Source organism: Rhizobium sp. NXC24, assembly GCF_002944315.1.
Taxonomy (GTDB): domain Bacteria; phylum Pseudomonadota; class Alphaproteobacteria; order Rhizobiales; family Rhizobiaceae; genus Rhizobium.
In genome coordinates this window covers 3501043-3558713 of sequence record NZ_CP024311.1, presented here as the reverse complement: position 1 = coordinate 3558713, position 57671 = coordinate 3501043, and the positions used below count along the sequence as shown (strand labels likewise).

The following is a 57671-nucleotide window of genomic DNA, read 5'->3' as shown; positions in this document are numbered from 1 at the left end:
ATGACGATGGCGTCGTCGACGACGATGCCGATGGCAAGAACGATGGCAAACAGCGTCGAGAGATTGACGGTGAAACCGAGCGCCGCCATCGCTGCGAAGGCGCCGATGATCGTCACCGGAACGGTCGTCGCCGGCACGAGCATTGCGCGCCAATCCTGCAGAAAGACGAGAATCACGATGAGCACCAGGACGCCGGCCTCCACCAGCGTCACGTAGACCTCGTCGATCGACGCCGTCACGAATTTGGTCGTGTCGAACGGAACCTGGTACGCAAGGCCCGGCGGGAAGCTCTTCGAGAGTTGCGCCATCTTCGCGGCGACGTCCGTCGCGACGGTAATGGCGTTGGCTTCCGGCAATTGGAAAATGCCGATGCCGGTTGCAGGCCGCCCGTTCTGCATGAAGGACTGGCTGTAAGTCTGGGCGCCGAGCTCGACGCGGCCGATGTCGCGAATGCGCGTGATGCGTCCGCCATTCTGCTGATCGACCTTGACGATGATGTTCTCAAAGTCGACGGCGTCGTTCAGCCGCCCGCTGACGTTGAGCGTATACTGGAAATTCTGGCCGGGCGGCACGGGCGGCATGCCCACCTGACCGGCCGTTACTTCCTGGCTCTGCTGTTGTACGACATTGATGATGTCCTGCGGCGTCAGACCGCGCGCCTGCAGCAGGTCCGGATCCATCCAGATGCGCATGGCATACTGGCCGGCGCCAAATACCGAGACATTGCCGACACCGGGCAGGCGGGCCAATTCGTTCTGCAGGTTGATGACGGCGTAATTGGACAGGAAAAGGCTGTCATACCGGCTGTCCGGCGAGGTGAGGGTGACAAATTCGAGGATAGACGTCGATTTCTTCTGTGTCGTGACGCCCTGCTCCTGAACGGCCTGCGGCAGCGACGGCATGGCGATGGCGACACGGTTCTGCACGAGGACCTGCGCCTGATCAGGATTGGTGCCGATCGCGAAGGTCACCGTCAGGGAATAGGTGCCGTCGCTGGCGCTCGTCGACTGCATGTAGAGCATGTTCTGCACGCCGTTGACCTGCTGTTCGATCGGCAATGCAACTGTGTCGATGAGGGTTTTCGCGCTCGCGCCGGGATAACGCGTCGTCACCTGTACCGTCGGCGGGACAACATTCGGATATTGCGCGACCGGCAATTGGAAGAGCGCGACCGCGCCGATGAGGACGAAGACAAGCGCCAGAACATTCGCGAGCACCGGCCGCTCGATGAAGAAGCGCGAGATCATGCTGTCCTCCTCGGATCTTGGCGTGGGAACGAAAGCAAGTTCATGGCGTGTCGGATTTGGCCGTATCAGACTTGGCCGCATCAGACTTAGGTGCATCGGGTTTGGTTGAATCGATTGCGGGCGCAACATTGTTCGACGCGCTAGCCGTCGCGGCGGCGTCCAGCGCGACTTTCTCCGGCGCGACCTTGCTGCCGGGGATGGCCTGTTGAATGCCTTCCGTCACTACCCAATCGTTGGCGTCGAGCCCGGATTCGATGACGCGCAGAGCCCCTTCGCGCTGGCCGGTTTTCACCAGCTTCTGCTCAACGGCGTCATCTTTTCCGATGACCAGCACGTAGCTGCCCTGCTGGTTGGTGCCGATGGCATCGTCGCGCACCAGCAGCGCCTTGTCCTCATGCCCGACAGGCACGCGCACACGTACGAAAAGACCCGGCAGAAGCGCGTGCTCCTTGTTGTCGACGATGCCTCGCACGGACAGTGTTCCGGTTGATGCATCGACCTGCGGCGAGGCGTAGTCGAGATGACCCTTGAAGGGATAGTCGGTCGCATCCTGCAGGCCGATTTCAAAGGGAATGGTCGGAAGATCGGTTTGCCGGAACGTGTGTCCTTGCTTTGCCATCTCCTGCTTGATCATCAGCACCTGCGGCTCGCTGACATTGAAATTGACGTAGAGCGGATCCGTCTGGACGATAGTCGCCAGCTTGGTCGGGCCGGATACGCCGACGAGAGCGCCGACATCGACGAGATGGGCGGTTACGGTGCCGTCAAAGGGCGCCAACACCTTCGTATATCCGAGATTGATCTTCGCAAGCTCGAGACTGGCCTGGGCATTTAGGATGGTCGCGTTCGCCTGATCAAGCGTCGCCTTGGCGCTGTCGACGGCCGTCTGGGTCGTAACCTTCTGCTTGCTCAGATTGAGCTGCCGCTGATATTCCTGATCGGCGCCGACCTGCGATGCCTGAGCGGAGGCGAGTGTCGCCTGCGCCTGATCGACCTGGGCTTCGTACGTGTTGCTTTGGATGCCGAAGAGCTGTGTATCCTTCTTGACCGGCATACCATCCCGATAGTCGATCGACTCGATGAGGCCCTGTACGCGGGCCTCTATGTCGACGGAATTGATCGCCGCGGTGTTGCCCGTGAGCTCGAAATATCGGGTGACGGTGTGCTGCAAAGGTAACGCTATGCGCACCTTGGGCGGTGGCGGGGCAACATAGGTGTTGTTGCTTCCGTCGCATGCTTGAAGAGAAATCGTGCACAGGAGCACGATGTAAAATTGTAGACCTTGAGAAAATCCCCCACGCATTCCTGACACCCCCCAATAAGCTGCGAGTTCCAGTCTTCATGCGCGCCTCGTCGGCAACCATGCGGCGTCGATGGATTAAGGCATGTGACACTATGAAGCGCCATTGCTAAAAATTGCAATAGTCCCGTGCCTGCAATTCATATGCGCCGCCCCGGCGAAGGCTGACGTGACTACGCAGGCCGGCTTTTTCGGAATGTCATCATGACAAGAAGCAGGACAATAATAATCCCGGCTGCAATCAGGACGTGGTGATGGAGCGGCAGATGACCGAACGTCTGCTCGATACCCTGTCCGAACAAATAGCCTATCCCGGTGAAGAGCGATCCCCAGACCAGGGCTGCGGCAGCGTTGATCAAGACGAACTTTATCGCTGAAACGCCGGACATCCCGATGGCGACCGGACTGATTGCCCGAAAGCCATAGATAAAGCGGAAAGCGAAGATGAAGCCGGTGGGATGGCGCTCCAGAAGCTGCGTGACGCGTGCGAACGCCGGTTTCTCGATGATTTTCTGGACGCGCGGATAGTGCCGGGCATAGCGGCCGATGAAAAAGAGCGTCTGATCGGCGATGAAGGAACCGGCGCAGGCAGCGGCCGCCGCATTCCAATAGGTCATGAGGTGACGATGCGAAAACACGCCGCCGAGGATCACCATGGTTTCGCCCTCGATGGCAGCGCCCAGAAAGACCGCCAGAAGGCCATATCTCGCGATCAGAAGCTCGATGGTCATGTCGGGGGCTCCGGACCGGGACGATGTGAACCTTACCGCTGAAAGATGAGCAGTACGTAACACAGGAAAAGGACAAGGTGAACGGCACCCTGCATCACATGGGTCCGGCCGCTGGCGAAGGTAATGATACTGACGGCGAGCGTCAGGATGAGCATCACGAGATCGCCGCCTTCAAGTCCCAGCGTGACAGGATGTGCAAAGAGATAGCTGACGACGAGCATGGCGGGCACGGTTATCCCGATTGTTGAGAGAACCGAACCCAAGAAGATATTGATCGAACGCTGCAAGTGGTTGGCGGCGGCCGCGCGCACAGCGCTGATGGCTTCCGGCGTGGCAACCAGCACCGCCATGACGACGCCGCCGAAAGCGACAGGCGCACGCAATGTTTCAATCACGTAGTCGATCGGCTTGGCGAGTTCTTCGACCAGGAACACCACCGGCCCCATATAGGCGAACAGGAAAACGGTGTGAAACCATATCGCCCTTCGGCCAGGGCGAGGGTCTGGTTTAACGTGCGGCTCGCTCTCGTCGGCAAAAAAATGGTGATGGCGGCCCGCCTGAAGCATCAGGAAGACGCTGTAGAGGCCGACGGAAATGATTCCGAGCACCATCTGTCTCGGCATGGAAGGGTGCGGGCCGGCGGCACCGTACAGGAAGCTCGGCATGACGAGACTGAGCGTCGCCAATGGCACGATAAGGCCGAGATAGGCGTTGGCGCCCTGCAGGTTATGGGACTGCTCCGGTCGGCGCCAGCCGCCGAATAGCAACGATAGTCCCACCATGCCGTTGAGGATGATCATGATCACCGCAAAAAGCGTATCACGGGCGAGGGTAGGGTTGTTCTCGCCGTGGATCATGACGGCGGAAATGGCCATCACTTCGATCGAGGTGATGGCGAGCGTCAGGATCAATGTGCCGTACGGCTCCCCAAGCCGTTCCGCGAGATGGTCAGCATGCCGGACAACGGAAAGGGCGGAACCCAGCACGGCAGCAAAAAGTGCAAAGAAACTGAATGCGAGCCAAACAGGATTGGACAATTGCTGAAACAGCTCGCCTTCGAAGCTAATGATAAACAGGCTGGTCAGGATGCTGATCGCCAGAAACCATTCCTCGCGGAAAAGGCGGGTCAGTTCGTGAGGACGAAATGCCAGACTGTCCGTCATTGGAATGATGGCCTTGCAGAAAACTGTAGCTGCGAAGCGATAACCAATGTCATCATATCCCCCAACCCGCGCTGTCGGACGCCCGAAAACCGCCTGAACCGTATCGCCCGAGTTCGAAATTCTACACGGGTTTGCCGCTTTCGGCGAGATCGGCCAGTGCGCGTTCGAGCCGGACGATGGAAAAGTGGCCGGCGTTGTGATCGAACATAGGCTTGGCCGCCGCAGTTGTCTTCTCCGCAAAAAGGGCAAGGAGCACTGTGATGTCCCGATTGTATGGCTTGGATTGCCACAGATCTGCTTTTTCCTGCAGCACCGTACCGCATTGGTCAGAACTGACCTCGTGCGCTTCGGATAGTCCTGATTTATTGCCTGCGCTCCCTTCTCATATCTGAGGGAGCTTTCCCCGCTTTGCCCCGCCTCATCCGATGGGCGGGGCTTTTTTCTGGGCGGTTCACAATGCGTTTCATCCATATGTTGGATAATACTGTGTGCCGTCAGATGGGGGTTAAGTTTTAGGTGTAGTTTATTTAGCTGTTGACGATATTTAATTATCGTTTAACTTCAATTCGTTGAATATTTGACGCCCGCCTGTCACCGCTTAGCAGGTGGGCGCTTTTTTTGTTGCAGAGGCGCATGGAACTATTATGATGTTGCCATCATAATTCTTTAGCACCTCGCCATCCCCCCAAAGTGGCGGGGTTTTCTTTTGCCGATCGCTACGATTCGATCGTGCCGGTCGCTTCAACGACGAGCGTCCCGGCCATATTACTCAAAGTTTTCCTCGGCTTCTCTTAAGTCAAGCGCGTTCTTGCGAGAGAAAATCCAAGAATCGGCGCAGCGCATTCAAGGGGAAGAGCTCCCTCATGGTTTGCCGTTGCCTAAATTATTGAAATGTAGAATAACTATACCAAGGAAAAGATTTGATCCGGGGCAAGACTTGCGCAAGGGAGCCGCAGATGATCTTTCGCCAGCTCTTCGACAGCGTGTCCGGTACCTACACCTATCTCATCGCCAGCCGGCGGGGCGGCGAGGCGCTCATCATCGATCCCGTGCTCGAGAAGGTTGACCGCTATCTTCAGCTCGTCGAGGAGCTCGACCTTAAGCTGGTCAAGGCCGTGGATACGCATTTGCATGCCGACCATATCACCGGATTGGGTGCGCTGCGCGACCGCACCCATTGCATTACCGTGATGGGCGAGCAGACCCTTGCCGACGTCGTTTCCATGCGGGTGACGGAAGGCGACCGTGTCGCGATCGAGGGTTTGAGCCTCGACGTACTTTATACGCCGGGCCACACGGACGATTCCTATTCCTTCCTCATGGGCGGCCGTGTGTTTACCGGCGATACGCTTCTCATTCGCGGCACCGGACGCACCGATTTCCAGAACGGCAATCCGCTTCAGCAGTACGATTCGATCTTCAACAAGCTTCTGAAATTGCCGGACGAAACGCTGGTCTATCCCGCCCACGACTATAAGGGCGATACTGTTTCCACCATCGGCGAGGAGAAGCTGTTCAATCCGCGCCTCAAGGTCCGGTCGGCGGACGAGTATGCCGACCTCATGAACAATCTGAAACTTCCCAACCCGAAGATGATGGATGTGGCTGTGCCGGCCAATGTTCATGTCGGCTTTCATCAGGATGAGATCGCGCGCAAGGGCTGGGCCGTTTCGGCGGCGGAAGCATTGGCGCTGCGCGGTCGTCCCGACATCGCGATCGTCGACCTGCGCGAGAAGGGCGAGCGTGAAAAGCATGGAACGATCCCGGGCTCGCTGCATGCACCCTATCCGGATTTGCTGGAAAACATCAGCGCGGGAGGCATGCTGCATGAGTTGGCAGAGGCCACCGGCAAGCGGATCGTATTCTATTGCGCCTTCGGCGAGCGGTCGGCGATGGCCGTACAAGCGGCCCAGGACGCGGGCCTGGCGACCGCCTGTCATATAGAGGGCGGCATCGCGGCCTGGAAAAAGGCGAACGGGCCGGTGGCCACGCCGTAAATCAGCGATGGCGCCACCATCTTACACTCGGCTCCGTCCGGCTTTCTAACGAAGATTCCGCCGATCCGCCCACCGGGAGATTGCGGCTGCAATTGCCTCGGGTTGATCCTCCGGCGCGACATGGCGGGCCGGGCCGCATTTTTCGATATCCAGATTGGCGATGTTCGCCCGGCACCAGTCCGTCATCCTCTCGCCGATCAACAGGGTCTCCGCCGGACCGTCGAAAGTCAGAAGCAGCTTTGGGACATCCGCGCTCACCGCCAGCCAGGCGTCGTAGGCTTCGATCCGGGCGACGACATCGACCGGCTCACCTGCAATCGGCATCGCGCGGGGCCATTCGAGCAGGGGGCGGCGGCTTTCGCGAGTGGGGTAGGGTGCGCGATAGACGGCATGATCCTCGTCGCTCAATCCGTTGAGGATGGTGGCCCGCAGCGCCTGCTCGATGAAGAAATTCTCGTCGAGAACCTTGGCCTCACCGGTGCCTGTCGAGCGCAACGCCTCATAACGCGGGCGTGCGTTCGGTAGATCATCCCAGTTCATCGGTCGGACGATGGTTTCCATGAAGGCGATGCCGCGCACCCGTTCGGGATTGCGGGCCGCCCAGTCGAAGGCCAACGCGCCGCCCCAGTCGTGGCCGACCAGCACGACACCTGTGAGTTCCAGCGCATCGAACCAGGCGTCGAGATAGCGGGCGTGATCGGCGAAGCGGTAGGGTATAGCGGGTTTGCCCGAGCGGCCCATGCCGATGAGATCGGGCGCGAGACGGCGCGCGGGCTCACCGATGTTAGGAGAGATATGCCGCCAGAGATGCGACGAGGTGGGATTGCCGTGGAGAAAGACGAAAGAGGTTCCGCTCCCTGCATCCTCATAGAATATCGTCGAATTCAACACATCGATGGAGGGCATAGGGTATCCTCTTTCTGGAAGAAATGGTAAGGTACCTGTCTATCTAACATAATGGTCAGGTACCTGTCTATATCCTATGGAAAAATGCGTTCCCTCCCATCCGCCACTCGGCCTCTTGCTTCGCCTTGTGCACCAGCACTGGACGCAGGCGGTCGAAGCTGCGCTGGACGAAGCCGGATTCAGCGATATCCGCCCACCACATGCCAACGTCTTCACCTTTGCCCGGCCGGAGGGCATCCAGGTCAGTGAACTCACCAAGCTCGCCCACGTGCGTAAGCAGACGATGACGCAAGCGGTCGAAGAGCTCGAACGGCTGGGTTATGTCGAGCGCCGCCCGGATCCCAACGACCGGCGTGGGCGGCTGGTCTTCCTCACCGAACGCGGCAAGGGCGTGCGGCCGATCGCCATGGCCACGGGCCGTCTGGTCGACGAACGCTGGGCGGAGATCGCCGGGTCGGAAGAGATCGAACAAATCAAGCATGCCTTGCAAAGACTGCTCGGCAAGCTGCAGAGCGGCGACGACACCGCCATCGGGCCGGAGGAACAGGCCGACTCCTAAATCGGTCGTCTCAACCGCGTTCCCAAAGTCTCTAATCTTCTGTTCGGTAACGCCGGGATCACAAAGAGTTTCGTTATCAATCTCCGAGGTTTGACCTATCTAGGTTGCAGCGTCCGGCCAATGGAACCCATGGGGTTCAGGAGAGCGATTTCATGAGACATATCCGCAGCATGGTGCAAAAGGCAGCCTTCGCTTTCGGTGTCGGCTTCGCTGCTTTGAGCGCGGCGATCGGTCCCGTCGGCGCGATGCCGGCGTCCGCCCAGACCATTATCGACGACTGGCAGAAGGTAAAGCCGCCGGAAGCGCCGGAATTGAAGCCGGTGACGGTGGATCCGAAGACGACGGCGCTGTTGATCCTCGATTTCAATGGCGCGCAGGACCCGACCAAGGGGCCGTGCAACAAGAACACCAAACCGCGTTGCCTCGCCTCCGTGCCGAAGGTGAAGGCGATGCTCGACGAGGCCCGCGCCAAGCGTGTGTTCGTCGTCTATAGCTTGGCCGGCGTGGGCGAACCTCAGGATATCGCCACGGATCTTGCGCCGCTGGCAAGCGACCCGATCGTCAAGTCCGGCCCCGACAAGTTCATCGGCACCAATCTCCGCAACATCCTCGCCGACAAGGGCATCAAGACCGTGATCGTCACCGGCACGGCTTCCGAAGGCGCGGTTCTCGATACGGCAACCGATGCGGCGCTGAACGGCATGAACATCATCCTTCCCGTCGACGGCATGTCGTCCACCACGCTCTACGGCGAGCAATATGTCGCCTGGCACATGGTCAATGCGCCCGGCGTTTCGCAGAAGACGACGCTCACCAAGATCGACATGATCAAGTTCTGAGACGTAGGCCGATCAATTCCGGTCCACAGACCCCAAACTAACACCCCGCTTCGGATGGGACTGAAGCGGGGTGCCTTTGCATTGCAGCGTCTTTAGTTCAAAGCCTCGGCAAAGAGGTTCAACAGGCGCTTCCAATGCCGTTCGGCGCCGGTCTCGTCGTGGACACCGTGGTCCGGCACCGTCCAGCCATGGGCCATGCCGACATAGTTCTCGATCATATGGTCGACCCCGCCTATGCGGAGCGCTTCGGCGAGGCGGGCGGATTGCTCCGGCGGGAAGCTGTTGTCGACGCCAGCAACGCCGATATAGACGCGGGCCTTGATGTCGGCGGCCAGACGATGCGGGCTGTCTTCCGCGTCGCTGGCAAGATTGCCGCCGTGGAAGGTGGCGGCGGCGGCGATGCGGTTAGAATAGGCGGCCGCTGCGGTCAGCGCACGGGCGCCGCCCATGCAATAGCCGACGGTGCCGACCGGTCCGGTGGCGCCGGCTGCCATCAACGCATCGAGAAAGGCGGCGCTGTCGCGCTTGGTCATCTCCTGCGTCGTGCCGCGCACCATCCCCATGATTGTTTCGCGCGAGGCCGGATCACCGAAGGACGTGCCGTTGAACGGACCATAGGCGCCGAAACGATAGAACAGGTCGGGCAGCAGCACGGTATAGCCGGAATCAGCAAGCCTTTGCGCCATGTCGTAAAGCGCTTGGCGCGGGCCCATGGCATCCATGTAGAAAATGACGCCGCGCTCGGCGGAGACGCCGTTGTCGGGGCGGAAGATGGCGGCTTTCGCGACGCCATCGGCAGCGTTGATTTCGATATCCTGTTTCATCATCAAGTTCCTTGCGGTCTGGTTCGAGTGTTCGTTTCCCCGACTGGGGCACTTTGGCAAATGGCCGGAAGGCGCTCAATGACCTTTTCCTTTCAAAGGGATGCGGCAGGCGGATCGGCGATCAACATCTCTTGAGTTCCCGCCTTCGCCGTCGGTGGAATAGAATTCGAAGCGACGGCGTCGATGCGCGGGGCCGATGGAGGATGCGTACCCATGTCTTTTCGCCAGATCGTTCCAAGCCTTGCGCTGGTCTTTTCCCTCGTCTCGACGCTCGCCTTCGCCGCGCCGCCGGAACAGGGCCGCTCTGGCGGCGGCGGTGGCATTCTCTCGCTGTTGCCGCCGGATGCGGTCAGCGATCATGTGCTGAATGCCGATGGCAAAAGCATTCCCTATACGGCGACGGCGGGCACGCTCGATCTCTTCGGCCAGGACGGCGAACGCATCGCGGCGATCTTTTATACCGCCTATGTCGCCAAGAACCGCGACGACGGCAGACCGGTCACCTTCGTCTTCAACGGCGGCCCGGGTGCTGCATCGGCCTTTCTCAGTCTCGGATTGGTCGGACCACGCATTGTTGATTTCGGCCCCAGCGGGCGCGACGGGGCCAACGCCAAGCTCGTCGACAATCCCCATAGCTGGCTGAATTTTACCGATCTCGTCCTGATCGATCCGATCGGCACCGGCTGGAGCCGGACGGTCAAGCCGGATGACGCCAACGAGTTCTACAACATGCGCGGGGATGCCGAGAGCCTTGCCAAGGCCGTTGCGCTTTATGTCGCCCATAATGGGCGCGCTTCCTCGCCGAAATATATTCTCGGCGAAAGCTATGGCGGGCTGCGCGCGGCGAAAGTCGCCACCAGCCTGCGGCAGGATCAGGGCATCCTCATTTCCGGCATCGTCATGCTGTCTCCGCTGATCGAAGGGCGGCTCGTCTTTGGAGCGAATGATCTTGCGCTTGGCGCGGCACTCGAATTGCCGTCGCTAGCCGCTGCCGAGTTGGAGCGGAAAAATGCCTTCAACGAGCAGGGGGTAGCGGACGCCGAAAAATTCGCGTTGAACGAATATCTGCCGACCCTCGCAGGCAAGCCCCCGACCGGCGACGCCGGCCACGCTTTCTACGAGCGCGTTGCCAAGCTGACCGGCATTCCCGAAGATGTGGTGGCCAAGAACCAGGGCTTTCTCGGCGGGGTATATCAGAAACATTCCGATGGTGACGGCGCCGATATCGTCAGTTCCTACGACGCTTCGTTCCTGGCGCCGGACCCCTATCCGGAATCGGAAGCCGGCCACAGCGACGATCCGGTCCTCGACGGTTTCGTGCGCGCCTATGGCGGCGCTTTCTCCAGCTATGCACGCGACGAACTCGGTTTCCGCACGGACATGACCTACAATCTGCTGTCGAGCTCGGTGAATGAGCATTGGAACTGGGGCGACCGCAATGGCGGCTCGCGTCTGCATGCAAGCGGGACAGATGACATCAAGGAGATGCTGACCCTCGTCCCATCTTTCCGGCTCCTGGTGGCGCAGGGCTATAGCGACCTCATCGTGCCCTTCGGCGTCAACAAATATGTGCTCGATCATCTGCCGCCGGCCTTCGCCGACCGCGTGGCGCTGAAGCTCTATCGTGGCGGGCATATGTTCTACACGCGGCCAACGTCGCGCGAACAATTCACCGCAGACGCCAAAGCGTTTTTCACGGCGCAGCCTGCGACGATACCTCCGGCGCAGTCCAATTAGAGCAATTACAGGAAAAGTGCGCAGCGGTTTTCCATCCGGAATTGCGTAAAAACAAAAGACTAGGGCGGTTCAGCGATTTCAGGAAGCGCACAACCGCTCTAGTCATGCTGTAGCTGAAACAGATGTTTGATGCGTGAGGTTAGAGAACCGATCGGCGCGCCGTTGACCAACATGTCGCTGGGGCCGAAGAGATGGCGCTCGGCCTCGATGCGCTTCGACATGATCGCCCCGAGCTCTTCCGCGATGGAGGGCCGGTCGTGCAGCAGAGGCGCCAGGCAATCCTCGTCGATCTCGTAGGTCACCACGAAAGTCAGCGCCCGAATGGTGCCGACTTCGCCGGCCCCCATCAGCAGGCCGCCTTCGCCGAAATAATCGCCGGGAGCGAGCCGCGTCAATTCGATTTGGCGCTGTGCCTCCTTGCGGGTGATGCTTATGACGCCTGAGCGCACAATGGTCAGCGCGCGCAGCCGCGCATCCTGTTCGGCGATGACGGCGTCCTTGTGGTAGGTGCGGCGCTGCATATGCGACGCCAGATGCTCCTTCTCGTCCTCGGTGAGCGACGAGAACAGCGGAATATTGTTGAGCAGCCGCCATGGCGTGCCTGGATGCTGGGCAGCGCTCCCCGTCTCGGCCTGCGTTTCCGACGGCATGGTGACTGCGTCGGGTGGGCCTGCGAGTTTCAGCCCGCCTGCTTTCGAATGGCGATAGATGAGGTCGTTGATCTCATTCTTGGCGGCCGTCATCTGCGATATGTCGCGGATACGGAAATTGAGTTGCAATTCGACCGCCTGTCCATCGATCGCATTGATCATCACGCTGGGCTCGGGCGTCTTCTGGATCGTGTTGCAACTAATCAGCACGTTGCGCATGACGTCGGCGATGACTTTCGGCTGCGTGGTCGGCTGGACGCGGACGGTGATGGTGACGCCGTGGCTTTCGTCCGGGCTCGAGAGATTGGTGATCCGACTTTTGGCAAGGGCGCTGTTCGGGATGACGACGAGGTCGTTGGTGCCGCTCAGCAGATGCGTGGCCCGCCAGTTGGTCTCGACGACACGGCCCTGGACGTCATTGTCGAGCACCACCCAATCGCCAACGGAATAGGGCCTGCCGAGATTGAGCGCGATGCCGGAGAAGACGTCGCTCAGCGTGCTCTGCAGCGCAAGACCGAGAATGATGGCGAAGACGCCGGAAGTTGCGATCAGTGTGCCCACGGGTACGCTGAAGACATCGGCGATCACGGAGAGAGCCGCGCCGAGATAGATGACGCCAACGACTAGGTCCTGCAGCAGCCGGGCTTCGCGCGGCTTGCGCTCGAAGATCAGGAACAGGCGCACGAAAGCGACCAGCACCCAGGCGCCGTTGACCCACCAGACGATCTTGGCGAAGCCGGTGAAGATACGAAGCTGCACCGTGTCCTGCGCCTGCGGCGGGGTCGGCTCGTAGGGCACGATGCCGTGATAGAGCAGAAGCGCGGTCAGGCTGATGAAAAACGCGATCTGTCCGATCAGCCTCCCGGCGCGCCGGTGGCGAAGCAGGCAGCGGCTGATGAATGTGCCTATGACCACCAAGATGCAGAACTGGACGATCGGATCGGCGAGGAGCGCAATGGACATGAGAACGACCGCGTTCAGTCTTTCGGATGGGCGGTAAATTGGCATGAACTCAGCCGCAACACCATACGGCTAACCGCGTGCTTTCCTCAACGCATCCGAAATCTCGCTGCGGGCAACGCCGATCAGGCGCTCCATGGCGCTGCGGGCATCGTCCGGGCGGCGCATGCGAATGGCTTCCAGCACCTCCTGGTGCATGGCGATCGCCTGTTCATGCGACGGGCTGGCGCGGTTGGTCAGGCGGAAGCTGGCGAGCAGTGCGGCGCGGATGGCGGTGGCGAATTGCAGATAGACCCAATTGCCGCTGGCGCGGATGATCGCGGTATGAAATTCAAGATCCGCGCGGCTCCAGGCCTCGTTGTCGCGGGCATTGGCCTCCACCATCTCCTCGAAAGCTTTCGATATGCGGAAGAGATGGTGAGCATTGGCGTTGGCGGCGGCCTGCGCAGCGGCGGCCGGTTCCAGCAATTGACGGGCCTCGATCAGCGAGGCGTGAAAACGGTCGTCATTGCCGAGCCGCAAGGTGGCGTCGAGCACGAGCGGATCGAGATAGTTCCAGTTCTCCCGCGGAAGCACGGTGGTGCCGGCTCGCGTGCGCGAACGGATCATGCCGAGGGCGGCTAGATATTGCATGGCTTCGCGCAGGCTGGTGCGGCTGACGCCGAATTGCTCGGTCAGTTCCGCTTCGTTCGGCAGCGTGGACCCTTCGGCCATTTCGCCGGAGATGATCCTGTCGATGAAGCTTTGCAGCAGCGCTTCGCGCACGCCGCGCTTGCCGCCCTCCGAAAGCCCGGGCATAGCCGCGGTCAATTTGCGCCCCGTCTTGCCGCTGCCGGCACCGTCTCTCCGATTGTTCCCCATTCTGCGCCTCCCGCAATCACCGAGCGCGGCCATCCCAAGCAGACTGTATATAAATCCTACCAATGTTGACAATAAATATGATGAAATCTACCGTCCATGCCGGGTTCATCGATGCACGCGGGGGACAAAGGCTGCAGATGACGGTGGTGGAGCTCACGGATAGCGGCTTGACCGCACGGCTTTCCACGCGCGGCGGCATCGTGCTCGGCCTTTGGTGGGAGAGGAACGGTGCGCGTCTGCCTTTGCTGCGTGAAGCGCCTTCGGATGAGGCCGATGCGCGCTCCTCCGGTTGCTATCCGCTCGTTCCCTTCGGCAACAGGGTGAAGGGCAATCGCTTTACCTTCCGGGGTAAGGACTATGTCTTCGAGCCCAATACGCCTTGGGATCCTCATTATCTGCATGGCGAGGGCTGGCAGTCGGAATGGGCTGTTTTAAGCCAAAGCGGCAGCGAGGCGGAAATCGGCTTCTCGCATGCAGGCCATGGTACGCCCTATGCCTATGAGGCGCGGCAGCGTTTCGCCATTCATGACGGATGTTTCGACATGCATCTTCACGTCAGGAACCTTGGACCGGAGGCACTTCCCTTCGGCCTGGGTTGGCATCCCTACTTCCCAATGACATCGGCAACGACGCTGAAGGCGCCGGCGCGGCGGTTCTGGACGGAAGTGGAGGGCTGGCTACCGGGAGAGGCGGCTGATATTCCCGGCGACCTGAATTTCGCGACGGGGCGCGGATTGCCGTATCGCTGGGTCAACAACGGCTTCGAAGGGTGGGATGGCGTGGCGGAGATCGTTTGGCCCGAACACGATACGCGGCTGCATTTGATGGCGGATCAGCAACTTAGGCATTATTTTATTTTCATTTCGGATGCCGGCTTTGATCCGGGTTTTCAGCGCGACTATTTCTGTTTCGAACCGATGTCGCATCTGGCAAACGGGCATAATCTGCCGGACCTCGGCGATCTCACCGTGTTGGAGCCGGGCGAGGCGATGTCCGTGAGCCTGCAGGTACGTCCGGAAGCGATCGCCTAGCGGTTCCCAGTTCGAGGAAGGACACTCATGACCAATCGACTTTCCGGCAAGCGCATCCTGATCACCGGCGCTGCACAGGGCATCGGCCTGGCGATCGCCAAGGCTTGTGCCGCGGAAGGCGCGGGCCTGTTCCTTATCGATATGGATGGCGCATTGCTGGCTCGCGAGGCGGAAGCGCTGAAGGCCGCGGGTGCAGTGCTCGGCCATGCCGCGGCCGACATTACCGATGCCGCGAAGATCGAGGCTGTCGTTGCGCAGGCGGGCAGAGAGATCGGCCGGCTCAATGCGTTGATCAACAATGCCGGCGTGAATGTCTTTGCCGAACCGCTGGCGACGACCGATGCAGAGTGGCAGCGCTGCTTCGACATCAATCTCAAGGGTGCCTGGAATTGCTGCAAGGCGGTGTTGCCCGGCATCATCGCCGAGGGCGGCGGCGCGATCCTCAACATTGCCTCCACCCATGCCTTCACCATTATCCCGCATACTTTTCCCTATCCGCTCGCCAAGCATGCCCTGCTCGGCATGACGAAATCGCTGGGGCTCGAATATGCGGCCAAGGGTGTCCGAGTGAACGCGTTGGCGCCCGGCTACGTCGCGACCCAGAAGGTCATCGACTATTGGAACAGCTTTGCCGATCCCGAATCCGCCAAGGCGGAGACGATGCGGCTGCATCCGGGCGGACGGATCGCAACACCGGAGGAGATTGCGCTCGCCGCCGTCTTCATGATTTCCGACGAGTGTCCCTTCATGAATGCCACCTGCCTGACCATCGACGGTGGCCTCAGCGTGCAGCAGCATCCTTGATTTCGAAACGCTGCGGTGCATAAGGTCGCAGCCGTCTCATCTCCTGGGACAAAGCTTGATATTTAGATGACGATTATCATCTTACATCTGTCATTTCATCTTGCTATCTGCTTCTGAGGGGCGCACCTCCCAACGCCCTGGCATCATCAAGGAATACCCATGACACAGTCTTTTGTGATTAGCGGCGATTTGCTGATCGGCGCGGATTCGACCGGCGACAACAAATCCGTGCGCGCCATCAACCCGGCGACCGGCGCGAACCTGGAGCCAGCCTTCGCAATCGCCAGCGAGGCGGACGTCGCCCGCGCCTGCGAGCTGGCAGGCCGGGCATTCGATACCTATCGTGCTACCAGCCTTGAGGCCCGCGCGACCTTCCTGGAAACGATCGCGACCAATATCATGGAGATCGGCGATGCGCTGATCGAGCGCGCCACCGAAGAAACCGGCCTGCCGGCTGCCCGCCTGCAGGGCGAGCGCGCCCGCACCGTCGGCCAGCTCCGGCTGTTCGCGCAAGTGGTTCGTTCGGGCGAATGGCTCGATCTGCGTGTCGATCCGGCGTTGCCGGAACGCAAGCCGCTGCCGCGTCCGGATCTGCGCCTGCGTCAGATTCCGCTCGGCCCCGTCGCCGTCTTCGGCGCCAGCAATTTCCCGCTCGCCTTCTCGGTTGCCGGTGGTGATACCGCTTCGGCGCTGGCGGCCGGTTGTCCTGTCGTCGTCAAGGGCCATCTTGCCCATCCGGGCACCGGCGAACTGGTTGGTCGCGCCATCCGCGCCGCCGTCGTTGCCTGCGGTCTACCGGAAGGCACCTTCTCGCTCCTGACCGGCGCGAACGAGACCGGCGCGGCACTGGTCCGCCATCCGCATATCAAGGCGGTCGGCTTCACCGGCTCGCGCGGCGGCGGTGTGGCGCTTGGCGCAATCGCGGCGGCTCGGCCCGAGCCGATCCCGGTTTACGCCGAAATGAGCAGCGTCAACCCCGTCTTCCTGTTCCCGGCAGCTCTTGCAGCCCGTGCGGAGGCGATCGGCAATGCGTTCATCGGTTCGCTGACGCTTGGAGCCGGTCAATTCTGCACCAATCCGGGTCTGCTGTTTGCCATTGACGGTCCCGATCTCGATCGCTTCATCGCCACGGCAAGTGCAGCACTCACCGGTTCGGCCCCGGCGCCGATGCTGACGCCTGGCATTCATGCCGCTTTCGACAATGGTGTTGCAGCACTTGCCGGCCATGAGGCCGTGAAGACCGTCGCGCGCGGCGCTCCGGCAGAAGGCGTCAACCGCAGCCCTGGTGCCTTTTTCGAAACGGATGTCGAGCATTTCCTGGCCGACGACCGGCTTGGCCATGAAGTCTTTGGCGCCAGCGGCCTGCTGGTCCGCTGCAAGGACATCGACCAGATGATTGCGATTGCCGAAAAGCTCGAAGGCCAGTTGACCGCGACGCTGCAGGTCGATGCCGACGACTATGCCATCGCCGCCAAGCTGCTGCCGGTGCTGGAGCGCAAAGTCGGGCGCATCCTCGCCAATGGCTGGCCGACCGGCGTCGAAGTCAGCCATGCCATGGTGCATGGCGGCCCATTCCCGGCGACCTCGGATAGCCGCACGACCTCGGTCGGCACGCTCGCCATCCGCCGCTTCCTGCGCCCGGTATCCTATCAGGACCTGCCGGAAGGCTTGTTGCCGGTGGAGCTGCGGAATGAAGGCGTGAAAAGCCTGCCGCACCTGCTGGATGGCGTTCGCGGCGGTAATTGAGTGCTGAGAAGCCCCTCATCCGGCCTCCTGAGTTTTTATCGAAGGGCGGCCACCTTCTCCCCGCTTGCGGGGAGAAGGCTGGGGTGAGGGGCAATCCTCGGACCCAAAACCAGTTGAAACTCAAACCACCGCGTAAACAATCCCGGTGAACGAGCCGGCGTGGTGCAGCAACTCGCGCTCACCCGAACCATCCAGGCTTGCCGAATAGAGATTGCCGCCGATGTCGGTGAAGAACATGCGGTTGTTCGGTAGGTCGAGCGACAGGCCGATGCCTTCGTCCAGGCCTTCGAGGACGACTTCAGATGTGGCGGCGACCTTGTCCATGTTGGCGCGGTTGACGGTATTGCCGCGCGGAAGATTGCCTCGGTCGGTCCAGTAGATAGTGCGCGTAGCGAGATCGAGTTCGAGGTCGATCGGTTCCGGCAGCTTGTCGAGCAAGGTCTCGATATCGCTGCGGCTCGTTGCCGTCTCGCCCTCAGGAATATTGATGCCGGCGCGGAAGATGCGTCCGAGACCGGCATCCGGCGGTCCCTTCTGCGTCCAGTATACCTGCCCGCGCGGCAGGTCGAGGGCGAGGCCGACGCACCAGCGCTCAATATCAGCACTGTCGGCGGGGCCGTCGCCGTTCTGGACAAGGGTTTCGATGTCGGAGCCGTCGATATTGGCGCGCATCACCCGCATGCCCTCGCGGTCGCACCAATAGAGCTTGCCACCCTCGCGATCGATCTGGATCTGCTTCGGCGTTACCAGCGTGCCGCCCGGCGCAATCAGCGTCACGTGATTGCTGCCGTCGAGGTCGATGCGCTCGATCGAGCCGTCATGGGCATTGTAGTCGGTGCCCATTTCCGTCCAGTAGAGCCAGCCGTTTTCGCTGTCGACAAGAACGCCGTCCGGGCTGCGGCCCGGGCGTTGGATGATCAGCTTGAGATCGGTTCCGTCAATGGCGGAGGAGAGAATTCGTCCGTCATTGATATCGAGGAAAAAGAGCCGTTCGGCCTTTCCGGAGGAAGCGGCAGGCGTCCGTGCTTCTGCTTCAGACATGAGAGCATCCTTTCAAAGGGTCGGATCTGCTGATGGTTGCGAGACGATGATGACATTGCTTGATGACAGCATTTTCGTCTGTTTGGGTGCCTGTCGACGATCTGCTGCGGTGCAGCAAAGATCAAGGGCCTAGATGTCGCAGATTGCTGATGATCAGCAGGGGTCGGCTTCTCTCAACGCGATCGGGGCCATATCGAAAGCGGCTGATATCTGCGATTCCCGCCATCGCCCCGGCGTGAGGCCAACGGAATGCGAAAAGACGCGTGTGAGGTGGCTTTGATCCGAAAAACCGCACATCAGCGCGATTTCGGCCAGCGGCATTCCCGTTCGCATCAGTTCCTTGGCGCGATCGACACGGCGCTGCATCACCCAGCGATGCGGCGGGATGCCGGTGCTGCGGGCGAAAGCGCGGGCGAAATGACTGGTGGAGAGGCCGCAGTCGCTGGCAAGCTGGGCCAGAGACACATCCTGATCCAGCCGGGCATTGATCGTGTCGCGGGCGCGGCGCAACTGCCAGGGCGTCAGGCCGCCGATCACGGCGGGTCGCGCCATCTGCATGCGACCGTAGCGCTGGGCGATATGGGCATTGAAGGCCTTGCCGACGTGATCGATGAACAATGCGCTCGTCCGGTCCGGCTGTTCGAGGGCCGGGATCAGGCAGGAAAACAGGTTTTCGATAACGGTGTCGCCGGTGGCAATGCCCGGCGCGAGCGGAAGTTCGACGATGCGCTCGGTGCCGAGCGTGTCGGCGATCTGGTCGAAGGTTCGGCGCGATAGATAGATATTGGTGGTTTCCTCGCGTCGCATCTTACCGGGCGGATCGAGGATCAGGCTGGCGAGCCCGATCGTACCCTGCGGGAAGGGAATGACCGGAACGAAGTATTCGCCGAGCTTCACCCGGTCCAGCGCCGGCTCCTGACGCTGCAAGCCAAGCACGAAACCGGCTTCATCGGCACGGCCGCCAGCCGTCTCGGGACAGTCCAGAGTAATTCCGTTTTTGCATAGCACGGCTTCCAGCGCACACGCTGGCGCGCTCAGCCTGAAATAGTCTTCGGACCCCGCACCATGATGCATCGTTGCTACGCCCCAAGCCTCACAACAGCCGGCCCCTCCGAGACCGATGCCAGTGACGATTACCAATTTTTGGAGCACTATCCTAGATAGTATGGAGCGAAAGCAGCAAATTGAGTCCAGATGTGATGTAAATATACAATTGCTAATATAGCGCCGATGCCAGCGCCTCACGTAAGGGGATGCTGGCACGCTTGGCTTCGTAGTGCGAGGTTTTTCAGTCGCTTAGGCGATCTTGTAGCGGTCTGCCGGTTTGGTACGCGACAGATTGGGCATCATGGCCTGGCGAGCGTTTTCGTAGGCATTCCATTGTGCGATCTCGGGAAGGGCAGGCACGGTCGCAAATTCGCCCTGGTCAAAACCGGCAAGCGCAATCTGCGCACGCCTCTGTCCGTGGAACAGCTTGCCGAAGCCGCGCTTTCCGCTCGGAGACGGGGCAGCCGCCGCAGGCGATCCGGCGGAATGCGCAGCATGTAGCGCTCTAGGATAGGTCAGTATTGGTGATGATGGCGGCAAATGCGGAGCCAATCTCGCCCTTGGCGGGCGAGATTAAATCCGGCGCAAACAGCTCGATCTCTTCTTCGAATCCCTTGAGTGCTCGGCTGCCGATCGAGATGCTCTGTTGATCGCTGAGCTTCTTCGCAAAATCCTGCGACATTAGTAGCGGCTGGCCGCTATCGCTGCATACGCCCTGTATCCTGCTGACGAGATTGACGTCGGGGCCGATGACGGTGAAATCCAGGCGGCGGCCGGAGCCGATATTGCCGTAGCTGACTTCGCCGTAGTGCAGCGCGATGCCGGCTTGCAGGCGGGCATCGGGGAAAGACAGCGTTTCGAGGCGGGCGAGGATGGCTTTGGCGGCGGCGAGCGCGGCATCGCTGGAGCGGGTTGCGTCATAGCCGGGGAAAACGGCGAGAACGGCATCGCCCATGAATTTCAGGACTTCGCCGCCTTCGCGAGCGATTGCCGGCACGACGGCGTCGAAATAGACGTTCAGCAGCTCCATCACGCGTTCGCCGGGCAGGCGGTTGGAAAGCTCGGTAAAGCCGCGCAGATCGCAGAGCATGAGTGCGGCCTCCATGGTCTCGATCTCGCCCTTGCGGATGTGGCCGGCGAGGATGCGCTGCGCCGTCATCGGACCGATATAGATATCGAGCAGGCTGAGCTCAACCTGCCGCAGCGTCCGGAGCTCGCAGGCATTGCGCAGCGACGGCATGATGCGTTCGATCACTTGCCGTTCTGGGGATGTGAAACCGCCCGGACGTTTGGTGGCGAAAGAGGCGGCGCTGACCGGGCCGTCGGCATTGCAGAGCGGAACGATCATCAGTTCGACCAGACCACGGCCGGCGAATGTGTCGAGCTGTTCCCATTGATCGTGATCGTCGCCCCGGCCGGCGATGACGATATCGCGGGTGTTCATGGCCTTCCACAAAGCACTGTGCAGGAATATCTGGGTGATGGCTCCGTGCTCGCGGTCACGGATCTGTACGGGTTCGTTCGGCGACCAGGCGACAGAGCGGCCCATGATTTCCGGATGCAGGGTCATGAGGTGCAAGCTCAGCCGGTCGACCGGAAGGCCGAGGCTTCTCAGGCGGCGGCCAAGGCCGAAGGTCAGGCCGGCCTCATCCAGCGCATGGGCCTCGTCGCTTGAGAGCCATTCGATGAGAGCGAGGATCGCGGCCGGGCTGATGGCGCCCCGCTCGGAGACGGGATATTCGATATCGAGAAGATCAGACAATGAAGGTACTGACTGGCGGGTTTTGACGGTGGTCATGATCGTGTCTCCTGAGGCGAGGGAGGGAGCGGCGCTCCGTCTTTTTGTTTTTTCGCAATTCCGGACGGAAAACCGCTGCGCACTTTTCCTGGAATTGCTCTAGTGAGCGCCACCGCCTTCGATATGGCCGGGTTTCTTGAGTAAAAGGCTGGCGATGAGCGCGGCGACGAGCGCGATGCCGAGCAGGTAGAAGGTGTCGCTGTAGGCCATGATATTGGCCTGTTGCCGCAGGCGCAGGGCGACGGCGACGATGGCCTTGTGCTGGGCGGTGGCAACGTCCGAGACGCCATGGTTCATGAAATAGGCGGTCAGTCGTGCGATGCGGGCGCGGGTGGCTTCGTCGAAAACCGTGACCGAGTCCGTCAGGATGTTCGAATGGAACTGTTCACGCTTCTGGGCGAAGGTCTGCAGCATGGCGATGCCGACCGCGCCGCCGAGATTGCGCATCATGTTGAAGAGCGAGGAGGCGGAACCGGCATTTTCCTTTTCGATGCCCGAGGTGGCGATGGCCGACAGCGGCGTGAAGACGAGGGCCTGGCCGATGGCGCGGACGATGTTCGGCCAGAAAAGCTGGTCGCTGGCATAGTCCGCGGTCATGTAGATGTTCATGAAGTTCGAGGTGGCGAAGAGGGCGAAGCCGACGACGATCATGATGCGCAGGTCGATGCGCTTCATCAGGCGCGGGACCAGCGGGATCAGGAGGAGCTGCGGAATACCGGTCCAGGCGAGCACCATGCCGATCTGCTCGGAATTGTAGCCCTGAATGCGGGTCAGATAGATCGGCAGGATGAAGACGGAGCCGTAGAGCGCGATGCCGAGCAGGAAGTTGGCGACGATGCCGAAGCCGAAATTGCGGCGTACCAGCAGGCGCAGGTTGAGGAGCGGATGGGCGGCGCGCAGTTCGATGATCAGGAAAAGGGTCAGCGAGACGGCGGCGATGACCGACAGGCGAACGATGAAGGGCGAGCCGAACCAATCATCCTTGTTGCCTTCTTCCAACACGGTCTGCAGCGAGGCGAGGCCGATCGCCATGGTGACGATGCCGGGCCAGTCGCCCTTGGCGAGCAGGCCGAGGTTCATCGGTGCACGGTCGAGCGAGGCCCAGAGCATGCCGACCATGATCGCGCCGGGGACGAGGTTGACGTAAAAGATATACTCCCAGCCCCAGTTTTCGGTGAGATAGCCGCCGATGGTCGGGCCGATGGCCGGCGCGAAGGTGGCCGACAGCGCGAAGAGGGCAAGCCCGATCGGTTGTTTGGCCTTGGGCAGAAGGGTGATGATGATGGTGAAGGCCATCGGGATCAGCACGCCGCCGGAGAAGCCCTGAATGGCGCGCAGGATGATCATCTGCTGCAAATTGGCGGCGAAGGCACAGGCAACCGAGAAGACGAGGAAAAGGACGGCGTTGACCAGCAGATAGGTGCGCACCGAGAAGACGCGGGCGAGCCAACCGGTCAGGGGAATGACGACGATCTCGGCAATCAGGTAGGACGTCGAAATCCAGCCTCCGTCGTCCGTGCCGGCGCCGATCGCTCCCTGGATGTCGGCGAGCGAAGCGTTGACGATCTGGATGTTCAGCACCGCCATGAAGGCGCCGAGCGTGGAGCCGATGACGGCGGTCCACATCTTCAGCGGGCTCATGGTGGCAGCACCGCCTGCTGTGGGGACGGGCTTTGCGGAGGAATTGCTGTTTGTGGCGATCTGAAGCGTAGCCATGACGTTTCTCCTCTGGCTCTTTGAGAGAGACAGTCTCACGGGGAGGTCCGAGTGATAATCGAGGAAGGAAGGGAAGGATCATCCAGTCTGGCTGGATAATCCCTCGCCTCAGTGTCGGCCCTGTACGGCCGCCTTGGTGTCGATGTCGGGTTCGACCGACATGCCGGAGCGCAGCAGGCCGGCAAGGCTTGCATCGTCGAGCGTGATCTTCACGGGAATGCGCTGGACGATCTTGGTGAAGTTGCCGGTCGCGTTGTCCGGAGGCAGCAGCGAGAATTCGAGGCCGCTTGCCGGCGATACGCTGTCTACATGGCCTTTAATGGCGGCATCCGGGAAGCTGTCGACCTTGATTTCGACCGGCTGGCCGGGGCGGACGTAGGTCAGTTGCGTTTCCTTGAAATTGGCGACCACATAGACCGCGTTGAGCGGCACGACCGCCATCAACTGCGTGCCCGCGGTGACGAACTGACCGACACGCAGCGTGCGGGCGCCGACGGTGCCGTCCACGGGAGCGACGATCTCGGTATAGGAAAGATTGAGCTCGGCCTGATGGGCGGCTGCGGCGCTTCGATCGCGCTGGGCGACGGCCTGATCATGCTGGGTCTGAAGCACCGCAATCTTCTTCTGCTCGGCGACGAGGGCGGCCTGGTCGCGCTGAAGGTTGGCTGCGGCCTGGTCTCGGGCAGACTGGCTCTGCTCGGCGCGCTGGGTCGTACCCGCGCCGTTGCGGATCAGGTTTTGCGAGCGCTGGGCATCGGCTTCGGCGAAGGTCAATGAAGCCTGGGAGGCAACGATGGTAGCCTTGGCCTGGTCGATGTGATGGCGGCCCCGGCGGCCTTGACGTCGGCCTGAGCCTGGGTCAGCGCTGCGCGATAGTCGCGGTTGTCGACGCGCGCCAGCACCTGGCCGGCCTTGACGTGATCGTTGTCGTTGACCAGCACCTCGGCGATATACCCGGAAATCTTCGGAGCGATGGTGGTGTAGTCGGCCTTCACATAGGCGTCGTCGGTCGATTCGATGAAGCGGCGCGTCGTCCAGTAATGATAGCCATAGTCGCCGGTGAAGGCGGCGCCGGCCAGCAATGCGGCGGCGATGATCGTGCGCTTGACTATCTTGCCGCCCGATTTGGACTTCGGAGTTTCAGCTGCGGGAGTTCCAGTGGCCGGCGCCTCGGCGACGGCGGGGGTTTTGACATCTGCTTCCAGGACGGTCTGGAACTGCTCCTTGCGAGGCAACTCAACCATTGTTTCTCTCCATGATCTCGACCTCTGTGCGAAGGCCGGTGTTTCGATGGCTGGAGAATGCGCCCTGACGCGTCGCGTGATAATGTGCTTAAATCGGGAAGGATCATCAACTCAGAGCGGATAATCGAGGGTCGATATGGACAGGCTGACGAGCCTCCAGGTGTTTGGTCGCGTGGTGGAATGCGGTGGGTTTTCGGCAGCCGCGCGGCGCCTTAACATGTCGGTCACCATGGTCGGCAACCATATACAATCATTGGAGGATCGGCTCGGCGTCCGGCTGCTGAACCGCACGACGCGCAAAGTCAGTCTCACCGAAACCGGCAAGCTCTATTACGAGCGGTCGAGCCAGATTCTCGCCGATCTGGAGGAGGCCGACAGTGCCGCGGGTGCCGCAACCTCGACGCCGCGCGGCACGCTGAAACTCTATACCAGCACGCATATTACCCGCTTCCTGTCCCCCGTCATCAGCGAGTATCTGAGCCTATACCCTTCCGTGACGGTCGACCTGAGCATCGGCGAGCGGATGATCGACCTGATCGAGGAGGGCTATGACCTTGCCATCCGCACGACGATGCCGCCCGATTCCAGCCTGGTGGCACGGCGATTGACGCCCTGGCGGCATGTGCTGGTCTGCTCACCGGATTATCCCCGGACGCATCCCGCCGTGACGGAACCCGCCGATCTCGCGAGCCACAATTGCCTGCGCTACTCCTATTACCCCTATGGCGACGACTGGCGTTTTTTCACCGAGACCGAGAAACAGGTTGATGTGAAGGTCGGCGGCAATATCGTGACCACCAGTGCCGAGACCCTGCGCTATATGGCGCTGAACGGACAGGGGGTATTCCTGGCACCCAGCTTTCTCATCATGGACGATCTGGCCTCCGGCGCGCTGGTGCGGATGCTGCCGGACTACAAGCCGGCGGAATTCTCAATCAACGCCATCTATCCAAACCGCACTTACCTGCCGACAAAAACGCGGATCTTCATCGATCTCGTCGCGGAGCGCTTTGTCGAACATCGGAAATGGATGAGCTGAGGGAGATAAAAATCCTTCAAATAACTGTCACGGACCTCGGATAATAGCCGGCTACTCCCGTAGGCCGATGCTATTCTCGATGCTGCCGGAGGTGAAGCCGGAGGTGCGTGAGATCATGTCGACGCTCCAGCAAGTCGCTTTTCGCGCCGGTTGTTCGGTTGCGACCGCCAGCCGGGTGATGAATCGCAACGGCCCGGTCAGCGACGAAATGGTCCGGCGCGTGCGGCGCGCGGCGGCGGAGCTTGGCTATCGCCCCGGCAGCCGCAGCGGCAATGGCCGGCCGGCGATCGGCGTGCTCATCCCCAGCATCACCAATCCCGTCTTTGCGGCATCGCTTTCGAGCATCCAGAACAGGGCTTTGCATGCCGGGCATAGCGTGCTGATCGCGCAATCGAATTATGATCCGGCACAAGAAGCCGATGCCGTCGCATCGCTTCTCCAGCAGCAGCCGACCGGTCTCATCCTCACGCTCTGCGATCCCGAACGCAGCCTCGTCCTGTCATCCGCCCTGCCGCCGACCGTGCTGCTCGGCAATCCGCCGACCGCCCGCTTTACCGCCGCCGTTGCGACCGATAATTTCGGTGCGGGCCGGGACCTGACCGAGCACCTCCTGCACAAGGGGCACCGCCGCATCCTGTTCATATCAGGCCATTTTTCGGCATCGGATCGGGCGAGGCTGCGCTATCTCGGCTATGTCAGGGCGATGGAGGCGGCGCGGCAGCAGCCCCTGGATGCCCTGGAGATTTCCTTCGTGAACAGCCTGGAACAGCTCGATCTTTCGGATGCGGTTTCGCGGTTTGGCCCGACGGCAATCATCGCGTCGAACGATCTTCTGGCGCTCGGTGTCATGGGTGCACTTCGACGCCAAGGCCTTTCCATCCCGCGCGATGTGTCGGTCGCTGGCTTCGACGGAATTTCCCTCGGCTTTCTAGGAGAGGTTTCCCTGACGACGGTCGAAATTCCGGACGGAACGATGGGAGCCGCAGCAGCCTCTTTGCTGCTCGACATGGCGGAGAATGCCGCGCCGCCGCGCCACCTGACCGTGGCTTATCGGTTACGACCCGGTGGAACGGTCCGCGATCTCAACGCCATTCCGTAGCATGCCGCAAATAAAAACGCCGCCTCTCCGAAGAGAAGCGGCGCGGCTTTTGCGATCAGATCGAAATTCAGCTACGCGGCAGCATGCCTTCGACATCGGAAGCAGCGTCATCAAGCGCTTCCTTCGACGTGGCCGAGTCGTCGACGATGCGCGACAGGTTGTCGACGATCGTCTGCGTGACCTTGACGCCGTTGGCGCCCGGGAAGGCATACCAGGGGATCATGACCGACATCTGGCTGAGGCCTGCCTGGAACAGCGGGTTCTTCTTGTAGAAGTCGCCAAGGTAATCTGGCGACTTGGCGGCGAGTTCGTTGTTCGGAACATAGCCGGTGCCGGGAACGACGACCGAGGCGCCATAGGGGCCGGCCGCGAACTTGGCGAACTTCCAGGCAGCTTCTTCCTTGACGGGGTCATGGGTCAGGATGACGACGGCGTTGCCGCCGGTCGGCAGGCGGCCGTTGACCGGGTCGATCAGTGGGATCTTGGCGGTGCGCAGGTCGAACTTGGCGCCGACATTCTTGATGGTGTTGACGAGAGCACCGGTCGTCTGGAATTCGAAGCCGACCTTGCCGGCAGCGAAGGCTTGTTCGCCGGCAGGCTTGGTGAAGACCGGCATGCCGCCTTCCTTGACGAAGCGCGCGATCAGATCGACGGCCTTCTGTCCTTCCGGACCATTGAAGGCAACCTTGGTTTCGTCGTCGCTCAGCATCTTGCCGCCGGCGCCGAAGAGGAGGGCGGAGAACATCCAGTCGTCGCCCTGCCAGCGGAAGTCCATGCCGTCGACGCCGTTGCCGAGCGCCTTGATCTTGCCGGCAAGCGCGATGACTTCATCCCAGGTCTTCGGCGGGTTGTCCGGATTGCCACCGGCAGCCTTCACCAGGTCGGCGTTGTAGTACATGATCGGGTTCGACGTTGCGAAGGCGAGGCCGACCTGCTTGCCCTTGACCTGGGCGAGCTTCAGGATCGTGTCCGAGAAGCCCTGTTCGGCCATGTTGCCCTCTTTCTTGACGAGGGGGCCGAGATCGACGGCGACCTTGCGCTCGTCCATCATGCGCAGGCGGTTGAGGCCGATGAAGGTGACATCGGGCATCTCGCTCGTGCCGGCCTGGCGCAGGATGGTCTGAATCCCTTCTTCATAGGTGGCCGAAGGAGCAGCGAACTGGATCTTGATGTCGGGGTTTTCCTCCATGAACTTCTTCGAGATCGTGTCCATCACGTTCTTGAAGAAGCCGGGCATGGGGTAATGAACCGTCAAGGTCGTCTCGGCATAGGCCGGGACCGTCACGACCATCGAAATGGCCGCGGCGGCGAGAATCTGGGTGATATGCTTCATCGCTCGTTCTCCTGTTCGAGCATGATGCCGAAAAGTGTAAGCGGTTTTCGGACGACATCATGCTCTACTTCTTTGATTCTAGAGCGGATTCAGATTTTAGATCGATGCGATCTAAAATCATCCGCTCTAGGGAACCAGTCAGCCTTTGAGACCGGTCATGGTGATGCCCTCGACGAAGCGTTTCTGCGCGAGCAGGAATGCGCCGACGAGGGGAAGGGTGATAATCAGCGTGGCGGCCATCAGCGCGCCGTAATCGTCGCCTGCCTCGGCGGCGCGGAAATACATGAGGCCCAGCGGCGGCGTGGCGTAGTCCTGCTTGCTGACGACGATCAGCGGCCAGTAGAGGTCGTTCCAGTGTGCGACGACCGAGAAGATCGCGAAGGCGGTGACGGCCGGCCAGGCATTCGGCACGATGACGCGGGCGACGATGCCGAGTTCCGACATGCCGTCGAGGCGAGCGGCATGGATCAGGTCGTCGGGCATGGCCCGGAAGAACTGCAGGAACATGAAGATCGCGAAGACCGAGATCGAGAAGGGCGCGACGAGAGCGGTATAGCTGTTCAGCAGCGACAGGCTGTTGAAGCCGACATAGAGCGGCAGCGCCGTTGCATGGATCGGGATCAGCAGGCCAAGCATGACCAATACCATCATCGAGCGTGCGGCCGGAAATTTCAGCTTCGCCATGGCGTAAGCGCAGGGAATGGCGATCAGCACCTGAAAGAAGAAGATCAGGCCGCAGACGAGGACGCCGTTGAGCAGCAGCGTGCCCATCGGCACCTTGGCCAGCGCATGCGTGATGTTCTCGACGTAGAAGAAATGCGTTGGAATGAGCTTCAGAGCGGAGGTGAAGATATCGTCCTGTGCCTTGCCGGCGGTCGAGATCATGAAGATGTAGGGCGCGAGGAAGACGAGCGAGCCGAAGATCAGCACGGCGAGGCGCAGGATGCGGCCGGGAGTGAAGCCTGTCGAGGTCATGTGTAATGCACCTGCCGGTCTTGGACGCGATATTGCAGGAAGATCAGCACCACGAGGATGGCGAGAAAGACGGTCGTCATCGCGGAGGCGTAACCGACCCGGAGATAGACGAAGCCTTCCTGGTAGATGGTGAAGAGCAGCACTTCCGAGGCATGGTTCGGGCCGCCATCGGTCAGCGTCTTGACGGTATCGAAGACCTTGACGGCGTTGATGATGCTGATCGTAGTGACGAACAGTGTCGTCGGTCCGAGCATCGGCCAGGTGACGAGCCAGAAGCGATCCCACGCCGATTTCGCGCCGTCGACTTCGGCGGCGGCGTAGAGCTCGCGCGGAATGGCGGTGAGGCCGGCGAGGAACAGCACCATGTTGAAACCGACCGACTGCCAGACGCCGATGATCGACAGGCTGTAGAGCGCCGTTGCCGACGAGCCGAGCCAATTCGGGCCGCGCAGGCCGATTTCGGCAAGAAGCGCATTGATCGGGCCGATGGTCGGATGGAAGAGATATTGCCAGACGGTTGCCATCGCGACGATCAGCGAGGCGACGGGCAGGAAATAGGCCGTTCGGAAGAAGCTGCGGCCGATGCCTTCGCTCTCGATCAACAGTGCCACGCCGAGGCCGAGAACGATCGAGAAGGGCGCGACGATCGCCGTATAGACCGCCGTGTTCCATAGGGATTTCTGGAATGTGCGATCCCTGAGAAGATGTGCGAAATTCTCGAAGGCGACGAAGCGGAAGCTTTTGTCGCCAAGCTGGAAATCGGTGAAGCCGAGGAAGACGACGGCGACGATCGGCAGGAGAATGAAGAGCACGATCAGGATGATGGCGGGCAGCGCCAGCAGCAGGGCCGTGCGGGCTTCGCTGCGCTCGCGTGCCGCCACCGACTGCATCGGCAGGGACGTGGCGGCGATGCTAGCCATGGGCCTTCTCCCGGCTAGCGTCGACAGTCAAGGGTCTCGCGCGCAGACGGCGGCCATCTTCGGCGAAGACCGTTGCCTGTTCCGCCGACAGGCTCAGTGCAACCGGCACGCCGGCGGAAAGACCGGCAACTTCGGCCGGGGCAAGCTTGACGACCATGGTTTCGCCGATGGCGTCGAGCTTGGCATAGAGGATCACCTCGGAGCCGAGGAATTCCATGCGCTCAATGTGAGCGGCGAGCGCATCCTGACGGCCCTGGCTGAGGCGCACGAATTCCGGCCGAATGCCGAGCGTGACATTGTTGCCGGCAACGCTGCCGTCTTCCAGCGCCAGCCGGATGCCGCCGAAGGCGACGGTGCCGTTTTCGACCCGCGCCGGCAGGAGATTGATACGCGGCTGGCCGACGAAGCGGGCAACTTCGACATGGGCCGGATCGTCGTAGATCGTCTGCGGCGCTGCCAATTGCAGCAATTGACCGCCGATCATCACGGCGACGCGATCGGCCATGGAGAGCGCCTCGGCCTGGTCGTGGGTGACATAGACGGTCGGCACGCCGGCGCGGCGATGCAGGTCGACGATTTCACCGCGGGCATGGACGCGCAGGTTGGCGTCGAGATTGGAAAGTGGCTCATCCATCAGGAAGACCGCGGGGCGGCGCACCATGGCGCGGGCGAGCGCCACGCGCTGGCGCTGGCCGCCGGACATCTGGCCGGGCTTGCGGTCGAGCAGATGGTCGATCTTCAGGGACGTCGCCATCTCGCGGACATCGCGGATGATGCCGGAGCGGATATTCTTTTGACCGGGGATCAGCGTGCCGATGAAGGGCAGGCGCTGGACGCGCGACAGGCGGCGCATGGCGAGCGGCACGGCGATGTTTTCCGAGGCGGTCAGGTGCGGATAGAGCGCGTAGGACTGAAAGACCATGGCGATGTTGCGATCCGCCGCCGCAACGCCGGAAACGTCGCTGCCGCCAAGGATGATTTCGCCGCTGTCGGCGTGATCGAGCCCCGCAAGAATGCGCAGCAGCGTGCTCTTGCCGCAGCCGGACGGGCCGACGAGGGCGATGAACTCGCCCGGCTCGACCTTAAGGCTGACGCCCTTCAGGATGGCGTTGCCGCCGAAAGATTTGGTGATGCCGGCAAGCGAGAGGGCGCTCATTCGGTCGGCTCCTTCTGTGCCTTGGGTGCCGCCTGCGGATAGACTTCCATGACGACGTCATCGAGGAAGTAGGCGGTCATGCCGGGCACGGCGACGAGCTCGGTGGATACCGTCTCGCCAAGCTGATGGATCGCAGCGCCGATCAGCCGTTCGCCGGGCATTTCGCGTTCCATCTTGTCGAGGATGAAGGCGCCGGGCGGTGCCCAGACGAGATTCGTGTCGTTGAAGCGGCCTTCCCAGCTCCAATGCAGATGGCCGCTGCCGAAGAGGGCGACATCATGGGCCGCGATTAGATCATAAAGCCGGCGGCGCTGCGCCGGGCGCACGCTCCAATAGCCGGTATCACCCTCATCTGGCGCATCGACGAACAGCGGCTTGTGCGCGAAGAGGGCAACGCGGCGGTCGCCACGGCTTTCGAGCATGTCCTGCAGCCAGTCGAACTGCTTCTGCTCTTCGGCATCCTCGAAGCCCATAAGCAGGCTGTTGAGGCCGATCAGCCGCCAATTATAGACGTCTTCCGCCCAATAATCCGGGCCGACGAGCCGACGCCAGCGCGCGAGCCGCTCCGGATTGACAGGCTGATAGGAGCCCGGCAGGTGACCGACATCGTGGTTGCCGGGCACGATAAGCATCGGCACGGAGACTTGCCGCATCATGTCCATGGAAAAGATAAGATCTTCATCCTTGTCGGCGCCGTCGACGCTGAGGTCGCCGGTATGGATGATGAGATCGGCGCCGCACGCCTCGATCCATTTCGCCAGCGGCTCCCAATTGCCGTTGAAATGCGGCTTGTTGGGGCTCAAATGCGTGTCGGTGATCTGAATGATCTTCAAGGCGCTTCTCCGAAAATCTTAGAAAGAGAGCGCTTGCCAAGGGAGTTCCTTCAGAACCGGCGCTTCCTGCCGTCCTGTTTAGAAGGCCCTGATGTCAGTTAGGTAACGGGTCTTTTCACCTGTTTTTCAGTTTTGTCACATCATCGTCAAAAGGCGCCTATGCCTGTCCTATGCCGCATTGAGACTCTATACGCTCGCGATCCGAGTGCTATAGATCGCTGCCGAAGGGGAACAGAAATGTCAGACGAACAAAGCCGCATCACCGCGCTCGAAGAACAGGTGGCCCATCAGGCCAAGACAATCGAGGAACTGTCCGATCAGGTGGCGGAGCAGTGGAAAGTGATCGAGCAGACGCGGCAGAAGCTCGACCGGCTGACTGAGCGCTTCCTGACGCTGGAAGAACAGACGCTGGATGCGCCGGCCATCACCAAGCCGCCGCATTATTGAGCGGTTCCATCGGCAGGCCAATGTCATCCGTCATTTTCAGGCGCTGGAGAAGGCTTGTCGTAACTGATCCTGCATCCAGCGATGCGCCGGTGCACTGGCATGCCGGGAATGATAGAAGACCCGAAGCGTGTACATCGGAAGTTTGAATGGCGCAGGATACAGCGAAAGAGGAACTGCCTTTGCCAGTCCCTCCGCCGCTCGCCTTGGTATCGTGATTAGAAAATCCGACGTGGCTACGACGAATGGAGCAGCCATCACACTCGGAAGCTCGACCGCCACGTCCCGACGATAACCTGCTTTGGATAGCGACCCGCTGACGACGCTTCCCGCGTCGCTCCACGGAAGCACGGCGACATGCCGCTCGCGCAGATACTGGTCCAAGGTGAGAGTGTCGCTGATCCGAGGGTGGTTCTGCCGCGCAGCAACGATATACTCGTCGGAGAAGCAGTTGAACCCCTCGACGCCTTCATAGGTGGCGGCAGAGCCCTCCGTAAAACCGAGGGCGAAGTGCACTTTCCCAGCTGCCAAATCATCGAGCGATTGTTCGTGCCCGGAATGGATGACCTTGATCCGGAGGTGAGGAGCTTCCTTCTCCAAGCGAGAGATCAAGGATGGCAGCACTGCGAACGCGGTGAAATCTGTCGCGGCGAAGGTGAAGGCGAGGCGACTGGTCGCCGGCTGGAAGGGCTGCGCAGCGGCCAGTTGGTCTCCAAGGATTCGAAGCGCCTCTTCAACACCAGCCGAGATCTCCATCGCCTGCGCAGTTGGTTGCATGGCATTGCCGTAGCGAACGAACAGCTCGTCGGAGAGAGCATCGCGAAGCCGCGCGATGGCATGGCTGCAGGCCGATGGGCTCATCCCCAGTTCATTCGAGGCGGCGAGGATGCTTCGGTGCCGGTATATGGCATCGAAGACAACAAGTAGGTTGAGATCAAGGCGGCGTAGGATCGAATGCATACTGTGCATTTTAAGCTGAAATCAATGCAGCACAATCATTTCCGGAATGCGCTATATCGGCTTGGAAATACGAACCTTGAAGAGATATCCATGATCATGCAGCTCACCTTCCGCCAACCCGTACCGGGCGATGCAGCTTATTGTTTCAACATCGAGACCTCCGCCTATGAGGGCGATGAGGCAGCGACGTTGGAAAAGATCGCAACGCGCATAGCGGAGTATCCGGAGGGCTTTCTGATCCTTGAGGCGGAGGGCCGGATTGTCGGTTTCATCAACAGCGGATGCGCATTTGACGTCGTGATGTCGGACGAGGAATTCAAGGAACTGATTGGTCACGATCCGGCTGCGGCAAACGTCGTCATTATGTCGGTCGTCGTCGATCCCGCCGAGCAAGGCAAAGGCTATTCCAAGCTCCTGATGACCGAGTTCATCCGCCGGATGACCGAGATGGGCAAGAAGACAATCCATCTTATGTGCAGGGACCACCACGTCGCGCTCTACGAGAAGATGGGATATCGCTACATAAAGCCATCCGCATCCGACCACGGCGGGAAGCCGTGGCACGAGATGATGATGGATCTCTGAGATCGTTCCCGGCTTCCAATTCGTTTGTCTGCCATTCCGGCCGTGACGCGCCATCACGTTTCGGTGTTTCACGCGCCCGTGTGTAACAAAATGCCCTATCCTCCCGTATCCCCTAGCGACGAGAGATTTTATAATCGCTGCCGAGAGGAGATCATCATGAACGGTGCATCGAAAGATATGATCCGCAGGCTTCTGCCGCGTGTTGCCCGTCCGGCCGCCTTTGCCGCCGGTGCGATCTTGCTTGCGGGCGTTGCGTTGCAATTCGTTACCAGCGCCTCGGCCGACGACGCTCGCGTCATTCCGGCGCCGGCCCTGGACGAAAAGCCGGGCTCCGCCGGCACGGAGACCACGGTTCTTGCGGGCGGTTGCTTCTGGGGCGTGCAGGGCGTGTTCCAGCATGTCAACGGCGTCATCAGCGCCACGTCGGGTTATGCCGGCGGCAACAAGGACGCGGCTCACTATGAGATGGTGGGCACCGGCGATACCGGACATGCCGAATCCGTGCGCATCGTTTTCGATCCGCACAAGATCAGTTACGGGCATCTGCTGCAAATCTACTTCTCTGTCGCCCATGATCCGACGGAGCTCAACTATCAGGGGCCGGACAGCGGCACGCAATATCGTTCGGCTATTTTCCCGACCAATGCCGAACAGGCCAACGTCGCCAAGGCCTATATCGACCAGCTCAATCACGCCAAGGTTTTCGAAGGGGCCATTGTCACCAAGATCGAGCCGGCACGGCAATTCTATGCCGCCGAGGATTATCATCAGGACTTCCTGACGACCCATCCCAACTATCCCTATATCGTCATCAACGACCTGCCGAAGATCAAGAATCTGCAGCGCATTTTCCCGAAAGACTATCGCGCCGATCCGGTTTTGGTCGAAGCGAACGCGTCGGGGAATTAACCCGGTTCTAGTCCATGCCGGCGGAAAGCAGATGCCGGTGAGCGGGCAGGATGTGGTGTTCCGTGAGGGGTGCCAAAGGGATATCGCCCGGATTGGCTGGAGATATCCACCGTATTTCCTCGATCTCGGCGGCGGGCTGAATGCGATCATCGCCGATATCGAGGCGATACACCTCGGCGATCACGCGATGATCCGGCTCGTTGGCGGCCTCAGCTTCGAAGCTGCCGAAAGGACTTAGCTGTGTCGCAGTCAATCGCAGGCCGATTTCCTCATTCAGTTCGCGGATAAGTGCGGCCGCGGCGGTTTCGCCGGCTTCGATTTTGCCGCCCGGCTGCATGAAGGCTGATGTTCCCCGCTTGCGGACCAGTAAGGTGTCGCCGTTGCCTCGCAGGATCAAGGCGGCTGCAATGCGGATGCTCTTCATCAAATCGTCCTCTGTCATTTTCGCGCACTGATATATTCAACAATGCCGGCTGCCGCAGCCGCTTGGAAAAAATATTTGTCCGACCGTGGAATAAGATCGTCTCGGCTTCCGTATATTGGGGTATGGAACGCAAAGGACGCACATTCGATGTTTTGGGGCAGCTCGGTTCGCTGAGACGCTATGCCCGTTCGCTGGTCCGCAATGCGGATGAGGCGGAAGACCTAGTGCATGATGCGCTGGTCAAGGCCTATGAGCGAAAGTCGTCCTTCCGGCGCGGCGCGAACCTGCGCACCTGGCTGCTCTCGATCCTGCACAATGCCCATATCGACCGCTTGCGCCAGACGCGCTCGCTCACTCGCCGCCATGAAGAGGCGGCTGTTGAATTCGACCAGGCACTTCCGGCCTCGCAGGATCATGCCGTGCGCCTGAAACAGGTGCGCAACGCCTTCTTCAACCTGCCGGAAGAGCAGCGCGAAGCGCTGCATCTCGTGGCGATCGAAGATCTTTCCTATCAGGAGGCGGCATCTGCGCTCGGCATTCCCGTCGGCACGCTGATGTCGCGCATCGCCCGCGCCCGCGCCAGCCTGAGGAATTTCGAGAATACACCCGCGGTTTCGCATCTTCGACTTATCGGAGGCGGCAATGAAGACAATTGATCCCGTCATCGACGCTGATCTCGATGCTTATGTCGACGGTGAGCTGACCGTCGCGCGCCGTGTCGAGGTGGAATCCTATCTTTCGGAACATCCCGCGATCGCCGCCAAGGTCATGGCCGATATGAGCATCCGCGGCGAACTGCGCATGGCGCTCGCCGGCGAAGGACTGGCGGCGAAGGCGGAAACGCGCGAAGCCGCACGGCGGCTGGAGCGCGGGCTGGCTTATGGCCGGGTTCTGAGCTCGTTCCAGCGAGTTGCCGCCGTCGTGATGCTGATGGCGGCCGGCTGGGTCGCGCATACATCCTTCGGCGCTTTCAGCGCGAGCGAAGTCAACGCTTCCGTTCCGGCGCCCGCTTTCGTCGATGGTGCGGTGCAAGCCTACCGGGCGACGGCCCTGCGCGAAGCGATGACGTCGCAGCCGCCGCATGCGGCCTATAATCCGGACGAAATCCGCGCATCGACAGCAATCGTCCTGCCGGAGCTGCCGCAGGGTTGGCGCGTCACCGATGCGCAAATCTATCCCTCCGATTTCGGTCCGAGCGTTGAAATGACAATCAATGCCGGCGAAGGCGGTCAATTGTCGCTGTTTGCCGTCCGTCCCGGCAATTTCGCCGTCCAGAAGGTGAGCCATGTGAAGCGTGACGACGTCCAGGCTGCCTATTGGCAGATCGGCGAGGTCGCTTACGCGCTGATCGGCGGCGGCAAGGCGGCGGAACTCGATGGCGAGGCCGAAAAGCTGGCCCGCAGTCTGTACTAGTTTGAATCAAAGGAGAACGACCATGAACCCGACCAATCCGCGATACGGCTATGGAGCCGCCGCCGGCTCGCAGGCGCTCTTCGACGAAGGTCTGCGCAAGCATATGCTGCGCGTCTACAACTACATGGGTATCGGCCTTGTGGTGACCGGCATCGTCGCGCTGATCGTCGGCACGACGCCGGCGCTCTATGTGCCGATCTTCCAGACGCCGCTGAAGTGGGTCGTCATGCTGGCGCCGCTCGCCTTCGTGCTGTTCTTCTCGTTCCGCATCCAATCGATGTCGGCTAGCACGGCGCAGACGATGTTCTGGGCCTTCTGCGCCGTCATGGGCCTGTCGCTCGCTTCGATCTTCCTGGTGTTCACCGGCACCAGCATTGCGCGGACCTTCTTCATCGCCGCGACCATGTTCGGCGCGACCAGCCTCTATGGCTATACGACCAAGCGTGATCTTTCCAACATCGGCTCGTTCCTGATGATGGGCCTCTTCGGTGTGATCATCGCCAGCGTCGTGAACATCTTCCTGGGTTCGAGCGCCCTGCAGTTCGCGATCTCGGTCATCGGTATCGTCGTCTTCGTCGGCCTGACCGCTTGGGATACGCAGAACATCAAGGAACAATATGCCGAGAACTACGATCAGGAATCGTCGCAGAAGCTCGCCGTCTTCGGTGCGCTGTCGCTCTACCTGAACTTCGTCAACATCTTCCAGCTCCTGCTGAACTTCACCGGCGAGCGGGAGTGATTTCGAACTTTTTTGCTCATGCATGATCTTGTCCGAAAACCGTTTCACACTTTTCGGGATCATGCTTCAGGATTGCGTCTCCCTGGGGGTTTCAAGGGACGCATGACGCGCCTGCGGTATCTGCGCCGATACCGCGGGCGCACTTTTTTGGGGATCGGGAAGCGGCGCGCTCGTCCAGCTCGCATATTTTCGTTTCCATTGGACGCCCGGTAACCTGTTCGGTTGCCGGGCGTTTTCTCTGTTCGCTGCCCGGTCGAAGTGCAATAATTTGGATCGTTCCAAGTTTCTGTGAGGATGTTCTTGGAGACGAGGCCTCGGCGCGTGATTTATTTTTCTCCCGAAAACGTCCGCGAATTGTGCGTTTTCGCACAGCCTTCTAAGCATTCTCGTCAAACCTTTCCATTTACCCATTGACAAAATTTGGAACGTTCCAAATAATTATCCCATAACAAAGAGCAAGGGATTTGGTGGAGCTTCATGAGCAAGGCACGTGTCACGGTCATCGATATTGCGCACGCCGCCGGCGTGTCGAAATCGACCGTGTCGCTCGTTCTGCAGGGCAGCCCGCTGGTCAACGAGGCGACGCGGGCCAAGGTGAATGCGGTGATCCGCGAGCTCGGATACGTCTACAATCGCGGTGCCGCCAATCTGCGGCAATCGAAGTCGAAGATCGTCGGCATTGTCGTCAACGACCTCACCAACAGCTTCTTTGCGGAGCTCGCCGTTGGCGTCGATATGGTCGTGCAGTCGGCCGGCTATGTGCAGTTCCTGTCCAATACCGGCGAGAGCATAGACCGGCAGCGGGAGGTCGTCGCTTCGATGCGCGAGCACGGCATTTCCGGCCTGATCGTTTCGCCTGCGCGCGGTACGGAAGCGGCCGACTTCAAATCGTTCACCAATGCCGGCATTCCGGTTGTGATCGTCGTGCGCAATATTCCCGGCGCAAAGGTCTCGTCGCTGGTGTCGGACAATTTTGCCGGCGCATCGGCGGCGGTCGAGCATCTGGCCGGTCTCGGCCACCGCCGCATCGCCTTCATGGGCGGCTTTGCCAACACCGCCGTCTTTGCCGAACGGCTCGACGGCTATCGTGATGCGCTCGCCAAGGCGGAGATCGCATTTGACGACGATCTCGTCGTTGCGACCGCGCCGTCGCGCGCCGGCGGGGTCGAAGCGGTCGGCCGCGCCATGCTGCTGGCCCATAAGCCGACGGCGGCGGTGTGTTTCAACGATGCGGTCGCCTTCGGCGTCTGTGATGGCCTGAGGGCGCGGCGGCTGGAGCCGGGCGTCGATTTTGCGGTGGTCGGCTTCGATGACGTGATCGAGGCCGAAAGTGCAGTGCCGGCGCTGACGACAGTTTCCGTCGATCCGCAAGGCATGGGCCGGCGCGCCGCACAGTTGCTCTTGAAGCAGATCAATTCCGGCAAGGTGGAGGCGGAGGCGATCGTCAGCGCCGTTCGGCTGGTGGTGCGTCAAAGCTGCGGAACCGGGCTGGACCCAGCGGCAAGGAGGGCCGTGTCATGACCAATGTAAAATGGGGCTTGATCGGTGCAAGCACAATCGCCCGCGAATGGATGATCGGCGCAATACGCGCAACCGGCGGCGACGTCGTCTCGGTGATGAGCAGGGACGCGGAGCGTGGCCGCGCCTATGCGGCTGAGAATGGTATTGCCAAATCGGTGACGGATGTCGCCGATCTCGTCACTGATCCCGATGTCGATGCCGTCTACATCTCGACGACCAACGAATTGCATCGCGACCAGACCCTGGCGGCAGTCAACGCCGGCAAGCATGTGCTCTGTGAAAAGCCGCTGGCGCTGACGCTGGAAGACGCGCGCCTCATGGTGCAGACCGCGAAGGGCGCCGGCGTGATCATGGGCACCAACCATCATCTGCGCAATGCCGCCAGCCTCCGCGCGATGCGGGATGCTATCGCCGCCGGCAAGATCGGCAAGCCGCTGAGCGCCCGCGTTTTTCACGCCGTCTATCTGCCGCCGCATCTACAGGGTTGGCGGGTGGACAAGCCGCAGGCGGGCGGCGGCGTCATTCTCGATATCACCGTACACGATGCCGATACGCTGCGCTTCGTGCTGAACGACGATCCGGTGGAAGCGATCGCCCTTGGCCAGAGCGGTGGCATGGGCAAGGCAGGGCTTGAGGATGCCGTCATGGGGGCTCTGCGGTTCAGGTCCGGCGTCATTGCGCAGTTCCACGACGGTTTTACCACAAAATATGCCGAGACCGGCTTCGAGGTGCACGGCACCGACGGCTCGCTGATCGGCCGCAATGTCATGACGCAGCAGCCTGTCGGTCATGTCTACCTGCGCGACCGCGATGGCCAAAACGAGCTGCCGCTCCATCACCACAATCTCTATGAGACGGCGCTTGCCGCCTTTCATGCCGCGATCGAGGGCAGGGGAAAGCCGTCGGCGACCGGCGAGGACGGTGTGTGGTCGCTGGCAACGGGTCTCGCCGTCGTCAAATCGGCTGCCACCCGCGAAGCCGCCAAGATTGATCCAGGACTTTGAGCGTCGCGATGAACAAGCACATCACCCCCGCCGAGGCGGCTGCCCTGATCCCCGATGGCGCCATCGTCTCCGTCTCTTCCTCAAGCGGTCTCGGCTGCCCGGACCTGATGCTGAAGGCGATCGGCGAGCGTTTCGACGCGACCGGCCATCCGCGTGACCTGACGACGCTGCATCCGATCGCCGCCGGTGATATGAGCGGCATCAAGGGCGTCGATCATATTGCCAGGAAAGGTCTGCTGAAGACGATCATCGGCGGCTCCTATCCGTCCGGCCCGTCGAGTTCCGAACCGCCGCTGATCTGGCAGATGATCGGCAACAACGATGTCGCGGCCTATAATATTCCGTCCGGCATTCTCTTCGACATGCATCGCGAGGCCGCCGCCAAGCGTCCCGGCGTGTTGACCAAGGTCGGCCTCGATACCTTCGTTGACCCGAACCGCGAGGGCTGCGCCATGAATGCGGCAGCCGGAGCCGAGCCGGTGGTGAAGCGCATCCCGTTCGAGGGGGAAGACTGGCTTTATTTCAAGGCGATCGCGCCGCAGGTGGCAATCATCCGGGCGACGACTGCCGACGAGCGCGGCAATCTCACCTATGAGCATGAGGGCGCCTATCTCGGCGGTCTCGACCAGGCGCTCGCCGCCCGCAACAATGGGGGAATCGTCATTGCCCAGGTCAAGCGCCTTGCCAAGGAAGGCTCGCTGAAACCGCATGATGTGCGCATCCCCGGAGTTCTTGTCGACTATATCATTGTCGATCCGGATCAGAAACAGACTACGCAGACGCTTTACGATCCGGCGATCTCGGGCGAGATCTTTCGGCCGCTCGACAGCTTCCGTGTGCCGGAATTCAATATCCAGAAGGTCATTGCCCGGCGGGTGGCGCAGGAGCTGCAATCCGGCAGCGCCGTCAATCTCGGCTTCGGCATCTCGGCCAATGTGCCGCGTATCCTGATGGAAGAGGGGCTGCATGGCGCGGTCACCTGGGTGATCGAGCAAGGGGCGGTCGGCGGCGTGCCGCTGCTCGATTTCGCCTTCGGCTGTGCGTCGAACGCCGATGCCTTCATGCCGTCGCCCTATCAGTTCACCTATTTCCAGGGTGCCGGTTTCGACGCTTCGCTTCTCTCCTTCCTGGAGATCGGCCGCGACGGTTCGGTCAATGTCTCCCGCCTCAGCTTCCGGCCGCATGTGACGGCCGGCGCCGGCGGCTTCGTCGATATCACCGCGCGGGCGAAGAAGATCGTCTTCTCCGGCATGTTCAATGCTGGCGCGAAGCTTGGTGTTGAGGATGGCCGGCTTGTCATCGAGAAGGAAGGCAAGCTGAAGAAGCTGGTGAACGCGGTCGAGCACGTTACCTTCTCCGGCCCCCGCGGCATCACACAGGGGCAGGATATCACCTATGTCACCGAGCGCTGCGTGATGAAGCTGACGCCGGACGGTTTGTTGCTGACGGAGATCGCGCCCGGCGTCGATTTGGAGGCGCATATTCTCGATCAGTCGGAATTCCCGCTGCTCGTCTCCGACCGGCTGAAGGTGATGGATGCAGCTTTGTTCCAAGACGCGCCTATCGGTCTGACGCTGCCCGCCAAGGCCAAGCGTGTTCTGGAAGGAGCGCGCCATGGGTGAGGTCAAGGTTTCTGTAGAAGGTTCCGTCGCGACGATTACCGTCTCGCGGCCGGAAAAGCTCAACGCCTTCGACATCGACATGCTGAAGGCGCTGGCCGCTGCCTGCGACGATGTGGAGGCGGATAGTTCCGTCCGCGTCGCGATCCTTATCGGCGAAGGCAAGGCCTTTTCGGCCGGCGGCGATATCAAGGCCTGGGGCGGTATGGCGGCCAACGAGTTCGGCCATGCCTGGGTGCGCTTCGGCCATCGTGTTTTCGAGCGGCTGGCGACGCTCCGCATGCCGGTGATCGCCGCATTGAATGGTCATGCGCTCGGCGGCGGGCTGGAACTGGCGGCTGCGGCCGATATCCGCATTGCGGAAAGCCAGATCAGGATCGGCCTGCCGGAAACCAGCCTTGGTATGGTTCCGGGCTGGTCCGGTACGCAGCGGCTTACCAAGCGGTTTGGCGCGCAGATCGTGCGGCGCATGGTGCTGGGCGGAGAGATGTTTTCCGCCGAGGAAGCACGCGCCTACGGTCTTGTGGACGCGGTCGTCGAAACGGGAACGGTGCTTGCCGCCGCCAGGGATTACGCAGCGCGGATTGCCACGCGCGGACCGGCGGCGCTGGAGATTGCAAAGCTGATGATCGCTTCGGCCAATGGCGAGGATAATGGGTCCGCCGTCGAGGCGTTGGGATCGATCCTGGTCGCCAAAACCGGCGACCTCAAGGAGGGCGTTGCGGCCTTTGCCGGCAAACGCGCCGCCGAGTTCAAGGGGGAATGGTGATGACGGTTCTTGCGAAGCCACAGGCGCTTCCCGATGTAAAAGTGCGCGAATTCAAGATGCTGATCGACGGCAAATGGGTCGAAGGCATCGAGACCGGCACGATCGAGCGCGTGGCGCCGAGCCATGGCGTCACCGTCAGCCGCTATAAATCCGCGACTAAGGACGATGCGCATCTGGCTATCGCGGCCGCGCGCAAGGCATTCGACCACGGTCCCTGGCCGCGCATGACGGCGGCGGAACGCTCCAATATCCTGCTGAAGGCTGCCGACATGATCTCGGCGCGAGCCGAGGAGCTCGCCTATCTCGACGCCATCGAGGCCGGCAAGCCGATTACCCAGGTGCGCGGCGAGATTGCCGGTTCCGCCGATATCTGGCGCTATGCAGCCGCCCTTGCACGTGATCTGCACGGCGAGAGCTACAACACGCTTGGTGACGGCACAATGGGCGTCGTGCTGCGTGAAGCGATCGGGGTCGTCTCGATCATCACGCCCTGGAATTTCCCGTTCCTTATCGTAAGTCAAAAGTTACCTTTTGCACTGGCCGCCGGCTGCACGGCGGTGGTCAAACCCTCCGAGCTGACGTCTGGCTCGACTCTGGTGCTCGGCGAAATCCTGATGGAAGCCGGCGTGCCGGCCGGCGTCGTCAATATCCTCGTCGGAACGGGTGCCGATGTCGGTGCGCCGATGACCAGCCATCCGGATGTCGACATGATCTCCTTCACCGGTTCGACCGGCGTTGGGCGACTGACCATGGCGAGTGCGGCGCAGACGCTGAAGAAGGTTTCGCTCGAACTCGGCGGCAAGAACCCGCAGATCGTTTTTCCCGACGCCAATCTCGATGAGTTCGTCGATGCCGCGGTGTTCGGCGCCTATTTCAACGCCGGCGAATGCTGCAATGCCGGCTCGCGACTGATCATCCATCGCGATATTGCCAAGGATGTCACAGCGCGTATCGCCAGCCTGTCGGAAAAGGTGAGGGTCGGCGATCCGCTCGACCCTTCCACGCAAGTGGGCGCGATCATCACGCCGCAACATTTGCAGAAGATCCAGGGCTATGTTTCCGGCGCGGCAAAGAGCGGCGCGACCGTGGCGCATGGCGGCAGCCAGATCGATTTCGGCTTCGGCCAGTACATGGCGCCGACCATTCTCGCAGACGTTAAACCGGAGATGGCGGTGGCGAAGGAGGAGGTATTCGGGCCTGTCCTTTCCGTGCTGACGTTCGAGACGACCGAAGATGCGATCCGCATCGCCAATTCCATCGATTACGGCCTTTCCGCCGGCGTCTGGAGCCGCGATTTCGACACGTGCCTGACGATCGGGCGACGGGTGCGGGCCGGCACGATCTGGATGAACACCTTCATGGATGGTGCGGCGGAACTGCCCTTCGGCGGCTATCGCCAATCGGGACTTGGGCGCGAGCTCGGCCGGCATGCGGTGGAAGATTATACCGAGACAAAAACGCTCAACATGCATATCGGCCGGCGCACCGGCTGGTGGATGCCGAGGTGAGATGAATGCCCATGGCTGGGAGGCCGTGGTGGATTTGTTCCTCGCGAAGAGCGCGGAACAGGGAGGAAGCAGCGGGAGGAGGTCTTGCTGCGCAACTGTTAAAACCGGGAGGAAAATATGCGTAAATTGATGACATCTGTGGCTGCGGCCGCCCTTCTTATGACGGGCACCGTGACCGTAGTGCATGCGACTGAAAGCGTTGAAGTCCTGCATTGGTGGACCTCGGGCGGCGAGGCGTCGGCGCTGGAAGTCCTGAAGAAGGACCTGGAATCGAAGGGCATAGGCTGGGTCGACATGCCGGTTGCCGGCGGTGGTGGCAGCGAGGCCATGACCGTTCTGCGCGCCCGCGTCACGGGTGGCAACCCGCCGACCGCCGTGCAGATGCTCGGCTTCGACATTCTCGACTGGGCCAAGGAAGGTTCGCTCGGCAATCTCGATGCGGTCGCTAATAAGGAAGGCTGGGACAAGGTCGTCCCGACCGCCCTGCAGAAATTCTCCAAATATGACGGCCATTGGATCGCCGCTCCCGTAAACGTCCACTCCACCAACTGGGTGTGGATCAACAAGGAAGCGCTGGACAAGGCCGGCGGCAAGGTGCCGGAGAATTGGGACGAGCTGATCGCGCTGCTCGACAATTTCAAGAAGCAAGGAATCACGCCGATCGCCCATGGCGGCCAGCCGTGGCAGGATGCGACGATCTTCGACGCCGTCGTGCTCTCGTTTGGCAACGACTTCTACAAGAAGGCGTTCATCGATCTCGATCCCGATACGCTCGGCAGCCCGAAGATGAAGGAAGCCTTCGACCGCATGACGAAGCTGCGCTCCTATGTCGATGACAACTTCTCCGGCCGCGACTGGAATCTTGCCTCCGGCATGGTCATCGAAGGCAAGGCCGGCCTGCAGTTCATGGGCGACTGGGCCAAGGGCGAATTCCTGAAGGCGAAGAAGGTGCCGGGTAAGGATTTCGTCTGCATCCGCTTCCCGGGAACGCAGGGCTCGGTGACCTTCAACTCCGACCAATTCGCGATGTTCAAGGTCTCCGCCGACAAGATCCCGGCGCAGATGCAAATGGCGTCCTCGATCGAAAGCCCGACCTTCCAGTCGGCTTTTAATGTCGTCAAGGGCTCGGTTCCGGCCCGCACCGACGTTCCGGATACCGCCTTCGATGATTGCGGCAAGAAGGCGATCAAGGATCTGGCCGAAGCCAACAAGAACGGCACGCTGATGGGCTCCATGGCCCATGGCCACGCCAATCCGGCGGCGGTCAAGAACGCGATCTACGACGTCGTAACCCGCGAATTCAACGGCGATCTGTCGTCGGATGACGCGGTCAAGGAACTCGTCTCGGCGGTTGCGGCGGCGAAGTAAGGTAGTTCGGAGCAAGGAGTGCCCCTCATCCGGCCTGTCGGCCACCCTCTCCCCGCTCGCGGGGAGAGGGTTCGGGCGAGGGCTTCACTTGCTCCGTACGCAGATAATCAAACTAGGTGTTCGACCATGAACAGTCGCAGTCGAATGCAGGTGCTATTGCCCAAGCTGGTGCTGGCCCCGAGCTTCGTCGTCATTCTGATCTTCGTATATGGCTTTATCGCCTATACCGGCTATCTGTCGCTGACCGACAGCAAGATGCTGCCTTCCTATAACCTTATTGGTTTCACCAACTATGATAGGCTTTGGGCGTTGCCGCACTGGTGGCGTGCGATCACCAATCTCGGCATCTTCGCTTCCCTCTATATCGCCATCTGCTCGGCGCTCGGCCTCGCCCTTGCTATCCTGCTCGACCAGAAAATCCGTGCCGAAGGGCTGCTGAGGCCGATCTATCTCTATCCGATGGCGCTGTCCTTCATCGTCACGGGAACGGCGTGGAAATGGTTTCTCGATCCTGGCATCGGCCTTGAGAACACCATGCATCTCTGGGGCTGGGAGAGTTTTTCCTTCACCTGGATCAAGGATTCGAAAATGGCGATCTATTGCGTCGTCATCGCCGCCGTCTGGCAGTCTTCGGGCTTCGTCATGGCGATGTTCCTTGCCGGCCTTCGCGGCGTCGACAACGAGATCATCAAGGCGGCGCAGATCGACGGCGCGTCGGCGGTCACCACCTATCGCCGCATCATCATTCCATTGATGCGGCCTGTGTTCCTCTCGGCCTTCGTCGTGCTCGCCCACCTCGCGATCAAGGCCTATGACCTGATCGTGGCGCTGACTGGCGGCGGGCCGGGGCAGGCGACCGAACTGCCGGCTACCTTCATGTATTCCTACACTTTCACCCGCAATCTGATGGGCATCGGCGCCTCGTCGGCGATCATCATGCTGGCGATGATCTTTGCCATCATCATCCCCTATCTCTATTCGGAAATCGGCGGAGGGAAACGCGCATGAGCAACCCCAATCCGCAAAACGCCATCTCGCACGGCAAGCTGACCCGTGGGCTGATCTATGCGGCGCTGATCCTGTTTGCCGTCTATTACCTGCTGCCGCTCTATGTGATGCTGGTCAATTCCTTCAAGCCGCTTGAAGAGATTCGCCAGGGCGGCATGCTGAACCTGCCGAAGACCTGGACGATCGAGCCCTGGATATCGGCCTGGTCGACGGCGCAGATCGGCGTGCAGCCGACGGGGCTCAGGCCCTTTTTTATCAACTCGATCCTGATGGTCGTTCCTGCCGTCGCCATCTCCACCATGGTCGGCGCGCTGAACGGCTATGTGCTGACGAAGTGGCGTTTCCGCGGCGCGGAAATCTTCTTCGGTATGCTGCTGCTCTCCTGCTTCATCCCGTTCCAGATCGTGCTGATCCCGATGGCGCGCATCCTCGGTTTCTTCGGCATCGCCGGGACCATATGGGGGCTGATCCTCGTCCACATAGTCTACGGCCTCGGCTTCACCACGCTTTATTTCCGCAATTATTACGAGGCCTTTCCGACCGAGCTGGTCCGCGCCGCGCAGATCGACGGGGCGAGCTTCTTCCAGATTTTCCGGCGCATCCTGCTGCCGTCTTCGGGGCCGATCATCGTCGTCTCGGTCATCTGGCAGTTCACCAATATCTGGAACGACTTCCTGTTCGGCGCGTCCTTTTCGGGCGTCAGTTCGACGCCGATGACGGTCGCGCTCAACAACCTCGTCAGCTCGTCGACGGGCGTCAAGGAATACAATGTCCACTTCGCCGGCGCGATCCTCGCTGCCCTGCCAACCCTCATCGTCTACATCGTCTCCGGCCGATTTTTCGTCCGCGGCCTGATGTCCGGCGCCGTCAAGGGATAAGACCATGTCCTTCCTGAAAATCACCAATCTGCGCAAGTCCTATGGATCGCTCGAAATCCTGAAGGACATCAATATCGAAATCGAAAAGGGCGGATTTCTCGTGCTCGTCGGCCCGTCCGGCTGCGGCAAGTCCACCCTGCTCAACACCATTGCCGGGCTGGAGCCGATCACCTCGGGCGACATTGCCATTGCCGGCCGCTCGGTCAACGGCCTGGCGCCGTCGCAACGTGATATCGCCATGGTGTTCCAGTCCTATGCGCTCTATCCGAACATGACGGTTGCCGGCAACATCGCCTTCGGCATGGAAATCCGCAAAGTTCCGAAGGAGGAACGCGACAAGGCGATCAAGCAAGTGGCCGACATGCTGCAGATCGGCCATCTGCTCGACCGCAAGCCGAGCCAGCTTTCCGGCGGCCAGCGCCAGCGCGTCGCCATGGGCCGGGCGTTGGTGCGCGATCCGCAGGTCTTCCTGTTCGACGAGCCGCTCTCCAACCTCGATGCCAAGCTGCGCGTCGACATGCGCACCGAGATCAAGCGCCTGCATCAGCGCATGAAGACGACGATCGTCTACGTCACCCATGATCAGATCGAGGCAATGACGCTGGCCACGAAGATCGCCGTCCTTAAGGACGGTGTTCTGCAGCAATTCGGAACGCCGGCGGAAATCTACAATCACCCTGCCAATACCTTCGTTGCGGACTTCATGGGCTCGCCCGCCATGAACCTGCTGACCGCGACGGTGGAGAGCGGGCCGACGGGATTGCAGGTCTCGCTCGACCGACCGAATGGCGCGGCCCCCCTGAAGCTGCCTGTCAACGGGAGCGGCGCCGGACTCGGCGCCCATGCCGGCAAGGACGTGATCTTCGGCATTCGGCCGGAGGCGCTGACCGACCTCGACGGTGCGGACCGCAATGCCCATTCGCTCGCCGAAGGAGACTGCCTGATCGAGGTGGTCGAGCCGGCCGGTTCGGATACGTTTGCGATCGTCCGCCTCGGCGGCAAATCCGTCGTGGCGCGGCTGCGCGCCGATGCCCGCATTGCCCCCGGGCAGACGACACGGCTTGCCTTCAATCTCGACAAGGCGGTGTTCTTCGATCCGCAGAGCCAGGTTCGGATAGCGTGAGCGGCAGCATGGCAGAACCGGATATCGTCATCATCGGTTCGGGGATCGGTGGCTCCACTGTCGCTTCCGGCCTTGCCGCCTCGGGCGCCAACATATTGATCCTGGAGACCGGCGAACGGCTGGAGGACCGACCGGAAACCCGCGACCAGCGGGCGATCTTCCTGCGCGGCCATTTCCGCCCGAAGGAGACCTGGTACGAGAAAGACGGCAAGGGGTTCAATCCCGGCAACTACTACAATGTCGGCGGCAATTCGAAATTCTACGGCGCGGTGCTGATCCGCTACCGACGCGAGGATTTTGAGGAGATGCGGCATCTGGACGGCGTGTCGCCGGCCTGGCCCTTTCCGTATGAGGAGCTGGAGCCCTGGTATAGCGAGGCGGAGCAGCTCTATCAGGTGCGCGGCAGCCTCGGCGACGATCCCTGGGAACCGCCGCATTCGCAACCCTATCCATTTCCACCGGTACCCGACGAGCCGGCAATCGCCAGTGTCCGCAAGCGACTGAAGGACAGTGGCATGCATCCGCATTCGCTGCCGTTGGGCGTCGATATCGACAAGTGGCTTGTCAAGGGCCGTACGCCCTGGGATGCGCATCCGCATAGTGCCGACGGCAAGATGGATGCCGAGACGGTGGCGCTTGCCAAGGCTCTGCAATATCCGAACGTCAAGCTGAAGACCGGCGCGCGCGTCACGCGGCTCCAGGCTGCCGGCGATGGGCGGATGATCGCCGCGGTGCATTATTCCGCCTATGGAGAGGCGCATGTCGTACGACCGAAGCTGGTCATCCTTGCGGCCGGGGCGGTGCAGTCGGCGGTGCTGCTGCTGAGATCGGCTGACGATGCGAATCCGCGCGGGCTTGCCAATCGCTCCGATCAGGTCGGCCGCAATTTCATGAACCATAATTCCTCTGCCGTGCTGGCGATTTCGCCCTGGTATCGGAATGATTCGGTCTATCAGAAGACTTTCGGCTTCAACGACTTCTATCTCTCGGATGGCGAAGGCGGGCCGCCGCTCGGCAATGTTCAGCTTTTGGGACGCGTTTCCGGCACGATCCTCAAGGCGAATATGCCGACTGTGCCGGAATGGCTTCTGAACAGGCTTTCCGCCCATGCCATCGATTTCTATGCCATGAGCGAGGATCTTCCGTCGCCGGAAAGCCGGATCACGGTCGACGGCGACCGCATCGTGCTGCAGTGGGTGCGCACCAATTGGCAGGCGCATCTCGATCTGGTGAAGAAGCTGAAGAGCGTGCTGCGTAAGGCCGGCTTCCCGATCGTGCTGTCACGTCCCTTCGACAAGCGCACACCGTCGCATCAATGCGGCACGGTCAAGATCGGCAATGACGGCTCGAGCGCGCCGCTCGATGTCTTCTGCCGCGCCTTCGATCACCCCAATCTTTTCGTGGTCGACGCCAGCTTCCTGCCGACTTCGGCGGCGGTGAATCCGGCGCTGACCGTGGCCGCGCAAGCGCTGCGCGTGGCCGACCATATCGTGCGGGAGGAGCTGCGGTCATGAAGGCAAGGCGTCCGATCGCCGTCGTCACCGGAGGCCGCAAGGGGATCGGTTTCGGTATTGCGCGGGCGCTGGCGAGAAGCGGTTTCGATCTGGCGATCACCGGTGTCGAGGTAGAGCCGCCGTTGGCGGAACTTGCGGAATTGAAGGGGAATGGCGGGCGGGCAATCTATCTGCAGTCTGATCTTGCCGCTCTCTCGGGACACATGGGAACCGTCGAGGCGATCCGGGCGGCTTTGGGCGAGATCGATTGCCTGGTCAATAATGCCGGCATTGGCCCCGTCGTGCGCGGCGATTTCCTTGATTTGGCGCCAGAAAATTTCGACCGGATCATCGACGTCAATCTGCGCGGCACGGTGTTTTTTACCCAGGCGATCGTTCGTTCGATGCTCGCGGCGAAGACGTCGCTGCCGCGTTCGGTGATCAACATCACCTCGGTCTCGGCAGCGCTGAGTTCGCCTGAGAGGCTAGATTATTGCATCAGCAAGGCCGGTCTCTCGGCCTTCTCGCAGGGGTTGGCGCTGCGGCTGGCGGAGACCGGCATTGCCGTCTTCGAGGTGCGGCCCGGCATCATCCGCACCGACATGACGGCGCAAGTTTCGGAGAAATACGACGCATTGATCGATGGCGGCCTGGTGCCGATGAAGCGCTGGGGCGAGACGGGCGATGTCGGCAGCATCGTTGCGGCGCTGGCCAAAGGGGGCTTCGGTTTTGCCACGGGATCGGTGATCCCTGCGGATGGTGGGCTGGGGATCGGGCGACTGTGAAGGATTTACCCTTGCCCCATCGGGAGGAGGGAAATGCGATCTCGTGCCGGGAACATGATAAATTTGAGGACTGGAATGAGCTACGACTACATCATCACCGGCGCCGGACCGGCGGGCTGCGTACTCGCCAACCGTCTGAGCGAGGACCCCATGGTGAAAGTCCTGTTGCTGGAGGCTGGCGGCGGTGATTGGAATCCGTTGTTCCACATGCCGGCCGGCTTCGCCAAGATGACCAAGGGGGTGGCGAGCTGGGGCTGGAAGACGGTGCCGCAGAGGCATATGAAGGGCCGCGTGCTGCGCTATACGCAGGCGAAGGTGATCGGCGGCGGCTCCTCGATCAATGCGCAGCTTTACACGCGCGGCAACGCTGTCGACTACGATCTCTGGGCACGCGAGGATGGCTGCGAGGGCTGGGACTATCGCAGCGTGCTGCCTTACTTCAAACGCGCCGAGGACAATCAGCGCTTTGCCGATGACTATCATTCCTATGGCGGCCCGCTCGGCGTTTCCATGCCGGTATCGGCGCTGCCGATCTGCGATGCCTATATCCGCGCCGGTCAGGAACTCGGCATCCCCTATAATCACGATTTCAACGGCAGACAGCAGGCGGGTGTCGGCTTCTATCAGTTGACGCAGCGCAACCGCCGCCGCTCGTCGGCTTCGCTGGCCTACCTATCGCCGATCAAAGATCGAAAGAACCTGACCATCCGTACCGGTGCGCGGGTGGCGCGCATCATTCTCGAAGGCCGCCGCGCCGTCGGCGTCGAGGTGGTGACAGACAAGGGTGTCGAGATCATTCGGGCGGACCGGGAAGTGCTGATCTCCTCCGGCGCCATCGGCTCGCCGAAGCTGCTCTTGCAATCCGGGATCGGCCCGGCCGACCATCTGACCTCGGTCGGTGTGCCGGTCACGCACGACCTGCCGGGTGTCGGCGGCAATCTGCAGGACCATCTTGATCTTTTCGTCATCTCGGAATGCACCGGCGACCACACCTACGACAATGTCGCCAAGCTGCATCGTACGCTCTGGGCCGGGCTGCAATATCTGCTGTTCCGCTCCGGTCCCGTCGCCTCGTCGCTCTTCGAGACCGGCGGCTTCTGGTATGCTGATCCCGATGCCCGCTCGCCGGATATCCAGTTCCATCTCGGCCTCGGCTCCGGCATCGAGGCGGGCGTCGCACGGCTGAAGAATGCCGGCGTAACTTTAAATTCCGCCTATCTGCACCCGCGCTCGCGCGGCACGGTGCGGCTCTCTTCATCCGACCCATCCGCCGCGCCGCTGATCGATCCGAACTATTGGAGCGATCCGCACGATATGAAGATGTCGCTCGAAGGCCTACGGATCGCCCGCGACATCATGAGCCAGGATGCGCTGAAGCCCTTTGTGCTGGCTGAGCGGCTGCCGGGTGGCAATCTGACAACGGAGGCGCAATTGTTCGACTATGGCTGCGCCAACGCCAAGACCGACCATCATCCCGTCGGCACCTGCAAGATGGGCACGGACGCCATGGCGGTCGTCGATCTCGAGCTGAAGGTGCGAGGGCTCGAGGGCCTGCGCGTCTGCGACAGCTCCATCATGCCGCGCGTGCCCTCCTGCAACACCAACGGCCCGACGATCATGATCGGCGAGAAAGGCGCGGATATCATCCGCGATCGGGATCCGCTACCGCCGGCGATTTTCTCCTGGGAGCGCAATGACACGCGGCCGCGCGCGCGGGCGGATGTTCGTTAAAAAGCAAAACGCCCCGAAGTTCGGGGCGTTTCGTTTACGGGAGGAGAGCTCTTACCACTCGGCTACGCTGCCGTCTTCATGGCGCCAAACCGGGTTGCGCCAGCGATGGCCTTCCTTGGCGCGCTCGATGACGTAGGCTTCGTCCACTTCGATGCCGAGGCCGGGGCCTTGCGGGATGCTGACGAAGCCGTCGGCATAGTGGAAGACTTCCTTATTGGAGATGTAGTCGAGGATGTCGTTGCCCTTGTTGTAGTGGATGCCGAGGCTCTGTTCCTGGATGAAGGCATTGTAGCTGACGGCGTCGACCTGCAGGCAGGCGGCAAGCGCGATCGGGCCGAGCGGGCAATGCGGTGCCAGCGCCACGTCATAGGCTTCGGCCATCGCCGCGATCTTGCGGCATTCGGTGATGCCGCCGGCATGGGAAAGGTCAGGCTGCAGGATGTCGACATAGCCGTCCGACAGGACCGACTTGAAGTCCCAGCGCGAATAGAGCCGCTCGCCGAGCGCGATTGGCGTCGAGCAATGATTGGCGATTTCCTTCAGGGCTTCACGATTTTCGGAGAGCACGGGTTCTTCAATGAAGAGCAGTTTGTAGGGCTCGAGTTCCTTGGCGAGAACCTTGGCCATCGGGCGATGGACGCGGCCGTGGAAATCGACGCCGATGCCGATATAGGGGCCGATCGCCTCACGAATGGTGGCGATGGTCTCAACAGCCTTCTCCACCTTGTCGTAGGTGTCGACGATCTGCATTTCCTCGCAGCCGTTGAGCTTGATCGCCTTGAAACCGCGGGCGACGACGTCCTTGGCGTTGTTGGCGACGTCGGAAGGGCGGTCGCCGCCGATCCAGGAATAGACCTTGATCTTGTCGCGCACCTGGCCACCCAGCAGCGAATGGATCGGCTGGCCAAGCGCCTTGCCCTTGATGTCCCAGAGCGCCTGGTCGATGCCGGCAAGCGCCGACATGTGGATGGCGCCGCCGCGATAGAAGCCGGCGCGGTACATGACGTTCCAGTGATCTTCGATCAGGAAGGGGTCCTTGCCGATCAGATAGTCTTCCAGTTCGTGCACGGCGGCCTGGACGGTCAAAGCCCGGCCTTCGACCACTGGCTCGCCCCAGCCCGTGATGCCCTCGTCTGTTTCGATCTTCAGGAACATCCAGCGCGGCGGCACGATATAGGTGGTCAATTTGGTGATTTTCATGGGAACGCTTCCGTTTCGGCTTTTGGATCATATCAGCGGCGCCAGGCCGCGGATTTCGGGATTTCAGGTCTTGTTTTTCTCCACCCGCCCGATCGCTTTTTCGGCGGCGGCAAGGTCGCGGGTGGCAAGATCGAGCATGCGATGGGCGCAGTCGCGCGCAGAGGTGCGGTTGCGCAGGCGCAGCGCCTCCACCAGATCGCCATGGACGGCGATCGCCTCATCACGGCTGTCCACCGCGACATTCGAAGCATGCAATGCATATTTCAGCCCGGCATGGATGGCGCTCGACAGGCGGCGGAACACCTGGTTGTGGCTGGCGCTCAAAAGCACCGTATGGAACATCACGTCGGCTTCGGTGAAGCGTTCGGGATCATCGCCGGAATCGCGCATCTGCCGCCAGGCTTTTTCGAGATCGGCTATCTCCTGGGCGGTGGCGCGCTCGGCGGCATATTCGGCGGCCACCGGCTCGATGGTACGCCGCGCCTCGAGAATGCAGCCGAGAATATCGAATTCGGCGATATAAGGACCCATCCACTCTAGCACGTCCTGATCAAGGATATTCCAGTCGTCCTTATCGCAGACGGTGGTGCCAATGCGCGGCTTGCCGCGCACGAGCCCTTTCGATTCGAGGATCTTCAGGGATTCACGGATGACGGTGCGGCTGACGCCGTAGAGATCGCAGAGATCGTTTTCGCGCGGCAGGGGCGAGCCGGAAGGATAGCGTTCGGAACAGATGTCCTCGGCGATCGCCGCCGTGACGTTCTTGCGCACGCGCGGACGGCGCTCCGCCGCTCCGTTCAGCCTTTGCTCTTGCTGTTCAAACGAATCCAATTGCCTTCTCCGCAGCCGTTCTCCCGCGCGGCCGAGCCTCTGCTTAGCGGAATTTATTCCGCATGGCGATAAGCGTCGGCGCGTTTGGCGGGCCATCCTTGCCAAAAGTCACACTATTATAATCATCATACATTGGCAATTGACTGGTATGATGATTTATCATAATTCAAGAAGCACTGCCAGGGAGGGCAGTGTGCTTCATTTCGAATTTTGGGAGAGAGTCATGCGCTTTTTCAAAGCAGCTATTCTGGCTGGTACGGTTGCGGTCATCGCAGCCACCTCCGCCTTGGCGGCAGACGTGAAAATCGGCTTCGTGGTCAAGCAACCGGAAGAACCCTGGTTTCAGGACGAATGGAAGTTCGCCGACATCGCCGCCAAGGAGAAGGGCTTCACGCTCGTCAAGATCGGCGCGCAGGATGGCGAAAAGGTTCAGGCTGCGATCGACAATCTCGGCGCCCAGGGTGCGGAGGGCTTCATCATCTGCACGCCCGATGTGAAGCTCGGCCCTGGCATCGTCGCCAAGGCGGCGGCCAACCAGCTCAAGCTGATGACGGTTGACGACCGTCTGGTCGGCGCCGACGGCAAGCCGCTGGAAGACGTGCCGCATATGGGCATTTCCGCCACCAAGATCGGCGAGAGCGTCGGCCAGGCGATTGTCGATGAAATCAAGAAGCGCGGCTGGGACATGAAGAATGTCGGCGCGATCCGCGTTTCCTACGACCAGCTTCCGACCGCTGTCGACCGCGTCGAAGGCGCTATTTCGGTGCTGAAGGGTGCCGGTTTCCCGGCCGCGAACATCTATGACGCGCCACAGGCCAAAACCGACACGGAAGCAGCGCTCAATGCTGCGACCACCGTGCTCAACAAGCATGCCGACGTGAAATACTGGGTGGCCTTCGGCCTCAACGACGAAGCCGTGCTCGGCGCTGTCCGCGCGACGGAATCGGTCGGCATTCCCGCCGCCAACGTCGTCGGTGTTGGCATCGGCGGCGCGGATTCGGCAATCAACGAATTCAAGAAGCCGCAGCCGACGGGCTTCTTCGGCACCGTCATCATATCGCCGAAGCGTCACGGCTACGAAACCGCGATCGATATGTACGACTGGATCGCCAACAGCAAGGAACCGCCGAAGCTGACGCTGACCTCCGGTTCGCTGGCGCTGCGCGGCGATTATCAGAAGGTCCGCAAGGATCTCGGTATCGAATGATCGTCCTCTCCGGATGATCGCGGCCCGGTGGCAGTTTTGCCGCCGGGCTCTTTTACCAGCGAGAGAAACATGGCCTTTCTCGAATTCAACGGTATTTCGAAGAGCTATCCCGGCGTTCAGGCGCTGTCGAACATCACCTTTCCGGTCGTCAAAGGCGCCGTGCATGGGCTGATGGGCGAAAACGGCGCCGGAAAGTCGACGCTGATCCGCATTCTTTCCGGCGATCAGGCGGCGGATGCGGGTACGATATCCATCGACGGCCAGGAGCAGCACTATCATTCGGTGCGGGATGCTTTTCACGCCGGCGTCACCGTCATCCATCAGGAATTGCAACTGGTGCCGGAACTGACGGTCGCCGAAAACCTGTGGCTCGGCCGCTTTCCGGCGAAAGCCGGCATCATCAATAGCAAGACGCTCGTCGATACCGTGCGCGCCAAGCTCCAGGAGATCGGCATCGATGTCGATCCGGCCGCCAAGGTGTCGTCGCTGTCGATCGGCGCGCGGCAGATGGTGGAAATCGCCAAGGCCGTCATGGTCGATGCCCGTGTCATCGCACTGGACGAGCCGACGTCGTCGCTGTCGTCGCGCGAGAGCGAGATTCTGTTTTCGCTGATCGAGCGGCTGAAATCGAACGGCACCGTCATCCTCTACGTCTCGCATCGGCTGGACGAGATATTCCGGCTCTGCGATGGCCTGACGGTGTTGCGCGACGGTAAGCTCGCGGCACACCATCCTGACATCAGGAAAGTAACGCGCGAGCAGATCATTGCCGAAATGGTCGGCCGCGAGATCAGCAATATCTGGGGCTGGCGCGGGCGGCAGCTCGGGCCTGTCCGGCTGGAGGTCAAAGGGCTCTCAGGGTCGAGACTTCCGACGCCGATCAATTTCTCCGTCCGCAGGGGCGAAATCCTTGGCTTCTTTGGCCTGATCGGCGCCGGCCGCAGTGAGATGGCCCGGCTGTTGTTTGGTGCCGATCATCGTCACCAGGGCACGGTCACTATCGATGGCGTCACGGTCGCTCCGAACAATCCCAAGGCAGCGATCCATGCCGGCATGGTGCTCTGCCCGGAGGACCGCAAGCTCGATGGGATCATCCAGGGCCGTTCGATCCAGGAGAATATCGCCATTTCCTCGCGGCGGCATTTTTCGCCGTTGGGCCTATTGAGCCCGCGCAAGGAAGCGGCCCTTGCCGATCAGTTCATCGCCAGGCTGCGCGTGCGCACGCCGTCGCGCAAGCAGGACATCATCAATCTTTCCGGCGGCAATCAGCAGAAGGTTATTCTCGGCCGCTGGCTGTCCGAACAGGGCGTCAAGGTGCTGGTCATCGATGAGCCGACGCGCGGCATCGATGTCGGAGCAAAATCGGAAATCTATGAAATCCTTTATGAATTGGCAGCCGGCGGCATGGCGATCGTCGTCATCTCCAGCGAACTGCCGGAGGTCATGGGCATTTCAGACCGGATCATGGTGATGTGCGGCGGCAAGGTCGCTGCCTATGTGACGCGGGCGAATTTCAACGAGCACCAGATCCTCACCGCCGCATTGCCGGACAAAAACGCCGCAAGCACATTCTGACTAGGGAAATCGTGACGATGTCTTCCTTGAAAAAAATCCTTCTCGGCGAACAGGGCCTCGTCGTCATCTTCGCGGTGGCCTTCGTCATCGTGTCGCTGACGGTTCCGAATTTCCTGACCGAGCGCAACATGATCGGCCTGCTGCAATCGGTTGTCACGATCGGCATCGTTGCCTGCACCATGATGTTTTGCCTGGCCTCACGCGATTTCGATCTTTCCGTCGGCTCGACCGTCGCCTTCTGCGGCATGATCGCGGTCATGGCCTCGAACGTCACAGGCTCCATCATTCTCGGCCTGCTGGCGGCGCTCGTCTGCGGCGCGATCGTCGGTCTCGTCAACGGTGCGCTCATCGCCAAGCTGCGCATCAATGCGCTGATCGCGACGCTTGCCACTATGCAGATCGTCCGTGGTCTGGCGCTGATCGCCTCGGACGGCCGCGCGGTCGGCATCAACGACCCGAATTTCTATCAACTGGCACTCTCGACCTTTCTTGGCATTCCGACGCCGATCTGGATCATGGTGATCCTGTTCCTCCTATTCGGCTTCGTGCTGAATCGCACCACCTTCGGCAAGAATACGCTGGCGATCGGCGGCAATCCGGAGGCCTCGCGGCTGGCGGGCGTGAACGTCGCCACGATGCGGATCTGGATCTTCACGCTGCAGGGCTTCATCTGCGCCATCGCCGGCATCCTCCTGTCCTCGCGCATCACCTCCGGGCAGCCGAATGCGGCGATCGGCTTGGAGCTGCTGGTCATCTCGGCCTGCGTGCTCGGCGGCGTCTCGCTCGCGGGCGGCCGGGCCTCGATGAGCGGCGTCATCGTCGGCGTGCTGATCATGGGCATTGCCCAGAACGTCATGAATCTCCTCAATATTCCGGCCTTCTATCAATATCTCGTCCTTGGCTCGATCCTGCTGATCGCGGTGACGCTGGACAATATTCGCTCGGCCGCGGCGGGACGTGCGAGGGGATAGCCAAGGGTTGACCAGAGCCCCAGAGGTTAATTGTTACAGCGCTGTCGTCT

At 61.1% G+C, this 57671-nt stretch carries 52 protein-coding genes and 2 pseudogenes (1 of these 54 running past the window's edge); 30 read left to right on the top strand and 24 right to left on the bottom strand.

Annotated elements, in window-relative coordinates; translation table 11 throughout:
- The 5 genes from NXC24_RS17495 to NXC24_RS17475 all read right to left on the bottom strand — a co-directional run.
- Window positions 1-1247 carry the 5' portion of a multidrug efflux RND transporter permease subunit gene (locus NXC24_RS17495; protein WP_104824449.1) on the bottom strand. The gene continues 1912 nt to the left of window position 1, outside the view, so the window shows 1247 of its 3159 coding nt (coding positions 1-1247); the start codon lies at window positions 1245-1247; its stop codon lies beyond the left edge, outside the window.
- 40 nt (window positions 1248-1287) lie between these two features.
- Complete coding sequence (locus NXC24_RS17490; protein WP_104824448.1) at window positions 1288-2550, bottom strand: efflux RND transporter periplasmic adaptor subunit; 1263 nt, start codon at window positions 2548-2550, stop codon at window positions 1288-1290.
- A 170-nt stretch (window positions 2551-2720) separates the two neighbouring features.
- A complete protein-coding gene (locus NXC24_RS17485) occupies window positions 2721-3278 on the bottom strand; it encodes a DedA family protein (protein WP_104824447.1) in 558 nt (185 codons plus the stop codon).
- A gap of 32 nt (window positions 3279-3310) precedes the next feature.
- A complete protein-coding gene (locus tag NXC24_RS17480) occupies window positions 3311-4441 on the bottom strand; it encodes a calcium:proton antiporter (protein WP_104824446.1) in 1131 nt (376 codons plus the stop codon).
- 121 nt (window positions 4442-4562) lie between these two features.
- Entirely contained in the window at window positions 4563-4754 is a 192-nt protein-coding gene (locus tag NXC24_RS17475) for a hypothetical protein (protein ID WP_104824445.1), read from the bottom strand.
- A gap of 643 nt (window positions 4755-5397) precedes the next feature.
- Between NXC24_RS17475 and NXC24_RS17470 the strand changes: the two genes are divergently transcribed.
- The gene (locus NXC24_RS17470; RefSeq protein ID WP_104825228.1) at window positions 5398-6438 is read left to right on the top strand and encodes an MBL fold metallo-hydrolase; all 1041 of its coding nucleotides are present in this window, start codon (window positions 5398-5400) and stop codon (window positions 6436-6438) included.
- A gap of 45 nt (window positions 6439-6483) precedes the next feature.
- Here NXC24_RS17470 and NXC24_RS17465 read toward each other — a convergent pair whose 3' ends face one another.
- Window positions 6484-7344, bottom strand: a complete 861-nt coding sequence (locus NXC24_RS17465) for a haloalkane dehalogenase (protein ID WP_104824444.1) — start codon at window positions 7342-7344, stop codon at window positions 6484-6486.
- A gap of 76 nt (window positions 7345-7420) precedes the next feature.
- Here NXC24_RS17465 and NXC24_RS17460 point away from each other — a divergent pair, with 76 nt between their 5' ends.
- Window positions 7421-7903, top strand: coding sequence for a MarR family winged helix-turn-helix transcriptional regulator (locus tag NXC24_RS17460; protein ID WP_104824443.1), 483 nt, complete (start codon window positions 7421-7423; stop codon window positions 7901-7903).
- 152 nt (window positions 7904-8055) lie between these two features.
- On the top strand, window positions 8056-8742 hold the full coding sequence (locus NXC24_RS17455; protein WP_104824442.1) for an isochorismatase family protein: 687 nt from the start codon (window positions 8056-8058) through the stop codon (window positions 8740-8742).
- Window positions 8743-8834: 92 nt separating this feature from the next.
- On the opposite strand, the gene NXC24_RS17450 is transcribed toward NXC24_RS17455, so the two are convergent.
- Entirely contained in the window at window positions 8835-9566 is a 732-nt protein-coding gene (locus NXC24_RS17450) for a dienelactone hydrolase family protein (RefSeq protein WP_104824441.1), read from the bottom strand.
- Window positions 9567-9779: 213 nt separating this feature from the next.
- On the opposite strand from NXC24_RS17450, the gene NXC24_RS17445 reads away from it, so the two are divergent.
- Window positions 9780-11303 (top strand): carboxypeptidase, encoded by a 1524-nt coding sequence (locus NXC24_RS17445; protein ID WP_104824440.1) that lies wholly within the window; start codon window positions 9780-9782, stop codon window positions 11301-11303.
- A 98-nt stretch (window positions 11304-11401) separates the two neighbouring features.
- Here the strand turns inward: NXC24_RS17445 and NXC24_RS17440 are convergent, their stop codons facing one another.
- Both NXC24_RS17440 and NXC24_RS17435 read right to left on the bottom strand, forming a co-directional pair.
- Window positions 11402-12916, bottom strand: a complete 1515-nt coding sequence (locus NXC24_RS17440) for a mechanosensitive ion channel family protein (protein WP_104824439.1) — start codon at window positions 12914-12916, stop codon at window positions 11402-11404.
- A gap of 69 nt (window positions 12917-12985) precedes the next feature.
- A complete protein-coding gene (locus NXC24_RS17435) occupies window positions 12986-13711 on the bottom strand; it encodes a FadR/GntR family transcriptional regulator (protein ID WP_104825227.1) in 726 nt (241 codons plus the stop codon).
- A gap of 140 nt (window positions 13712-13851) precedes the next feature.
- Here NXC24_RS17435 and NXC24_RS17430 point away from each other — a divergent pair, with 140 nt between their 5' ends.
- The 3 genes from NXC24_RS17430 (at window position 13852) to NXC24_RS17420 (ending at window position 17355) form a co-directional block, all read left to right on the top strand.
- Window positions 13852-14805: an aldose 1-epimerase gene (locus NXC24_RS17430; RefSeq protein WP_348632695.1), complete on the top strand. Its 954-nt coding sequence runs from the start codon at window positions 13852-13854 to the stop codon at window positions 14803-14805.
- Between the two features lie 27 nt (window positions 14806-14832).
- A complete protein-coding gene (locus tag NXC24_RS17425) occupies window positions 14833-15609 on the top strand; it encodes an SDR family oxidoreductase (RefSeq protein ID WP_104824438.1) in 777 nt (258 codons plus the stop codon).
- A 159-nt stretch (window positions 15610-15768) separates the two neighbouring features.
- The gene (locus NXC24_RS17420) at window positions 15769-17355 is read left to right on the top strand and encodes an aldehyde dehydrogenase (NADP(+)) (RefSeq protein ID WP_104824437.1); all 1587 of its coding nucleotides are present in this window, start codon (window positions 15769-15771) and stop codon (window positions 17353-17355) included.
- Between the two features lie 120 nt (window positions 17356-17475).
- Here the strand turns inward: NXC24_RS17420 and NXC24_RS17415 are convergent, their stop codons facing one another.
- The 6 genes and pseudogenes from NXC24_RS17415 to NXC24_RS17390 form a co-directional block, all read right to left on the bottom strand.
- Window positions 17476-18396, bottom strand: coding sequence for a 3-hydroxyacyl-CoA dehydrogenase (locus tag NXC24_RS17415; protein WP_104824436.1), 921 nt, complete (start codon window positions 18394-18396; stop codon window positions 17476-17478).
- Between the two features lie 153 nt (window positions 18397-18549).
- Window positions 18550-19404 (bottom strand): AraC family transcriptional regulator, encoded by an 855-nt coding sequence (locus NXC24_RS17410; RefSeq protein WP_245463900.1) that lies wholly within the window; start codon window positions 19402-19404, stop codon window positions 18550-18552.
- A gap of 288 nt (window positions 19405-19692) precedes the next feature.
- Window positions 19693-19839 (bottom strand): annotated as a pseudogene (locus NXC24_RS17405) (SDR family oxidoreductase); the annotation flags it as partial.
- Window positions 19840-19948: 109 nt separating this feature from the next.
- A complete protein-coding gene (locus tag NXC24_RS17400; protein WP_104824434.1) occupies window positions 19949-21241 on the bottom strand; it encodes an adenylate/guanylate cyclase domain-containing protein in 1293 nt (430 codons plus the stop codon).
- A 99-nt stretch (window positions 21242-21340) separates the two neighbouring features.
- Entirely contained in the window at window positions 21341-22957 is a 1617-nt protein-coding gene (locus NXC24_RS17395) for an MDR family MFS transporter (protein ID WP_104824433.1), read from the bottom strand.
- A 108-nt stretch (window positions 22958-23065) separates the two neighbouring features.
- Window positions 23066-24201: pseudogene (locus tag NXC24_RS17390) on the bottom strand (HlyD family secretion protein).
- A 136-nt stretch (window positions 24202-24337) separates the two neighbouring features.
- On the opposite strand from NXC24_RS17390, the gene NXC24_RS17385 reads away from it, so the two are divergent.
- Window positions 24338-25240, top strand: a complete 903-nt coding sequence (locus NXC24_RS17385) for a LysR family transcriptional regulator (protein WP_104824432.1) — start codon at window positions 24338-24340, stop codon at window positions 25238-25240.
- 115 nt (window positions 25241-25355) lie between these two features.
- Window positions 25356-26339, top strand: a complete 984-nt coding sequence (locus NXC24_RS17380) for a substrate-binding domain-containing protein (protein ID WP_104825225.1) — start codon at window positions 25356-25358, stop codon at window positions 26337-26339.
- A 67-nt stretch (window positions 26340-26406) separates the two neighbouring features.
- On the opposite strand, the gene NXC24_RS17375 is transcribed toward NXC24_RS17380, so the two are convergent.
- From NXC24_RS17375 to NXC24_RS17355, 5 genes are all read right to left on the bottom strand, one after another.
- Entirely contained in the window at window positions 26407-27672 is a 1266-nt protein-coding gene (locus tag NXC24_RS17375; protein WP_104824431.1) for an ABC transporter substrate-binding protein, read from the bottom strand.
- A gap of 138 nt (window positions 27673-27810) precedes the next feature.
- The gene (locus NXC24_RS17370) at window positions 27811-28647 is read right to left on the bottom strand and encodes a carbohydrate ABC transporter permease (RefSeq protein ID WP_104824430.1); all 837 of its coding nucleotides are present in this window, start codon (window positions 28645-28647) and stop codon (window positions 27811-27813) included.
- The gene (locus tag NXC24_RS17365; protein ID WP_245463994.1) at window positions 28644-29537 is read right to left on the bottom strand and encodes a sugar ABC transporter permease; all 894 of its coding nucleotides are present in this window, start codon (window positions 29535-29537) and stop codon (window positions 28644-28646) included. Before NXC24_RS17365 ends, NXC24_RS17370 begins: the two co-directional genes overlap by 4 nt.
- Window positions 29538-29559: 22 nt before the next feature.
- A complete protein-coding gene (locus NXC24_RS17360) occupies window positions 29560-30723 on the bottom strand; it encodes an ABC transporter ATP-binding protein (RefSeq protein ID WP_104824428.1) in 1164 nt (387 codons plus the stop codon).
- Complete coding sequence (locus NXC24_RS17355) at window positions 30720-31556, bottom strand: metallophosphoesterase (protein WP_104824427.1); 837 nt, start codon at window positions 31554-31556, stop codon at window positions 30720-30722. Before NXC24_RS17355 ends, NXC24_RS17360 begins: the two co-directional genes overlap by 4 nt.
- Window positions 31557-31793: 237 nt before the next feature.
- Between NXC24_RS17355 and NXC24_RS17350 the strand changes: the two genes are divergently transcribed.
- Window positions 31794-32003, top strand: coding sequence for a SlyX family protein (locus NXC24_RS17350; protein ID WP_104824426.1), 210 nt, complete (start codon window positions 31794-31796; stop codon window positions 32001-32003).
- A gap of 36 nt (window positions 32004-32039) precedes the next feature.
- On the opposite strand, the gene NXC24_RS17345 is transcribed toward NXC24_RS17350, so the two are convergent.
- Entirely contained in the window at window positions 32040-32960 is a 921-nt protein-coding gene (locus NXC24_RS17345; protein ID WP_104825224.1) for a LysR family transcriptional regulator, read from the bottom strand.
- 90 nt (window positions 32961-33050) lie between these two features.
- Between NXC24_RS17345 and NXC24_RS17340 the strand changes: the two genes are divergently transcribed.
- Window positions 33051-33545 (top strand): GNAT family N-acetyltransferase, encoded by a 495-nt coding sequence (locus NXC24_RS17340; RefSeq protein WP_104825223.1) that lies wholly within the window; start codon window positions 33051-33053, stop codon window positions 33543-33545.
- A gap of 156 nt (window positions 33546-33701) precedes the next feature.
- On the top strand, window positions 33702-34454 hold the full coding sequence (gene msrA, locus NXC24_RS17335) for a peptide-methionine (S)-S-oxide reductase MsrA (protein WP_104824425.1): 753 nt from the start codon (window positions 33702-33704) through the stop codon (window positions 34452-34454).
- 7 nt (window positions 34455-34461) lie between these two features.
- On the opposite strand, the gene NXC24_RS17330 is transcribed toward msrA, so the two are convergent.
- Entirely contained in the window at window positions 34462-34878 is a 417-nt protein-coding gene (locus NXC24_RS17330) for an NUDIX domain-containing protein (protein WP_245463899.1), read from the bottom strand.
- A 122-nt stretch (window positions 34879-35000) separates the two neighbouring features.
- On the opposite strand from NXC24_RS17330, the gene NXC24_RS17325 reads away from it, so the two are divergent.
- The 15 genes from NXC24_RS17325 to NXC24_RS17255 all read left to right on the top strand — a co-directional run bounded on the left by NXC24_RS17325 (window position 35001) and on the right by NXC24_RS17255 (window position 51837).
- The gene (locus NXC24_RS17325) at window positions 35001-35534 is read left to right on the top strand and encodes a sigma-70 family RNA polymerase sigma factor (protein ID WP_104824424.1); all 534 of its coding nucleotides are present in this window, start codon (window positions 35001-35003) and stop codon (window positions 35532-35534) included.
- Window positions 35521-36291 carry an anti-sigma factor gene (locus NXC24_RS17320; RefSeq protein WP_104824423.1) on the top strand — a complete coding sequence of 257 codons (771 nt, stop codon included), beginning with the start codon at window positions 35521-35523 and terminating at the stop codon, window positions 36289-36291. Before NXC24_RS17325 ends, NXC24_RS17320 begins: the two co-directional genes overlap by 14 nt.
- Before the next feature lie 22 nt (window positions 36292-36313).
- The gene (locus NXC24_RS17315; RefSeq protein WP_104824422.1) at window positions 36314-37030 is read left to right on the top strand and encodes a Bax inhibitor-1/YccA family protein; all 717 of its coding nucleotides are present in this window, start codon (window positions 36314-36316) and stop codon (window positions 37028-37030) included.
- A gap of 477 nt (window positions 37031-37507) precedes the next feature.
- Window positions 37508-38551, top strand: a complete 1044-nt coding sequence (locus NXC24_RS17310) for a LacI family DNA-binding transcriptional regulator (protein WP_104824421.1) — start codon at window positions 37508-37510, stop codon at window positions 38549-38551.
- On the top strand, window positions 38548-39555 hold the full coding sequence (locus tag NXC24_RS17305) for a Gfo/Idh/MocA family oxidoreductase (protein WP_104824420.1): 1008 nt from the start codon (window positions 38548-38550) through the stop codon (window positions 39553-39555). The genes NXC24_RS17310 and NXC24_RS17305 overlap by 4 nt, the downstream gene beginning before the upstream one ends.
- Before the next feature lie 8 nt (window positions 39556-39563).
- Complete coding sequence (locus NXC24_RS17300; RefSeq protein ID WP_104824419.1) at window positions 39564-41177, top strand: acyl CoA:acetate/3-ketoacid CoA transferase; 1614 nt, start codon at window positions 39564-39566, stop codon at window positions 41175-41177.
- A complete protein-coding gene (locus NXC24_RS17295; protein WP_104824418.1) occupies window positions 41170-41943 on the top strand; it encodes an enoyl-CoA hydratase/isomerase family protein in 774 nt (257 codons plus the stop codon). Before NXC24_RS17300 ends, NXC24_RS17295 begins: the two co-directional genes overlap by 8 nt.
- Window positions 41943-43451 carry an aldehyde dehydrogenase family protein gene (locus NXC24_RS17290; protein WP_104824417.1) on the top strand — a complete coding sequence of 503 codons (1509 nt, stop codon included), beginning with the start codon at window positions 41943-41945 and terminating at the stop codon, window positions 43449-43451. Before NXC24_RS17295 ends, NXC24_RS17290 begins: the two co-directional genes overlap by 1 nt.
- A gap of 117 nt (window positions 43452-43568) precedes the next feature.
- The gene (locus NXC24_RS17285; protein ID WP_104824416.1) at window positions 43569-44819 is read left to right on the top strand and encodes an ABC transporter substrate-binding protein; all 1251 of its coding nucleotides are present in this window, start codon (window positions 43569-43571) and stop codon (window positions 44817-44819) included.
- Window positions 44820-44945: 126 nt separating this feature from the next.
- Entirely contained in the window at window positions 44946-45827 is an 882-nt protein-coding gene (locus NXC24_RS17280) for a sugar ABC transporter permease (protein WP_104824415.1), read from the top strand.
- Window positions 45824-46705: a carbohydrate ABC transporter permease gene (locus tag NXC24_RS17275; RefSeq protein ID WP_104824414.1), complete on the top strand. Its 882-nt coding sequence runs from the start codon at window positions 45824-45826 to the stop codon at window positions 46703-46705. The genes NXC24_RS17280 and NXC24_RS17275 overlap by 4 nt, the downstream gene beginning before the upstream one ends.
- Window positions 46706-46709: 4 nt before the next feature.
- Window positions 46710-47828 carry a sn-glycerol-3-phosphate ABC transporter ATP-binding protein UgpC gene (ugpC, locus tag NXC24_RS17270; protein ID WP_104824413.1) on the top strand — a complete coding sequence of 373 codons (1119 nt, stop codon included), beginning with the start codon at window positions 46710-46712 and terminating at the stop codon, window positions 47826-47828.
- Entirely contained in the window at window positions 47825-49342 is a 1518-nt protein-coding gene (locus NXC24_RS17265; RefSeq protein ID WP_104824412.1) for a GMC family oxidoreductase, read from the top strand. The genes ugpC and NXC24_RS17265 overlap by 4 nt, the downstream gene beginning before the upstream one ends.
- Window positions 49339-50106: a 3-ketoacyl-ACP reductase gene (locus NXC24_RS17260; RefSeq protein ID WP_104824411.1), complete on the top strand. Its 768-nt coding sequence runs from the start codon at window positions 49339-49341 to the stop codon at window positions 50104-50106. The genes NXC24_RS17265 and NXC24_RS17260 overlap by 4 nt, the downstream gene beginning before the upstream one ends.
- 75 nt (window positions 50107-50181) lie before the next feature.
- Window positions 50182-51837 carry a GMC family oxidoreductase N-terminal domain-containing protein gene (locus tag NXC24_RS17255; RefSeq protein WP_104824410.1) on the top strand — a complete coding sequence of 552 codons (1656 nt, stop codon included), beginning with the start codon at window positions 50182-50184 and terminating at the stop codon, window positions 51835-51837.
- A 51-nt stretch (window positions 51838-51888) separates the two neighbouring features.
- Here the strand turns inward: NXC24_RS17255 and dgoD are convergent, their stop codons facing one another.
- Entirely contained in the window at window positions 51889-53037 is a 1149-nt protein-coding gene (gene dgoD / locus NXC24_RS17250) for a galactonate dehydratase (protein WP_104824409.1), read from the bottom strand.
- A 63-nt stretch (window positions 53038-53100) separates the two neighbouring features.
- Window positions 53101-53868: a FadR/GntR family transcriptional regulator gene (locus tag NXC24_RS17245; RefSeq protein WP_245463898.1), complete on the bottom strand. Its 768-nt coding sequence runs from the start codon at window positions 53866-53868 to the stop codon at window positions 53101-53103.
- Between the two features lie 223 nt (window positions 53869-54091).
- Between NXC24_RS17245 and NXC24_RS17240 the strand changes: the two genes are divergently transcribed.
- The 3 genes from NXC24_RS17240 (at window position 54092) to araH (ending at window position 57621) form a co-directional block, all read left to right on the top strand.
- The gene (locus NXC24_RS17240) at window positions 54092-55075 is read left to right on the top strand and encodes an arabinose ABC transporter substrate-binding protein (RefSeq protein ID WP_104824407.1); all 984 of its coding nucleotides are present in this window, start codon (window positions 54092-54094) and stop codon (window positions 55073-55075) included.
- A 69-nt stretch (window positions 55076-55144) separates the two neighbouring features.
- Window positions 55145-56650, top strand: a complete 1506-nt coding sequence (gene araG / locus NXC24_RS17235) for an L-arabinose ABC transporter ATP-binding protein AraG (protein WP_104824406.1) — start codon at window positions 55145-55147, stop codon at window positions 56648-56650.
- 17 nt (window positions 56651-56667) lie between these two features.
- Complete coding sequence (gene araH / locus NXC24_RS17230) at window positions 56668-57621, top strand: L-arabinose ABC transporter permease AraH (protein WP_104824405.1); 954 nt, start codon at window positions 56668-56670, stop codon at window positions 57619-57621.
- The last annotated feature ends 50 nt before the right edge of the window (window positions 57622-57671 follow it).

Coding starts and splice junctions, on each gene's coding strand:
- NXC24_RS17275 (WP_104824414.1), top strand. CDS start 45,824: ATGAGCAACCCCAATCCGCAAAACGCCATCTCGCACGGCAAGCTGACC.
- NXC24_RS17485 (WP_104824447.1), bottom strand. CDS start 3,278: ATGACCATCGAGCTTCTGATCGCGAGATATGGCCTTCTGGCGGTCTTT.
- NXC24_RS17450 (WP_104824441.1), bottom strand. CDS start 9,566: ATGAAACAGGATATCGAAATCAACGCTGCCGATGGCGTCGCGAAAGCC.
- NXC24_RS17370 (WP_104824430.1), bottom strand. CDS start 28,647: ATGACCTCGACAGGCTTCACTCCCGGCCGCATCCTGCGCCTCGCCGTG.
- NXC24_RS17455 (WP_104824442.1), top strand. CDS start 8,056: ATGAGACATATCCGCAGCATGGTGCAAAAGGCAGCCTTCGCTTTCGGT.
- NXC24_RS17295 (WP_104824418.1), top strand. CDS start 41,170: ATGGGTGAGGTCAAGGTTTCTGTAGAAGGTTCCGTCGCGACGATTACC.
- NXC24_RS17465 (WP_104824444.1), bottom strand. CDS start 7,344: ATGCCCTCCATCGATGTGTTGAATTCGACGATATTCTATGAGGATGCA.
- NXC24_RS17320 (WP_104824423.1), top strand. CDS start 35,521: ATGAAGACAATTGATCCCGTCATCGACGCTGATCTCGATGCTTATGTC.
- NXC24_RS17350 (WP_104824426.1), top strand. CDS start 31,794: ATGTCAGACGAACAAAGCCGCATCACCGCGCTCGAAGAACAGGTGGCC.
- NXC24_RS17300 (WP_104824419.1), top strand. CDS start 39,564: ATGAACAAGCACATCACCCCCGCCGAGGCGGCTGCCCTGATCCCCGAT.
- NXC24_RS17460 (WP_104824443.1), top strand. CDS start 7,421: ATGGAAAAATGCGTTCCCTCCCATCCGCCACTCGGCCTCTTGCTTCGC.
- NXC24_RS17360 (WP_104824428.1), bottom strand. CDS start 30,723: ATGAGCGCCCTCTCGCTTGCCGGCATCACCAAATCTTTCGGCGGCAAC.
- NXC24_RS17445 (WP_104824440.1), top strand. CDS start 9,780: ATGTCTTTTCGCCAGATCGTTCCAAGCCTTGCGCTGGTCTTTTCCCTC.
- NXC24_RS17310 (WP_104824421.1), top strand. CDS start 37,508: ATGAGCAAGGCACGTGTCACGGTCATCGATATTGCGCACGCCGCCGGC.
- NXC24_RS17430 (WP_348632695.1), top strand. CDS start 13,852: ATGATGAAATCTACCGTCCATGCCGGGTTCATCGATGCACGCGGGGGA.
- NXC24_RS17380 (WP_104825225.1), top strand. CDS start 25,356: ATGTCGACGCTCCAGCAAGTCGCTTTTCGCGCCGGTTGTTCGGTTGCG.
- araG (WP_104824406.1), top strand. CDS start 55,145: ATGGCCTTTCTCGAATTCAACGGTATTTCGAAGAGCTATCCCGGCGTT.
- NXC24_RS17470 (WP_104825228.1), top strand. CDS start 5,398: ATGATCTTTCGCCAGCTCTTCGACAGCGTGTCCGGTACCTACACCTAT.
- NXC24_RS17240 (WP_104824407.1), top strand. CDS start 54,092: ATGCGCTTTTTCAAAGCAGCTATTCTGGCTGGTACGGTTGCGGTCATC.
- araH (WP_104824405.1), top strand. CDS start 56,668: ATGTCTTCCTTGAAAAAAATCCTTCTCGGCGAACAGGGCCTCGTCGTC.
- NXC24_RS17415 (WP_104824436.1), bottom strand. CDS start 18,396: ATGTCTGAAGCAGAAGCACGGACGCCTGCCGCTTCCTCCGGAAAGGCC.
- NXC24_RS17340 (WP_104825223.1), top strand. CDS start 33,051: ATGATCATGCAGCTCACCTTCCGCCAACCCGTACCGGGCGATGCAGCT.
- NXC24_RS17260 (WP_104824411.1), top strand. CDS start 49,339: ATGAAGGCAAGGCGTCCGATCGCCGTCGTCACCGGAGGCCGCAAGGGG.
- NXC24_RS17255 (WP_104824410.1), top strand. CDS start 50,182: ATGAGCTACGACTACATCATCACCGGCGCCGGACCGGCGGGCTGCGTA.
- msrA (WP_104824425.1), top strand. CDS start 33,702: ATGAACGGTGCATCGAAAGATATGATCCGCAGGCTTCTGCCGCGTGTT.
- NXC24_RS17395 (WP_104824433.1), bottom strand. CDS start 22,957: ATGGCTACGCTTCAGATCGCCACAAACAGCAATTCCTCCGCAAAGCCC.
- NXC24_RS17280 (WP_104824415.1), top strand. CDS start 44,946: ATGAACAGTCGCAGTCGAATGCAGGTGCTATTGCCCAAGCTGGTGCTG.
- NXC24_RS17330 (WP_245463899.1), bottom strand. CDS start 34,878: ATGAAGAGCATCCGCATTGCAGCCGCCTTGATCCTGCGAGGCAACGGC.
- NXC24_RS17400 (WP_104824434.1), bottom strand. CDS start 21,241: ATGACCACCGTCAAAACCCGCCAGTCAGTACCTTCATTGTCTGATCTT.
- NXC24_RS17490 (WP_104824448.1), bottom strand. CDS start 2,550: ATGCGTGGGGGATTTTCTCAAGGTCTACAATTTTACATCGTGCTCCTG.
- NXC24_RS17425 (WP_104824438.1), top strand. CDS start 14,833: ATGACCAATCGACTTTCCGGCAAGCGCATCCTGATCACCGGCGCTGCA.
- NXC24_RS17435 (WP_104825227.1), bottom strand. CDS start 13,711: ATGCCCGGGCTTTCGGAGGGCGGCAAGCGCGGCGTGCGCGAAGCGCTG.
- NXC24_RS17345 (WP_104825224.1), bottom strand. CDS start 32,960: ATGCATTCGATCCTACGCCGCCTTGATCTCAACCTACTTGTTGTCTTC.
- NXC24_RS17440 (WP_104824439.1), bottom strand. CDS start 12,916: ATGTCCATTGCGCTCCTCGCCGATCCGATCGTCCAGTTCTGCATCTTG.
- NXC24_RS17315 (WP_104824422.1), top strand. CDS start 36,314: ATGAACCCGACCAATCCGCGATACGGCTATGGAGCCGCCGCCGGCTCG.
- NXC24_RS17305 (WP_104824420.1), top strand. CDS start 38,548: ATGACCAATGTAAAATGGGGCTTGATCGGTGCAAGCACAATCGCCCGC.
- ugpC (WP_104824413.1), top strand. CDS start 46,710: ATGTCCTTCCTGAAAATCACCAATCTGCGCAAGTCCTATGGATCGCTC.
- NXC24_RS17285 (WP_104824416.1), top strand. CDS start 43,569: ATGCGTAAATTGATGACATCTGTGGCTGCGGCCGCCCTTCTTATGACG.
- NXC24_RS17290 (WP_104824417.1), top strand. CDS start 41,943: ATGACGGTTCTTGCGAAGCCACAGGCGCTTCCCGATGTAAAAGTGCGC.
- dgoD (WP_104824409.1), bottom strand. CDS start 53,037: ATGAAAATCACCAAATTGACCACCTATATCGTGCCGCCGCGCTGGATG.
- NXC24_RS17480 (WP_104824446.1), bottom strand. CDS start 4,441: ATGACGGACAGTCTGGCATTTCGTCCTCACGAACTGACCCGCCTTTTC.
- NXC24_RS17375 (WP_104824431.1), bottom strand. CDS start 27,672: ATGAAGCATATCACCCAGATTCTCGCCGCCGCGGCCATTTCGATGGTC.
- NXC24_RS17365 (WP_245463994.1), bottom strand. CDS start 29,537: ATGCAGTCGGTGGCGGCACGCGAGCGCAGCGAAGCCCGCACGGCCCTG.
- NXC24_RS17385 (WP_104824432.1), top strand. CDS start 24,338: ATGGACAGGCTGACGAGCCTCCAGGTGTTTGGTCGCGTGGTGGAATGC.
- NXC24_RS17420 (WP_104824437.1), top strand. CDS start 15,769: ATGACACAGTCTTTTGTGATTAGCGGCGATTTGCTGATCGGCGCGGAT.
- NXC24_RS17325 (WP_104824424.1), top strand. CDS start 35,001: ATGGAACGCAAAGGACGCACATTCGATGTTTTGGGGCAGCTCGGTTCG.